Origin of the sequence: Paenibacillus sp. GCM10023250, from assembly GCF_042653205.1 — a bacterium.
Classification (GTDB): Bacteria; Bacillota; Bacilli; order Paenibacillales; family Paenibacillaceae; genus Paenibacillus_Z.
This window is the reverse complement of record NZ_JBHSHY010000032.1, coordinates 1-57671: the sequence shown is the minus strand read 5'-3', so window position 1 is coordinate 57671 and position 57671 is coordinate 1. Positions and strand designations below refer to the sequence as shown.

Annotated in this window: 50 protein-coding genes and 1 pseudogene; 39 read left to right on the top strand and 12 right to left on the bottom strand. The window is 62.5% G+C overall.

The window, feature by feature from the left end; translation table 11 throughout:
* Positions 1 to 17 precede the first annotated feature (17 nt).
* The 22 genes from ACFPB1_RS20665 to iolB all read left to right on the top strand — a co-directional run bounded on the left by ACFPB1_RS20665 (position 18) and on the right by iolB (position 25961).
* On the top strand, positions 18 to 299 hold the full coding sequence (locus ACFPB1_RS20665) for a LexA family protein (protein WP_379228003.1): 282 nt from the start codon (positions 18 to 20) through the stop codon (positions 297 to 299).
* Between the two features lie 323 nt (positions 300 to 622).
* Positions 623 to 1378 (top strand): ArsR/SmtB family transcription factor, encoded by a 756-nt coding sequence (locus ACFPB1_RS20660; protein ID WP_379228002.1) that lies wholly within the window; start codon positions 623 to 625, stop codon positions 1376 to 1378.
* Positions 1379 to 1746: 368 nt separating this feature from the next.
* A complete protein-coding gene (locus ACFPB1_RS20655) occupies positions 1747 to 3498 on the top strand; it encodes an ABC transporter substrate-binding protein (protein WP_379228001.1) in 1752 nt (583 codons plus the stop codon).
* 73 nt (positions 3499 to 3571) lie between these two features.
* Positions 3572 to 4525 carry an ABC transporter permease gene (locus tag ACFPB1_RS20650; protein ID WP_379228000.1) on the top strand — a complete coding sequence of 318 codons (954 nt, stop codon included), beginning with the start codon at positions 3572 to 3574 and terminating at the stop codon, positions 4523 to 4525.
* A gap of 12 nt (positions 4526 to 4537) precedes the next feature.
* On the top strand, positions 4538 to 5470 hold the full coding sequence (gene opp4C / locus ACFPB1_RS20645) for an oligopeptide ABC transporter permease (RefSeq protein ID WP_379227999.1): 933 nt from the start codon (positions 4538 to 4540) through the stop codon (positions 5468 to 5470).
* Positions 5471 to 5482: 12 nt separating this feature from the next.
* On the top strand, positions 5483 to 6469 hold the full coding sequence (locus tag ACFPB1_RS20640) for an ABC transporter ATP-binding protein (protein WP_379227997.1): 987 nt from the start codon (positions 5483 to 5485) through the stop codon (positions 6467 to 6469).
* Positions 6462 to 7433: an ABC transporter ATP-binding protein gene (locus tag ACFPB1_RS20635; RefSeq protein WP_379227996.1), complete on the top strand. Its 972-nt coding sequence runs from the start codon at positions 6462 to 6464 to the stop codon at positions 7431 to 7433. The genes ACFPB1_RS20640 and ACFPB1_RS20635 overlap by 8 nt, the downstream gene beginning before the upstream one ends.
* A gap of 14 nt (positions 7434 to 7447) precedes the next feature.
* The gene (locus tag ACFPB1_RS20630; RefSeq protein WP_379227995.1) at positions 7448 to 7921 is read left to right on the top strand and encodes a hypothetical protein; all 474 of its coding nucleotides are present in this window, start codon (positions 7448 to 7450) and stop codon (positions 7919 to 7921) included.
* A gap of 202 nt (positions 7922 to 8123) precedes the next feature.
* Positions 8124 to 8978 (top strand): alpha/beta fold hydrolase, encoded by an 855-nt coding sequence (locus ACFPB1_RS20625; RefSeq protein WP_379227994.1) that lies wholly within the window; start codon positions 8124 to 8126, stop codon positions 8976 to 8978.
* Positions 8979 to 8982: 4 nt separating this feature from the next.
* Positions 8983 to 9567, top strand: coding sequence for a TetR/AcrR family transcriptional regulator (locus ACFPB1_RS20620; RefSeq protein WP_379227993.1), 585 nt, complete (start codon positions 8983 to 8985; stop codon positions 9565 to 9567).
* 554 nt (positions 9568 to 10121) lie between these two features.
* Positions 10122 to 11411 (top strand): ABC transporter substrate-binding protein, encoded by a 1290-nt coding sequence (locus ACFPB1_RS20615; RefSeq protein WP_379227992.1) that lies wholly within the window; start codon positions 10122 to 10124, stop codon positions 11409 to 11411.
* A 105-nt stretch (positions 11412 to 11516) separates the two neighbouring features.
* The gene (locus tag ACFPB1_RS20610; RefSeq protein ID WP_379227991.1) at positions 11517 to 12401 is read left to right on the top strand and encodes a carbohydrate ABC transporter permease; all 885 of its coding nucleotides are present in this window, start codon (positions 11517 to 11519) and stop codon (positions 12399 to 12401) included.
* Between the two features lie 18 nt (positions 12402 to 12419).
* A complete protein-coding gene (locus tag ACFPB1_RS20605; RefSeq protein ID WP_379227990.1) occupies positions 12420 to 13247 on the top strand; it encodes a carbohydrate ABC transporter permease in 828 nt (275 codons plus the stop codon).
* Between the two features lie 48 nt (positions 13248 to 13295).
* Complete coding sequence (locus ACFPB1_RS20600) at positions 13296 to 14309, top strand: LacI family DNA-binding transcriptional regulator (protein WP_379227989.1); 1014 nt, start codon at positions 13296 to 13298, stop codon at positions 14307 to 14309.
* A gap of 38 nt (positions 14310 to 14347) precedes the next feature.
* Entirely contained in the window at positions 14348 to 15307 is a 960-nt protein-coding gene (locus ACFPB1_RS20595) for a carbohydrate kinase family protein (RefSeq protein WP_379227988.1), read from the top strand.
* A 374-nt stretch (positions 15308 to 15681) separates the two neighbouring features.
* On the top strand, positions 15682 to 16623 hold the full coding sequence (locus tag ACFPB1_RS20590) for an aldo/keto reductase (RefSeq protein ID WP_379227987.1): 942 nt from the start codon (positions 15682 to 15684) through the stop codon (positions 16621 to 16623).
* Positions 16620 to 17372, top strand: coding sequence for a sugar phosphate isomerase/epimerase family protein (locus ACFPB1_RS20585; RefSeq protein ID WP_379227986.1), 753 nt, complete (start codon positions 16620 to 16622; stop codon positions 17370 to 17372). The genes ACFPB1_RS20590 and ACFPB1_RS20585 overlap by 4 nt, the downstream gene beginning before the upstream one ends.
* Positions 17373 to 17415: 43 nt before the next feature.
* The gene (locus ACFPB1_RS20580) at positions 17416 to 20646 is read left to right on the top strand and encodes an alpha-mannosidase (RefSeq protein ID WP_379227985.1); all 3231 of its coding nucleotides are present in this window, start codon (positions 17416 to 17418) and stop codon (positions 20644 to 20646) included.
* A complete protein-coding gene (iolD, locus tag ACFPB1_RS20575; RefSeq protein WP_379227984.1) occupies positions 20643 to 22508 on the top strand; it encodes a 3D-(3,5/4)-trihydroxycyclohexane-1,2-dione acylhydrolase (decyclizing) in 1866 nt (621 codons plus the stop codon). Before ACFPB1_RS20580 ends, iolD begins: the two co-directional genes overlap by 4 nt.
* Before the next feature lie 44 nt (positions 22509 to 22552).
* Entirely contained in the window at positions 22553 to 23551 is a 999-nt protein-coding gene (iolC, locus tag ACFPB1_RS20570; RefSeq protein ID WP_379227982.1) for a 5-dehydro-2-deoxygluconokinase, read from the top strand.
* Positions 23552 to 23572: 21 nt separating this feature from the next.
* Complete coding sequence (locus tag ACFPB1_RS20565; protein ID WP_379227981.1) at positions 23573 to 25033, top strand: CoA-acylating methylmalonate-semialdehyde dehydrogenase; 1461 nt, start codon at positions 23573 to 23575, stop codon at positions 25031 to 25033.
* Positions 25034 to 25142: 109 nt separating this feature from the next.
* Entirely contained in the window at positions 25143 to 25961 is an 819-nt protein-coding gene (gene iolB / locus ACFPB1_RS20560) for a 5-deoxy-glucuronate isomerase (protein ID WP_379227980.1), read from the top strand.
* Positions 25962 to 26124: 163 nt separating this feature from the next.
* Here the strand turns inward: iolB and ACFPB1_RS20555 are convergent, their stop codons facing one another.
* The 5 genes and pseudogenes from ACFPB1_RS20555 to ACFPB1_RS20535 form a co-directional block, all read right to left on the bottom strand.
* Entirely contained in the window at positions 26125 to 27150 is a 1026-nt protein-coding gene (locus tag ACFPB1_RS20555; RefSeq protein ID WP_379227979.1) for a ribose-phosphate diphosphokinase, read from the bottom strand.
* Between the two features lie 377 nt (positions 27151 to 27527).
* Positions 27528 to 27770 (bottom strand): annotated as a pseudogene (locus tag ACFPB1_RS20550) (SDR family oxidoreductase); the annotation flags it as partial.
* A 23-nt stretch (positions 27771 to 27793) separates the two neighbouring features.
* Positions 27794 to 28096: a DUF1330 domain-containing protein gene (locus ACFPB1_RS20545; protein ID WP_379227978.1), complete on the bottom strand. Its 303-nt coding sequence runs from the start codon at positions 28094 to 28096 to the stop codon at positions 27794 to 27796.
* Between the two features lie 136 nt (positions 28097 to 28232).
* Entirely contained in the window at positions 28233 to 29840 is a 1608-nt protein-coding gene (locus ACFPB1_RS20540; RefSeq protein WP_379227976.1) for a response regulator transcription factor, read from the bottom strand.
* A gap of 5 nt (positions 29841 to 29845) precedes the next feature.
* Positions 29846 to 31642, bottom strand: coding sequence for a sensor histidine kinase (locus ACFPB1_RS20535; RefSeq protein WP_379227974.1), 1797 nt, complete (start codon positions 31640 to 31642; stop codon positions 29846 to 29848).
* Between the two features lie 324 nt (positions 31643 to 31966).
* On the opposite strand from ACFPB1_RS20535, the gene ACFPB1_RS20530 reads away from it, so the two are divergent.
* The 3 genes from ACFPB1_RS20530 (at position 31967) to ACFPB1_RS20520 (ending at position 35573) form a co-directional block, all read left to right on the top strand.
* Positions 31967 to 32896 (top strand): ABC transporter permease, encoded by a 930-nt coding sequence (locus ACFPB1_RS20530; RefSeq protein ID WP_379227973.1) that lies wholly within the window; start codon positions 31967 to 31969, stop codon positions 32894 to 32896.
* A 22-nt stretch (positions 32897 to 32918) separates the two neighbouring features.
* Complete coding sequence (locus ACFPB1_RS20525) at positions 32919 to 33833, top strand: carbohydrate ABC transporter permease (protein ID WP_379228006.1); 915 nt, start codon at positions 32919 to 32921, stop codon at positions 33831 to 33833.
* A 120-nt stretch (positions 33834 to 33953) separates the two neighbouring features.
* Positions 33954 to 35573 (top strand): extracellular solute-binding protein, encoded by a 1620-nt coding sequence (locus ACFPB1_RS20520; protein ID WP_379228004.1) that lies wholly within the window; start codon positions 33954 to 33956, stop codon positions 35571 to 35573.
* A 244-nt stretch (positions 35574 to 35817) separates the two neighbouring features.
* On the opposite strand, the gene ACFPB1_RS20515 is transcribed toward ACFPB1_RS20520, so the two are convergent.
* The 3 genes from ACFPB1_RS20515 to ACFPB1_RS20505 all read right to left on the bottom strand — a co-directional run bounded on the left by ACFPB1_RS20515 (position 35818) and on the right by ACFPB1_RS20505 (position 38277).
* Complete coding sequence (locus ACFPB1_RS20515) at positions 35818 to 36015, bottom strand: twin-arginine translocase TatA/TatE family subunit (protein WP_379227972.1); 198 nt, start codon at positions 36013 to 36015, stop codon at positions 35818 to 35820.
* 80 nt (positions 36016 to 36095) lie between these two features.
* Positions 36096 to 36653 (bottom strand): RidA family protein, encoded by a 558-nt coding sequence (locus ACFPB1_RS20510; protein ID WP_379227970.1) that lies wholly within the window; start codon positions 36651 to 36653, stop codon positions 36096 to 36098.
* A gap of 16 nt (positions 36654 to 36669) precedes the next feature.
* Positions 36670 to 38277 carry a flavin monoamine oxidase family protein gene (locus ACFPB1_RS20505; protein WP_379227969.1) on the bottom strand — a complete coding sequence of 536 codons (1608 nt, stop codon included), beginning with the start codon at positions 38275 to 38277 and terminating at the stop codon, positions 36670 to 36672.
* Between the two features lie 388 nt (positions 38278 to 38665).
* Between ACFPB1_RS20505 and ACFPB1_RS20500 the strand changes: the two genes are divergently transcribed.
* From ACFPB1_RS20500 to ACFPB1_RS20480, 5 genes are all read left to right on the top strand, one after another.
* The gene (locus tag ACFPB1_RS20500; protein ID WP_379227967.1) at positions 38666 to 38896 is read left to right on the top strand and encodes a MerR family transcriptional regulator; all 231 of its coding nucleotides are present in this window, start codon (positions 38666 to 38668) and stop codon (positions 38894 to 38896) included.
* Positions 38893 to 39645 carry a twin-arginine translocase subunit TatC gene (tatC, locus tag ACFPB1_RS20495; protein ID WP_379227966.1) on the top strand — a complete coding sequence of 251 codons (753 nt, stop codon included), beginning with the start codon at positions 38893 to 38895 and terminating at the stop codon, positions 39643 to 39645. Before ACFPB1_RS20500 ends, tatC begins: the two co-directional genes overlap by 4 nt.
* A 320-nt stretch (positions 39646 to 39965) precedes the next feature.
* Complete coding sequence (locus ACFPB1_RS20490; RefSeq protein ID WP_379227965.1) at positions 39966 to 40940, top strand: methylenetetrahydrofolate reductase; 975 nt, start codon at positions 39966 to 39968, stop codon at positions 40938 to 40940.
* Positions 40937 to 41788: a sugar phosphate isomerase/epimerase family protein gene (locus ACFPB1_RS20485; RefSeq protein ID WP_379227964.1), complete on the top strand. Its 852-nt coding sequence runs from the start codon at positions 40937 to 40939 to the stop codon at positions 41786 to 41788. The genes ACFPB1_RS20490 and ACFPB1_RS20485 overlap by 4 nt, the downstream gene beginning before the upstream one ends.
* A 111-nt stretch (positions 41789 to 41899) precedes the next feature.
* The gene (locus ACFPB1_RS20480; RefSeq protein WP_379227962.1) at positions 41900 to 42904 is read left to right on the top strand and encodes a type I glyceraldehyde-3-phosphate dehydrogenase; all 1005 of its coding nucleotides are present in this window, start codon (positions 41900 to 41902) and stop codon (positions 42902 to 42904) included.
* A gap of 265 nt (positions 42905 to 43169) precedes the next feature.
* On the opposite strand, the gene ACFPB1_RS20475 is transcribed toward ACFPB1_RS20480, so the two are convergent.
* Positions 43170 to 43343, bottom strand: coding sequence for a hypothetical protein (locus ACFPB1_RS20475; protein ID WP_379227961.1), 174 nt, complete (start codon positions 43341 to 43343; stop codon positions 43170 to 43172).
* A 296-nt stretch (positions 43344 to 43639) separates the two neighbouring features.
* Between ACFPB1_RS20475 and ACFPB1_RS20470 the strand changes: the two genes are divergently transcribed.
* The 5 genes from ACFPB1_RS20470 to ACFPB1_RS20450 all read left to right on the top strand — a co-directional run bounded on the left by ACFPB1_RS20470 (position 43640) and on the right by ACFPB1_RS20450 (position 47851).
* The gene (locus tag ACFPB1_RS20470) at positions 43640 to 44464 is read left to right on the top strand and encodes a ChbG/HpnK family deacetylase (RefSeq protein ID WP_379227960.1); all 825 of its coding nucleotides are present in this window, start codon (positions 43640 to 43642) and stop codon (positions 44462 to 44464) included.
* Between the two features lie 197 nt (positions 44465 to 44661).
* Entirely contained in the window at positions 44662 to 45915 is a 1254-nt protein-coding gene (locus ACFPB1_RS20465; RefSeq protein WP_379227958.1) for an MFS transporter, read from the top strand.
* Positions 45916 to 45966: 51 nt separating this feature from the next.
* Positions 45967 to 46953: an aminoglycoside phosphotransferase family protein gene (locus ACFPB1_RS20460; protein ID WP_379227957.1), complete on the top strand. Its 987-nt coding sequence runs from the start codon at positions 45967 to 45969 to the stop codon at positions 46951 to 46953.
* A gap of 120 nt (positions 46954 to 47073) precedes the next feature.
* A complete protein-coding gene (locus ACFPB1_RS20455) occupies positions 47074 to 47196 on the top strand; it encodes a hypothetical protein (protein ID WP_379227955.1) in 123 nt (40 codons plus the stop codon).
* A gap of 88 nt (positions 47197 to 47284) precedes the next feature.
* Entirely contained in the window at positions 47285 to 47851 is a 567-nt protein-coding gene (locus tag ACFPB1_RS20450) for a glutathione peroxidase (protein WP_379227954.1), read from the top strand.
* A 105-nt stretch (positions 47852 to 47956) separates the two neighbouring features.
* On the opposite strand, the gene ACFPB1_RS20445 is transcribed toward ACFPB1_RS20450, so the two are convergent.
* Positions 47957 to 48820 (bottom strand): AraC family transcriptional regulator, encoded by an 864-nt coding sequence (locus ACFPB1_RS20445; protein WP_379227953.1) that lies wholly within the window; start codon positions 48818 to 48820, stop codon positions 47957 to 47959.
* A gap of 373 nt (positions 48821 to 49193) precedes the next feature.
* Between ACFPB1_RS20445 and ACFPB1_RS20440 the strand changes: the two genes are divergently transcribed.
* A complete protein-coding gene (locus ACFPB1_RS20440; protein ID WP_379227952.1) occupies positions 49194 to 49967 on the top strand; it encodes a GT-D fold domain-containing glycosyltransferase in 774 nt (257 codons plus the stop codon).
* Between the two features lie 803 nt (positions 49968 to 50770).
* On the opposite strand, the gene ACFPB1_RS20435 is transcribed toward ACFPB1_RS20440, so the two are convergent.
* Positions 50771 to 51556 carry an SDR family oxidoreductase gene (locus tag ACFPB1_RS20435; RefSeq protein ID WP_379227950.1) on the bottom strand — a complete coding sequence of 262 codons (786 nt, stop codon included), beginning with the start codon at positions 51554 to 51556 and terminating at the stop codon, positions 50771 to 50773.
* 393 nt (positions 51557 to 51949) lie between these two features.
* On the opposite strand from ACFPB1_RS20435, the gene ACFPB1_RS20430 reads away from it, so the two are divergent.
* Positions 51950 to 53407: an SAM-dependent methyltransferase gene (locus ACFPB1_RS20430; RefSeq protein WP_379227949.1), complete on the top strand. Its 1458-nt coding sequence runs from the start codon at positions 51950 to 51952 to the stop codon at positions 53405 to 53407.
* Between the two features lie 148 nt (positions 53408 to 53555).
* Positions 53556 to 55376, top strand: coding sequence for a stalk domain-containing protein (locus ACFPB1_RS20425; RefSeq protein WP_379227948.1), 1821 nt, complete (start codon positions 53556 to 53558; stop codon positions 55374 to 55376).
* 128 nt (positions 55377 to 55504) lie between these two features.
* Here the strand turns inward: ACFPB1_RS20425 and ACFPB1_RS20420 are convergent, their stop codons facing one another.
* On the bottom strand, positions 55505 to 56659 hold the full coding sequence (locus ACFPB1_RS20420) for a serine hydrolase domain-containing protein (RefSeq protein ID WP_379227947.1): 1155 nt from the start codon (positions 56657 to 56659) through the stop codon (positions 55505 to 55507).
* 257 nt (positions 56660 to 56916) lie between these two features.
* On the opposite strand from ACFPB1_RS20420, the gene ACFPB1_RS20415 reads away from it, so the two are divergent.
* Positions 56917 to 57671: response regulator (locus ACFPB1_RS20415; protein WP_379227946.1), on the top strand; the 755-nt coding region annotated here is incomplete at its 3' end.

The following is a 57671-nucleotide window of genomic DNA, read 5'->3' as shown; positions in this document are numbered from 1 at the left end:
GTGAAGGAGCGTCGATAATGAGCTTATCCAGAAAATGTTTGGAAATCGCCTATTCGATCCTAAATTTCAGCGCCAAGCAAGGGTTTCCGCCGACCGTCGACGAAGTGCGGAATTTTGTCGGCTTGCGGAGCTTCGCGACCTTGGAGCCGCATCTGCTGCGGTTGCGGCAGGAAGGGATCCTGCATTGGGAGCCGAGCGAGAGCCGTTCGCTTCGCGTGCTGCGAGCCGAGTTCGTCAAGTCTGCATACCTCGAACGATTGGCCGAAGAACGGGCCGAATACATATACCGTGCTCCTTAACGACATCTATTATTAAGAGCGCGAAGGTCTGTGCCCAACTCGACCGTTATGCTTCCCCCGTATCGAGGAAGATGGACGACAAGCCGGGAATGGAGAGGCTCGGGAAAATTCGAAGTGGGACAGATCGCAGAACGCGCGCTATAATATAGGGCAGAGAGGGGTGTGCGGCCATGCCATACAGTCTGGACATTCGATTCACACCGCTATATGAAGTGATTGGCAGCTTGCATGCCTACATTTGCCGGAAATCGCATAAGAAACTCGATCTGTCCCCATCGTGGCCAAAGGAGGTCGGCGGGCGGCTAGAGCCGGAGCTGGCGGAAATGCTGAACACCACCGACATTGATGCGGCCTGGAAGCTGACGTACCTGCTCGTGTATCTGAGCCCGAGCAAGAATGCCACGGAATTCGCGGCATGGCTTAGAGGCATGACCGCCGGGGACCTGTATGAATTGATGTCGCCTTATGCCAATCAGTTTCCCGCTAATATGGCGGCGTTCCGCGATCGGACCGCCAAGCTGTTCGAGCTGTGGGACGAGCATTATTTTCGGCATCTCGACGGGGCGATCGTCGAGCGGCTGCGGGACGAGGCGTGCAGCCGCAAGCAAGCGCTTCCTTCGGCGGACCCGACGGCCTTCATCGATGAGACGGCCAACGGACTGTTTTTCGAGCCGCTGGAAGGACTGGAGCAGGTCGTGCTCATGCCGCAGTATCATTTTCAGCCATTCAACGTCATCAGCCATTTCGGTCATGTAACGATCTGCCACTATGCCGCCAGAGTCTACGTGGACGACGAGGATTTCCTCTCGCCGCACGAATACCGCATGATCCGGAGCGTGGCGGAGAAGAGCCGGCTTAAAATATTGCGATTTCTGCATCAGGGGCCGCGCTCGTTCATCGAGATCGTGCGCCATCTGGAGCTGTCGAAGGGCATCACGCACGACCATGTGACGAAGCTGCGCCATGCCGGCATGCTGACGGCGCATTTCGAGGGCGAGACGCTGACCGCGTACAGCCTGCGAAGCAGCGCGCTCGCCCAAGTGCATCGCAAAATCATGGACTACATCGAGCAAGGGTAAACAGCCGGCCAGGCGGCTTCCTGGAATCAAAAAAGAATTTCGCCAGCATTTCGCAAGTCTCGGGCACCTCGTGCGGCTCCCGCGCGAGATGCCGCGGCGCGAGACGACTGTCAACCTAGACATCGGAAAAACCATTCCCCACGGTGCTGTACGGACGGTGTGGACATGGTTTTTTTGTGCATTTCTGCAAAGGAAACGCGTCTCGGATATGGCGAACTTTGCATGTTTTCTTTGTGGAAAGAATTATTTTTAAGTTCTCTATTTACAGAACCGCAAAACGTACCTATAATAAAACCAACAACAATGCTGAGTGATTTAATCGGAATTAATCGGCACTCATAAATAGCTGTTACTTTCAGGAGGTCGTCATGAAGAAAAGAATCGTTACTCTGTCCACTGCCATTCTCGCGAGCGCCATTTTGCTGGCCGCTTGCGGCAATAACGCAAACAACGCCGGTACCGCCAACAACGGCGCGAGCAACACCAACCAAGCCGCGGCTGGCAATTCGTCCAACACGACCGCGCCGGATGCCGCAGCCGATGCTTCGGGCACGTTTAAAGCGTCCGACATGTCCAAGCTCCCGGATACGGCGAAGAAGCGCACGGACACGATCATCGTCGGCTTGACCGATCCAAGCGGCGCGTTCACGCCGTACTTCCAGCAGAGCGGATACGACGGCAACGTCTCGTCGCTGCTCTATACGCCGCTCGTGACCGTGGATGACAAAGGTCTTCCGGTACCGGGCCTGGCGGAGAAATGGGACGTGTCCGCGGATAACCTGACGTACACGTATCACCTGCGCAAAGATCTGAAATTCAGCGACGGCTCGCCGCTCACGGCTGACGATGTCGCGTTCACGTGGACGATCCTGTACGACAAATCGTATGATGGCGACTCCCAAGTAAACGCGCTGCTCGTAAAAGGCGGCGAAGATTATAAGGCAGGCAAAGCGACGAGCATCTCCGGCATCAAAGTCATCGATCCGCAGACGATTTCCGTCACGCTCGAGAAGCCGAACGCCAGCGCGCTGACGATGCTCGGCTCGGATGTCCTGTCCAAAGCGTACTACGGCAAGGACTACAAGCAAGGCGACCTGGGCTACATGAAGAAGCTCAGCGGCAGCCCGCTCGGCAACGGTCCGTACAAGCTGGAAAAGTTCATTCCGGGCCAGGAAGTGCGGATGGTCGCGAACGAGAACTATTATGCCGGCAAGCCGAAGACGGAGCACTTCATCTATAAAACGTCTGAAGGCGACACATGGCAGTATCTGGAGACGGGCGAAGTCGACTACGCTTCGTTCAGCGCCACGAAGGAAAACCTTGATAAGCTGAAGGCGCTCGGCTTCGTGAACATCTTGCCGTACACACCGAGCAATTACGGCTACATCCAGCTGAACCTTAAGCACCCTGCGCTGCAGGATAAGCTGGTCCGCCAGGCGCTCACGTACGGTCTCGACCGCCAAAGCATCTATGTGGACGCGAACCAAGGCGCTGGCAAAGTCGCCAATATTCCGGCGTCCCCGACGTCCTGGGCCTACACGGATGACGGCATTAACCCGTACAAGTACGATCCGGACAAAGCAAAGGAACTGCTGGACCAAGCGGGCTGGAAGGTCGGCTCGGGCGGCATCCGCGAGAAGGACGGCAAAGCGCTGACGATCCATTACCTGGGCTCCAAGAGCCCGGCTACGGATATCTTCATCGCCGTGGCGAAGCAGGACTACGAAGCGCTCGGCATCAAGTTCGAGCCGGAGGTCTTCGCGGACTTCAACGCTCTCGTCTCCAAGGTTGAAGGCGGCGATTACGATTTCGCTACGTTCTCGACTCCGCTCCTGACGGATCCTGCGGACGGTCTGGTGCAATTCATCGACGGCGAAATTCCGGGCTACAGCGACGCGAAGTTTAAGGAGCTGTACGATAAAGGCTTGGCGACCTCGAACATCGAGGAGCGTAAAGCCGTATACAAAGAGCTGTTCCAATACCTCAACGACCAGCTGCCGATTATCTTCACGAGCTACAAACAGAGCGTGTACGCTTATAACGGCCGCATTCAAAACCTGAGCGTCAGCCCGTTCAACGGTCTGTCCTCGAGCCTGCCGAACTGGACGCTCGGCCAATAACGCAAGACGAAACGACGAAACGCGATTCCCTGCCCGGCGACCGGGCGGGGAATCGCAGGTTAAGGAGTCGACTATGAGCACGTACATTACAAAGCGGATTTTGTATATGGTCATCATTTTGTTCGCGGCTTCCTTCTTGATCTTCTGCCTGTATGCCTTGACGCCGGGCGATTTCATCACGGGGAACATCAAGCTGACGCCGGAACGCAAAGCGGAGCTGCGGGAGATTTACGGCCTGAATAAGCCCGTGATCGAGCGGTACCTGCTCTGGATGAAGAACGCCTTCCACGGCGACTTCGGTTATTCGCTGGCGCAGCAGAAGCCGGTGCTTACACTGTTCAACCAGTACATCTGGAATTCATTCCTGCTTGCGGTCGTCTCGACGTTCCTGACGTGGCTGATCGCGACTGTCGTCGGCGTCATCGCCGCCTACAAGCAGTATTCGTGGTTCGATACCATCGTCATGGTGGGACTCTTCGCCGCGATGTCGATCCCGTCGTTCTTCATCGGCTTGTTTCTCATCAAGATATTGGCCGTCGACTGGAAGTGGCTGCCGCCGGGCGGGATGCTGACGACGGGAAGCAACGCGACGGGCATGGCGTACGTTAAGGAAGTCATTCATCACATGACCTTGCCGGTCATGGTCATGACGCTGCTCGGCGTCGGGTCGCTGACGCGGTATTTCCGCAGCAACATGATCGAAGTCATCAAACAAGATTATATCCGCACGGCCCGCGCCAAAGGGCTGAAGGAGCGCAAGGTGCTGTTCACGCACGCCCTGCGCAACGCCCTGCTGCCGGCGATTACCTTGGTCGGCTTCGAGCTTCCGGGGCTGTTCGGCGGGTCGCTGATCATCGAGAAAATTTTCAACTGGCCGGGCATCGGCCAACTCTATATGCAGTCCTTCACGCTGCGGGATTACCCGCTGCTGATGGGATTCACGCTGTTTATCGCCATACTGACCGTCATCGGCACGTTCATTTCGGACATTTTGTACCGCGTCGCCGATCCGCGGGTCCGGTTGTAGGAGGGCACGAGGATGTCAACGATTCACGCAGAAGGCACGGGAACGGCGAAGGCCGCGCCCGCGCGCAGAACCGCGCACGCTTCGCTGTGGCGGCAGTCGCTGTCCCGGCTGCGCAAGAACAAGCTGGCCATGCTCGGGCTCGCCGTCGTGGCGTTCATGTTCCTGGCCTGCTTCATCGGCCCGCTGTTCTCGCCGTATACGGATAACAAAATCAACATGGCGTTCATGAACAAGGCGCCGAGCTTGAAGCACTGGCTCGGCACCGACGCGCTCGGCCGCGACGTGCTGACGCGCGTCCTGCAGGCGGGGCGCATCTCGCTGACCGTCGGCATGGCGTCGATGGTGCTGTCGGTGTTCGTCGGCACGCTGCTCGGCGTCATCGCCGGGTATTACCGCGGCGTCGTCGATCAGCTCATCATGCGGCTCGCCGACCTGCTGCTGACAATTCCAAGCCTGCCGTTGCTGTTCATCTTCGGCGCGCTGCTGTCGGAATGGAAGGTGCCGACGGATTACCGGATGTACATCGTCATGCTGATGCTGAGCATCGTCGGCTGGCCGGGGCTTGCCCGGATGATTCGCGGCCAGATGCTCAGTCTGCGGGAACGGGAATATATGCAGGCGACCGTGGTCCTTGGACTGCGCGACCGCCGGAAGCTGTTCAACCATCTGCTGCCCAATCTGGTGCCCTTGATCATCGTCATCGCCACGCTCAATATCGGCGGCGCCATTCTGAGCGAATCGGTGCTGAGCTATTTCGGACTCGGTGTCATGGCGCCGACGCCGACGTGGGGCAACATGATCGACGCGGCGAACAATATGATCGATTTCCAGAACCATCCGTGGCTCTGGATTCCGCCGGGATTCTCGATCTTCGCGACCGTCATCGCCATCAACATCTTCGGCGACGGACTGCGGGACGTGCTGGATCCCAAGCAAAAAAGGTAGGTGCACGCGAGCATGAATAACGTACTTGAGATCGAGCATCTCAGCACGCATTTCCATACCGAAGAGGGCGTTGTGCGGGCCGTGGACGACGTTAGCCTCCGGGTCCGTCCGGGCGAAATCGTCTGCATCGTAGGCGAGTCGGGCAGCGGCAAAAGCATCACGGCGATGTCGGTCATGGGTCTCGTCGAAGGCCCGGCAGGCCGGGTCGCCGGCGGCCGCATCGACTTTGGCGGCGAAGATCTGCTGCAATTGAGCCGCAGCGAACTGCGCGCCATCCGCGGCAACGAGATCGCGATGATTTTCCAAGAGCCGATGACGTCCCTGAATCCGGTGCTGAAGATCGGCGAGCAGTTGATGGAGCCGCTCATGACCCACCGGAAAATGAGCAAAAAAGCGGCGCGCAAGCGGGCGATCGAGCTGATCGGCGAAGTCGGCATCTCCCGCGCGGAGCAGATCGCGGATTCGTATCCGCACGAGCTCAGCGGGGGCATGCTGCAGCGGATCATGATCGCCATCGCCATCTCATGCGATCCGAAGCTGCTCATCGCCGACGAGCCGACGACGGCGCTCGACGTGACGATCCAGGCGCAAATCCTGGACATGCTGCGCCGCTTCAAGGAAGAATCGGGCATGTCGATCCTGCTCATCACGCATGATCTCGGTGTCGTGGCCGAAATGGCGGATTACGTCGTGGTCATGTATGCCGGCAAAGTCGTCGAGGAGGGCGAGGTCGTGGCCCTGTTCGAAAATCCGCAGCATCCGTACACGCAAGGCTTGCTGAAATCGAAGCCGATCATCAACCAGCGCCAGGAAGAGCTCTATTCCATTCCGGGCCAGGTGCCGAATCCGCTCGAGCTGACGCCGTCCTGCTATTTCCACGACCGGTGCGCGCACTGCATGGAGATTTGCCGGACGAAGCAGCCCGCGCTGAAGGACGTCGGCAATGGCCAGCATGTGGCTTGCTGGCTGTACGAGAAGGAGGCGATCGCGCATGGCTGAGGCGCAAGCGCTGCTTGAAGTGAGCCGACTGAAAAAATATTTTCCGATCAAGGCCGGACTGCTCGGCCGGACGGTCGGCCAGGTCAAGGCGGTCGACGATATTAGCTTTACCATCAACAAGGGCGAAACATTCGGCCTCGTCGGAGAATCGGGAAGCGGCAAAAGCACGGTCGGCCGCACGATCCTCCGCTTGAACGAGAAGACGGACGGCGAAGTGCGGTTCGACGGCATCGACTTGTTCGATCTGCCGCCGGATGAGCTGCGCCGCCTGCGGCCGAAGATGCAGTTGATCTTCCAGGATCCGTACAGCTCGCTCAATCCGCGCGTGCGCATCGGCGACGCCATCGGCGAAGCGCTGCTCGACCACGGCCTGGCGTCGCCGGCCGAAGTTCGGGACCGCGTGATGGACGTGCTGACCGCCTGCGGGCTGTCTTCGTACCACTACGGCCGGTTCCCGCACGAATTCTCCGGCGGCCAGCGGCAGCGGATCGGCATCGCCCGCGCGCTGGTGCTGAATCCGGACCTGATCATCGCCGACGAGCCGGTCTCCGCGCTCGACGTATCGATTCAGGCGCAGATCATTAATCTGTTCCGCGGCATGCAGGAGAAGCAGGGACTGACGTACCTGTTCATCTCCCACGACCTTAGCGTCGTCGAGCATCTGTGCTCGCATATCGGCGTCATGTATCTCGGCTCGATGATGGAGACAGCTTCCCGCGACGAGCTGTTCCGCAATCCGCTTCATCCGTACACGAAGGCGCTGCTGTCGGCCGTGCCGGTACCGATTCCGAAGCTGAAGCGCGAGCGGATCGTGCTGAGCGGCGAGCTGCCGAATCCGGCGAACCCGCCGTCCGGCTGTAAGTTCCACACGCGCTGCCCGTTCGCGGTTCCACGCTGCCGCGAGGAAGTGCCGCAATTCCGGGAGGTGGGCAGCGGCCATAAGGTCGCCTGCCATCTCGTATGAGCGGCCGCGTCATTATGCCCCAGCTGTACGCGCTGCAGCTGGAACGGATCATCGCGCGCGGCTTCTCGGCGGACGAGACGCTGGAGCTGCTCCGGCACGGCAGCAAGGAGGAGCTTGCGGCGCGGATCGATCCCAAGCCGACGTGGGAACGGCTGCTGACGTATGCCGAGGAACACTGGGCGAACGTAGAGACGGCGGTGCGTGAAGGTTACCGGTTCTCGTTCCTTACGATCGGCGGTCTCAAGAGCCTGCTCGAGATCAAGTTCCGCAAGCGCGAGGAGACGGATTACCGCTTCACGGGCGAGCGGATCGAGGGGCTCCGGCTGGCGGATTCCGAGCTGGCGCTGCTGCGGAGCATGGTACCGGCGTATTGGGCGTTCATCCCCGCGGATGCCGCGGAAGCGGAAGCGCAGGCCGCTCGGACCGGCGGGAGCGGAGCGCCGGATACGGAGCCGAAGCGGACGGTCGCGATTGCGATGATGCCATAGAAGCAAGGCTAATAGGCTGCAGCAGTTTGCCGAGGGGCGGACTGCCGCAGCCTATTTGTGCTGTGCGCAGGCGGCTAACGAGCCGGCATCGGGGCGCCGCCGCCGCGAAGCACCGCGGCCGAAGCCATTGACAAATAGTCGATCCCATCCTATTATTTTATTGACTGATTAAGTCAATCAAATAAAAAAAGGATGAAGAGCGATGTCGACGGATAACCAACAGGGCTTGTTTCGGCACGGCGAGGTAATATCGATCGATCGGACGCGAATTGGCTATAAATCAATTGGCGAGGGCCCGGGAATCATTCTTGTGCATGGCGCATTACGAGATGCTGACGATTACAGCCGCCTGGCGATCGCGCTCTCCCGAACCTTTACCCTTCACCTCATCGATCGAAGAGGCAGGGGGTTGAGCGGTCCTCAAGGCCCGGAGTATGCTATAAATAAAGAGTGCGAGGACGTTCAAGCCATAAGGGAAGCGACAGGCGCCGACTATTTGATCGGACACAGCTATGGAGGGCTTGTGTCGCTGGAAGCGGCCAGACTGGACCCATCCATCGCCAAAGTAGGCGTGTATGAACCAGGTGTTCTGATTCACCCTATGGACGATGCTTGGATGCGCCTCTATGAGCAGGCGCTGCTGAGGAACGATCGGCGCGGAGCTTTTGCGCATTTCGTGAAAGGAATGGGCCAGACCCCGCTGACTCGGATGCCCGATTGGTACGCAAAATGGATATTGAGGATCATGGTTCGCGGCGAAAAGTGGAGCAAAATCTCTCGATTGCTGCCGCAAAATTTGCAGGAGCACCGTGAGGTGCAGCGGCTCGCTTCTTCATACTTGCATTACAACAGCATCCATGCGGACGTGTTGGTGATTCAAGGGGGCAAGAGCCCGGAGTCCACGAAAGAAACGATGAAGGCGTTACATCGCACGATCAGCCGATCTAAAGTGGAGACCGTGCATGGTCTGGACCATTTTGGACTCGAAAATGAAGGCGCGCCTGATCGAATAGCGAGGATGCTCGCCAACTTTTTCCTTAACTCTGAAGGAGTCTGATGATATGCCGCGCTTAAAGGAAGAGCAGCTTCAACTCATTTACGAAGAACGCAAACGACAGCTTACGGCGGCCGCGGTCAAAGTTTTTGCCCGGCACGGATTACCGGGTACGAAAATCAGCATGATTACCGCGGAAGCAGGTGTGAGCCACGGGCTGTTTTATCATTACTTCAAGACGAAGGAAGAACTGTTTATCTCCCTGGTCCAGGAAGCGGTTGATACATCGCTAAAGGAAATCGACGGTTTGATCCAATTAGCAGTGCCGCCGATCGAAAAAATCAAACTCCTGACGGAAAGCATGCTCGATGCGAGCGGAGCTCCGTATTTTATGCTGCTTCATCGGGCTCGGAATTTTGAAGAGGTTCCCGAAGAGGTCGGCCGGCTGATTCAAAAGCATCCGATGGATATCTACGTCAAACGTTTATTGCCCGTATTCGAGGAAGGCCAACAAAGGGGGGAAATCGCGGACGGGGATGCGGAGGAATTGATCGCCGGCTATCTCGCGATCCTCTCCGGCGTGATGGTGTTGGGTAACGGGTATTCGACTCCCCGAACGGAGTGGCTGCTGCGATACGTCGCAAAGAGATGATTGATCACCCGCGCCGCAGCGGCAAGCTCGGTCCGAACGTAATGTACCAATCATTCATGCTCTGTACTAATTTACGCAATGAAGGAAGGCCGGCGGAGGAAGCCGGAATGGAGGCGAGAACAGCAGCCGGTTTCCAGCCGCGCGCCTGCCCGTGAGCTGTTCGGCGAGCAAGGCGCGAAAGCGGCTGGAAATCGCTGCGTTTTCAGGTATGGCGCGCATTCGGGACATTCCGCGTCCATACGGGACGTTTCGACACGAAAAAATAGGGATTGTCAAAACAAAAGGATACGATTATACTAAATTCACGACGTTATGGAAGCGATACCAGAGTAAATCGACCTACTATATGGTACCGATTCCATGTTTTTTGTTCACGATCTGGTATCGGTACCAGAATATCGTGTTCCGAATCATTACTGAAGGGCGGTGGTTGGACGGGAGAACAAGCCGGCAGGTGAATAGGAAGGTTCGATTGAGGAAAGATTTGAAGGAAGCGGAATGCAGACATCCTATGTGAATGCACTACATTCTTTTAAAATTGGGGGAACGAATCCATGAAAAGAAAGTCCTTTGGTTTGACCGCCATCTTGCTGGCGTGCGTGCTGCTTGTCCTGACGGCTTGCGGCCAAAACGGTTCGAATACGGCATCCAATAATGGCAACCAAGGCGAAAGCGCTTCATCTGGTAAAATCCCGCTGAAGCTGTGGTACTGGAACGGAGCGATATCCGATTCCACGATCGAAGCGGCCAAAGCGAAGTTTCCGAACATCGACCTGCAGGCGGAGAAGCTGCCGTCCGGCGACGATTACTTCACCAAGTTGAAAGCGACGCTCGTCGGCGGCGGCGACGCTCCGGACATCGTGGCGATGGACAGCTGGGTATCCTCGATGCTGGCGTATAAAGACAAATTCGTGAACCTCTACGACCAAGGCGCGAAGGATATCCAATCCAAGTACCTCGACTGGAAATGGAAGATGGCCGCGACGCCGGACGACAAGTACCTGATCGGCCTGCCGATCGACGTGGCGCCGGTCGTGCTCTACTACCGCACCGACCTGCTGGAGAAAGCAGGCATTCCGAACACGCCGGACGCGGTCAGCAGCGCAGTGAAGACGTGGGACGATTACCTGGCCCTGCTGAAGAAGCTCAAGGACGCGACCGGCGCGACGACGGGCAACATCGCCGACGTCTACAACACGGTCATGGGCCAAAGCGACAAGTCGTACTTCGACGAGCAAGGCAACTACATCGGCGATCAGGCGCACGTCAAGGCGGCGTACGATCTGGCGGTCAAGGCTTATCAGCAAGGCCTGACATTCCCGTACTCCAATGGCTCCGAGCAGAACGCCGCGATCAACAACGGCAAGATCGCCATGTACACGGGCGCTTCGTGGGCCGTCGGCGACCTGATGAGCGCGGCGCCGGACACGAAGGGCAAATGGAACATCGCGCATCCGCCGGGCCACGTCGGCAACCAAGGCGGTTCGTTCTTCGGCGCGCTGAGCTCGACCAAGTATCCGAAGGAAGCGTATGAAGTGATCCAATTCCTCGTGAGCCCGGAAAACCTGGTAACGGCCTACAAGGAATTCGGCAACTACCCGTCCACGCCGGAAATCTACAGCAGCCCGGACATGGTCAACAAGAACGATTTCTTCGGCGGTCAAGACCTGAGCCCCGTATTCGCGGACGCCGCGAAGGACGTCAAAATCGCGCACACCGATTCCCGCGACATGGTTGTGAGCACCGCTATCACCGACGCGCTCGTCGCGGTCGACAAGAAGCGCGATCCCGAGAAATCGTGGCAGGACGCGCAGGACAAAATCAAGAAACAGCTGTCCCACTAAGCCGACAGCGGCTACCGGGAGGCAGCCAAGCTTGGCATTCAAAACGGATGGGGCGGGGAAGGGCGCAGGCGCTTCCCCGCGCCAGCCAAGTAACGGAGGAATAGCATGGGAGGCCTTTTGAAAGAAATTTACAAGAGCAGAGCGTTGTATCTGTTTATTTCTCCATTTTATATCCTGTTTCTGATCTTTTCCGTTTTTCCGATTTTCTACTCCGTGTATTTGGCCGGCCATAAATGGGACGGCATCGGGGAGATGAAGTACGTCGGCTTCGACAACTTCACCTACCTGTTCACGGATCCGACGTTCTGGAACGCACTCGTGAACAACATCGCGCTCTGGATCATGGGCAACGCACCGCAGCTAATCTGCGCGCTGATCGTCGCGTTCCTCATCAATATGTCCATCGTACGGTTCAAAGGGTTCTATCGTATCGCTTATTTCTTACCGAATATTACGGCCATGGTCGCAGTCGTTATCATATTCCAGTCCTTGTTCGGCAACCAGTACGGACTGATCAACTTCCTGCTCGAGAAGATCGGGCTGTCCCGCATCGAATGGTTCAACACGCCGTTCGCTTCCCGCGTCGTCATCGCGGCGATGATCTGCTGGCGGTACATGGGCTACAACGCCATCATTTATCTGTCTGGACTGCAGCGGATCCCGAAAGACCTGTACGAAGCGGCCGAGCTCGACGGCGCGTCGACGGCCCAGACGTTTCTGCGGATCACCCTGCCAATGCTGAAGCCGATCATCCTCTTCTCCGTCATGATGTCGACGATCGGCGGCTTCCAGATCTTCACCGAGCCGCAGGTGCTGGCGGGCACGCAGTCCCCGTATCCGGGCACGGACACCGTGGTGCTGTACATGTTCCGCGAAGGCTTCACGTTCCAAAATTACGGTTACGCGGCCGCCGTGTCGTGGGTGCTGTTCGTCATCATCGGCATCCTGTCGCTCATCAACTGGAAGGTCTTCAACAAAAACGACGATTGATAACGAGGTGAAAGCCAGATGGGCAAGGCAAACCAAACCAAAAAGATCTTGCTGCACACCGTGCTGATCATCGGCGTGCTGGTGTCGATCTTCCCGTTTTATTGGCTCGTCGTGATGTCGACGAACCAGACGAGCGCCATCTTCGCGTTCCCTCCGAAGCTCACGTTCGGCGGATACTTCGCGACCAACTTCCAGCACGTGCTGGACAACATGAATTTTTACCGCGCCTTGTTCAACACGCTGTTCATCGCGCTCCTCAGCACGACGCTGCAGCTGTTCTTCAATTCGTTAACGGGGTTTACGTTCGCCAAGTTCAAGTTCCCGGGTTCCCAATGGCTCTTCTACGTCATGATCGCCACGATGATGATCCCGGGACAGATGCTGCTCGTACCCCAATTCATTATCATCAAGACGTTCGGCTGGGTGGGCAGCTACAAGGCGCTGATCGTGCCGGGCATCGCCTCCGCGTTCGGGATCTTCTGGATCCGCCAGTACGCGCTCGCCATTCATACCGAGCTGCTGGAATCCGCGCGCATCGACGGCTGCAGCAAGTTCGGCCAATACTGGCGCATCGCCCTTCCGATTTTGCGGCCAGCGCTCGCGTTTCTCGCGATCACGACGTTCATGGGCGTATGGGAGGATTACCTGTGGCCGCTGATCGTTTTGACGGATACGTCCAAATTCACTTTAATGATTGCGCTCCAGCAGTTAAAATCAGTTCATACCGCAGATTATTCCATGGTCATGACCGGCACGCTTATGGCGACCCTGCCGCTGATCATCGTCTTCCTTGTCGTCAGCCGTCAATTCATTGCCGGCATCATGGAGGGCGCGGTCAAGAGCTGAGGCGCCGCGGCGCATGGGATGGCGAACGAATTGGAGGCTTGGTAGCGCATGGCGCCGAAAATCAAGGATGTGGCGAAGAAGGCAGGCGTATCCGTGACGACCGTATCGCGGGTGCTGAACGGCGAGAAATACGTGAAGGACGACCTCAAAGAGCGGGTTAAGCGGGCCATCGACGAATTGGGCTATACGCCCAGCCATATCGCCAGGAGCCTCGTACGGAAGAAGACGAACCTGATCGGCGTCATCGTGCCGGACGTAACGTCGAGCTTCTACTCCACCATCCTGAGCAACATCGAGCAAACGGCGAGCCAGAACGATTACAACCTGCTGGTGTGCAACATCATCGAAGACACGGACAAAGAGCTGAAATACTTAAACGTCTTCAAGGAAATGCGCGTCGACGGCATCATTATCATGCACGAGAAGCTGAATGATGAGATCCGCGAAATGATCGGCAAGCTGGGCATCCCGATCATCTTCTCGAGCGTCAAGCCGACGGACCAGCCGTTCGCTTCGGTCATCATCGACGACTTCGCGGCGGCGTACGACGCGACGCGGTATTTGATCGACCTGGGGCACGAGCGGATCGGCTTCATCGGCGGCGACATGCGGGACGTGACGTCGGGGCAGAACCGGTACGTCGGCTACTGCCGGGCGCTCGCGGATTGCGGCATTCCGCTCGTCGACGAGTACGTACGATTCGGCGATTATAAGACGCAGAGCGGGTACGAGCTCATTCAAGAGCTGCTGGACGTCGAGCGCCGTCCGACGGCCGTGTTCGCGGTCAGCGATGACATGGCCGTCGGCGCGATGAATGCCGTGCGCGACCGGGGGCTGTCGGTGCCCGCCGACATCTCAATCGTCGGCTTCGACGGCAGCCAGCTGACAGAGCTGGTGCGGCCGCGCCTGACATCGATGGAGCAGCCCATCCGGGAGATGGGCACGGTCACGGTCAACGTGTTGATCGACATGATCGCGAAGCGGGAGAAGGCGCCCAAAGGGGATGTTATCCTGCGGCATGAGCTCGTCGTGCGCGACAGCTGCAGGCGTAACGAAGAATAGAAGCAGATTTACATCGTAGCGGGAGAGGGAGAAGTGACGTGAAGAAATTCGATGCGGTCGTCGTCGGCGATGTCAACATAGATTTGGTGGTGGTGGGCCAAAGCCAGATACCGCAGCCCGGGCAGGAAGTGTTCGTGGACAACATGCAGATACACGTCGGCGGAGGGGCGGCCCTGTTCGCGCTGTCCCTGGCCAAGCTCGGACTCGGCGTGGCCTTCAGCGGCGTGCTGGGGGCGGACAGCAACGGCAGCTTCATCCGGGAGCAATTCGCCCAATATGGTATCGATACCAGCCTGATCGAGACAAGCAAGATCCACCGGACGGGCATCTCGATCGCGTTCAATCCGGATACGGACCGTTCGTTCCTGTCGTACGCGGGCTCTAACCAGGAGCTGGAGCTGGAGCGGCTCGAGCTCGACCGGATTGCCCAAGGCCGGCACGTCCATCTGACGGGCTATCGCGGCCGGGCGAACCACGCGGCGTTCCTCGCGGTCGTGAAGCAATTGAAGGAGAAGGGCGTCACGCTATCCTGCGACGTCGGCTGGGACGACTCCGGCGAATGGTACGAAGGCGTCTTCGAGCTGATGCGGCATATCGACGTCTTCCTGATGAACGAGACCGAGGCGCTGCATTACACCCGCCGGGCGCGGATCGAGGACGGCCTGCGGCATATGGCCGGCTATGGCAAGCATATCGTCGTCAAGCTGGGCGCCGAAGGCGCCGCCGCCATGAAGGACGGCGTGTTGACGCGCCATCCGGCGTTCAAGGTCGAGGCGGTCGACACGACGGGCGCGGGCGATTCGTTCAACGCCGGCTACCTGTACGGCTTCCTGCGCGGGCTGGACGTCGAGACGTCGCTCAAGTACGGCAACGCCTGCGGCGCCATGTCCGTCGGCGCCTACGGCGGCAGCACGGGGACGGCGGACGCGGACGGCCTGCGCCGGTTCCTGGAGCGGCACGAAGGCGGACGGACGCTGCCTAAGGCGATTTCGCAGTAATACGGCGGGAGACGCTGCTGGCGCAGGGCGCGGTCGGTACGGCATATCGGGTGCGGCTTCGGCGCGAGACGCCGCGGGAGCGCCCGCCGAAAGCGGATAATAAGCCGAAGGAAATCAGAGGTAATAGCGAAGGAAATCGCGCGGGTTGAAACGGCGTGGCGGTCGGGCGCGCCGGCTGCAAGGCAGCGCTCGATCTGGAACCGATACCAGAAGTTGGGTGCGGCACTGGCCGCGAGGGCGCAAGACGATGTCGGCAAGACGGTAAGACGGTAAGACAACGAGATACTAGACAGCAGGACATTAGACAGCAAGGCAGGAAGACGGCAAGACGGCAAAATATCACCTGCACTTATACGCTCTAAGGAGGATGCACAATGCATACGATGCGGATTCAAGGCGTGGACAAGCCGGTATCCCGGCTCATACTCGGCACCGGCGACCTGCGGTCGCTCGACGACAACGAACGGGCGATGCTGCGCGCGTACGTGGACGCCGGTGGCGCCACGTTCGATACGGCCCACCAATACCGGGGGCGCGAGAAGCTGCTCGGCCAATGGCTTGCCGAGGAGAACCTGCGCGACAAGGTCGCCATCCTGACGAAGGGCGCCCATCACGATGACGGCAGCCCGGGCCCGAGGGTCAATCCGGCGGCGATCCGCCAGGATCTGACCGAAAGCCTGGAGCGGCTCGGCACGCATCACGTCGAGCTGTACGCGCTGCACCGCGACGATCCGTCGGTCGAGGTCGGCCCGATCGTCGAAGAGCTGCACGCGCATGCGGAAGCGGGACGGATCGGCGCGTTCGGCGCGTCGAACTGGACGCACGAGCGGATCCAGGAAGCGAACGACTACGCGGCCGCGCACGGCTTGACGGGCTTCGCGTTCAGCAGCACGAACCTGAGCCTGGCGAAGCCGCAGGCACCGCGCTGGCCAGGCGTCGTCTCGGCGGACGAGGCGACGATCGCGTGGCACGCGGCGAACGGCATGCCGCTCCTGTCGTGGTCGGCGCAGGCCGGCGGGTTCTTCTCCGGGCACTTCACGCCGGATGACACCTCCAACGAAGAGATGGTGCGCGTCTATTATAACGAAGGCAACTGGGAGCGGTATAACCGCGCCGTGCGGCTCGCTGCGGAGAAGGGCGTCACGCCGATCCAGCTCGCGCTGTCGTACGTGCTGCATCAGTCGTTCGCGACATGCGCGATCATCGGGCCGCGCAAGCCGGAGGAGCTGGTCTCGTCGATCGAGGCGATGCAATTGAAGCTGACGGCGGCGGAAGTGGAATGGCTGGATTTGAAAAGGGAGGCGATCGCGGAATGATTCGGGATAAACTGGCGGCGCAGTTATTTACGGTACGGAACGAAGCGAAGAAGGACTTTGAAGGCTTGCTGCGGGAGCTGGCCAAGATGGGCTGGGCAGCCGTTCAGATCGACGGCCTGCACGGCAATCCGGCCCGCGACATCGCGGCGATCGCGAAGGAGCTCGGCCTGAAGACCGCCGGCATGCACGTCGGCCTGCCGCGCATGCGGGACGACCTGGACAATGTGCTCGAAGAAGCGCGCTTGTTCGACACGAAGGATTTCATCTGCCACTCGCTGCCCGACGGCCTGCAGAATCCCGAAGGCTACGCCAGCGTCAAGCGCGACCTGCTGGACGTGGCGAAGCGGGTGCAAGGCACGGAGTTCCGGGTCGGCTACCACAACCACGATTTCGAATTCCACACGATGATGGACGGCAAGTACGCGCTTGACTATCTGCTGGAGGACCCGGCGGTGTACGCCGAGATCGACACGTATTGGGTGAAGAAAGCGGGCCTCGACCCGCTGTCGTACATCGGCAAGTACGCGCACCGGATGCCGATTCTGCACCTGAAGGACATGACGAACGACGAGCGGCAGTATTTCGCCGAGATCGGCTCCGGCGTCATCGACTTCGCGCCGATTCTCCGCTGGGGGCTGGCAAGCGGCGTCGAATGGTTCGCGGTCGAGCAGGACTACTGCCCGGGCAGCCCGCTGGACAGCCTGGCGCAGAGCCTCGAGTACTTGCGCAAGCTGGAAGAGACGCTCTAAAACGGCGCAGCGGCTGACGCGGCCGCGCGAAGGAGAGGAACCCATGCTATTTACGGAATCGAAATTGGCAGCCCGGCTGCGCGAGATGAGCGAGACCCGCTACCGCGACGCCCGGCCGCTGGATAGATTTGCCGCGATCGAGGACGAGGCGGGCGCGAACGGCGCCCGTCCTCCCGCGTCCGGCGCGGCGTTCGAGCTGCGGATCGGCGACACGTGGCAAGGCCGCGACCGCTATGTCTGGCTCTCGCGCGAGATTGAGGTGCCGGCGGAATGGGCCGGCCGGACCGTGCTCGGCCGGTTCGACTTCGGCGAGACCGGCGGCGGCAACAACGACGGCTTCGAGTCCTTGCTCTATTGGAACGGCGTGCCGTATCAAGGCGTCGACTCGAACCATCAGGAAGTGTTCCTGCCGGCGGACGCCGCGGGCCGGACGGGCCGCGCGGACATCCGGCTGTGGACGGGGCTCGAGGGCGGCGGCAAGCCGCGCGACATGAAGCATACCGTGAAGCGCGCGGAGCTGTGCTGGCTCGACGAAGCCGTCGACGATCTCTACTACACGGGCCAAGCCGTGCTCGGCACGATCAAGGAGCTGGACGGCTCGCATCCCGACCGGGCGGCGCTCGTGAAGGCGCTCGACCGCGCGTTTCATCTCATCGACTGGTCTCAGCCGGGGGCGGACGCGTACTACGCTTCCGTCTATGAAGCCCGCGAGCTGCTGAACGCCGAGCTGGGCGCGCTCGAGAAACGTTCCCCGGTGACGGTCACCTGCATCGGCCACACGCACATCGACGTCGCCTGGCTGTGGCGGCTGAAGCATACGCGCGAGAAGAGCGCCCGCTCGTTCTCGACGGTGCTGCGTCTGATGGAGCGGTACCCGGACTACGTGTTCCTGCAGACGCAGCCGCAGCTCTACGCCTACCTCAAGCAGGATTACCCGGACCTCTACGCGCAGATTCGCGAGCGGATCCGCGAAGGCCGCTGGGAAATCGGCGGCGGCATGTGGCTCGAGGCCGACTGCAACCTGACGTCGGGCGAGTCGCTCGTCCGTCAGTTCCTGTTCGGCACGCGGTTCATGCGCGAGGATTTCGGCGCGGAGAGCACGTACCTGTGGCTGCCGGACGTGTTCGGCTACAGCTGGGCGCTGCCGCAGATTCTGAAGAAATCCGGCTTCGACACGTTCATGACGACGAAGATCAGCTGGAATCAGTTCAACCGGATGCCGCACGATACGTTCAAGTGGCGGGGCATCGACGGCTCCGAGGTGCTGACGCATTTCATTACGACCCCGGACGACTGGGAAGAGGCGAACGCGTTCTTCTACACGTACAACGGCTTCGTCACGCCGGAGACCGTCAAGGGCATCTGGGACGGGTACCGCGATAAGGAAGTCAACCAGGAGCTGCTGCTCTCGTACGGCTACGGGGACGGCGGCGGCGGGGTGAACCGCGAGATGCTGGAGCTGCGGCGCCGGCTGGACGCGATGCCCGGCCTGCCGAACGTGAAGACGGGGCGCGCCGACGATTATTTCAAGCGGCTGCAGGAGTCGTTCGCGTCGACCGACCGCTACGTGCACACGTGGGACGGCGAGCTGTACCTGGAATACCACCGCGGCACCTACACGAGCCAGGCGTACAACAAGCGGATGAACCGCAAGCTGGAGCTGCTGTACCGCGAGACGGAATGGCTGAGCGCGCTCGCCGCCGCGCAGCAGGGCGATTGGAGCGGGTACGCGCAGCGCGAGCTGAACGAAGGCTGGACGATTATTCTGCGCAATCAGTTCCATGATATCATTCCCGGCTCGTCGATCGCCGAGGTGTACGCGGACAGCCGCGAGGAGTACGCGCAGGCGCAGGACATCGCGGACGAAGCGTGGCGGAACGCGGCGGCGGCCGTCGCCGGCGGCGCTGGCGGCCGGGCGGAAGCAGGCGCGCTGACCGTGTTGAACGGCTCGCCGTGGGAGCGGCGCGACGCGATCGCGCTGGACGCGGCGGCCGCGCCGGCGGGGAGCGCGTGGAGCGACGCCGAAGGCCGGCCGCTGCGGGCGCAGCTCGCGGACGGGCGCTGGCTCGTGGAAGCGCCGGCGGTGCCGCCGCTCGGCGTGACGGCGCTGCATCATGCGCCCGGCGAAGCCCGGGCGGCCGCGTCCGCGCCTACGGAGGCGCCGTTCGCGCTGGACGGCCGCAGGCTGAAGACGCCGCACTACGAGCTGGTCTGGAACGAAGCCGGCCAGCTGACGCGGATCTATGACCTGGATTACCGCCGGGACGTGCTCGCGGAGGGCGCGCGCGGCAATGTGCTGCAGGTGTTCGAGGACAAGCCGATGCATTTCGACGCGTGGGACATCGATATCTACTATCAAGCGAAAATGCGCGAGATCGCGGACTTGGTCTCGGTCGAACTCGTCGAAGCCGGTCCGCTCGCGGCGACCGTCGCCTTCGCGTGGCGGTACGCGGGCTCGTCGGTGACGCAGAAGCTGACCGTCTATGCGGACAGCCGGCGGATCGACTTCCGCACGGAGATCGATTGGCGGGAGCACCAGCAGCTGCTGAAGGTCGCCTTCCCGGTCGCGGTGCGCGCGACGGAGGCGACGTACGACATTCAGTTCGGCAATGTCAAGCGGCCGACGCATTGGAACACGAGCTGGGACTACGCCCGGTTCGAGACGGTCGGGCATCAGTGGGCCGACCTGTCCGAGCGCGGTTACGGCGTCAGCCTGCTGAACGACTGCAAGTACGGCTACGACATCAAGGACAACGTCATGCGCCTGTCGCTGCTGAAGTCCGCGATCCATCCGGATCCGAACGCGGACATCGGCGAGCACGCGTTCACGTACGCGCTGCTGCCGCATGAAGGCGATTGGTACGCGGGCGGCACGGCGCAGGAGGCGTGGGCGCTGAACAATCCGCTGACCGCCGCGCCCGGCGCGCCGGGGCAGGGCACGCGGTCGCTGTTCGCGCTGTCGGCGCCGAACGTGATGGTCGACGCCGTCAAGAAGGCGGAGGACGGCGAGCGGATCGTGCTGCGCGTCCACGAATACGCGGGCATCCGCACGCAGGCGGAGCTGCGCAGCGATCTGCGCATCCGCTCGATGGCGGAATGCGACCTGATGGAGCGGCCGCTCGGCGGCGAGGAGGCTGGCGGCGAGCGGGACGGCGCTGCGACCGGCTTCGAGCTGAAGCCGTACGAGATCAAGACGTTCCTGATCGAGCTGGAACCCGGCCTGCCGGACACGGCGGGCGCGGCAAATGCGAAGAATGGAGGCGGACGCGCATGAGCACGATCCGATTGACCATGGCCCAGGCGCTGCTCAAGTTCCTGGATAATCAATACCTGTCCGTGGACGGGGAGGACATCAAATTCGTCCGCGGCGTGATGGGGATCTTCGGGCACGGCAACGTGACGGGCCTCGGCGAGGCGCTCGAACGGGCGTCCGGCGAGCTCGAATTCATCCAAGGCAAGAACGAACAGGGCATGGTGCATGCCGCCGCGGCGTACGCCAAGCAGAAGAACCGACGGCAGATCTACGCCTGCACCTCGTCGATCGGCCCAGGCGCGCTCAACATGGCGACGGCGGCCGCGACGGCGACGGTGAACCGCATTCCGGTTCTGCTGCTCCCGGGCGACAACTTCGCCGGCCGCCAGCCGGACCCCGTGCTGCAGCAGCTCGAAGTGCAAGGCGACTACACGGTCGCCGCGACAGACGCGTTCAAGCCGGTCAGCAAGTACTGGGACCGGATCGTCCGGCCGGAGCAGCTGATGGCGTCGCTGCTGCAGGCGATGCGCGTCCTGACCGATCCGGCGGAGACCGGCGCCGTGACCTTGGCGCTGCCGCAGGACGTGCAGGCCGAGGCGTACGATTACCCGGCCGCGTTCTTCGCCCGGCGGGTGCACTACGCCGACCGCCGTCCGGCGGCGCCGGACGCCGTGCGCCGCGCGGCCGACGCGATCGCCGGCAAGCGCCGGCCCTTGATCGTCGCGGGCGGCGGCGTGCTGTACGCCGAAGCCGCGGATGACCTGCGGCGGTTCGCGGAGGCGTTCGGCATTCCGGTCGCGGAGACGCAGGCCGGCAAGAGCGCGATGCCGTGGAACCATCCGCTCGCCCTCGGCGGCGTCGGCGCGACCGGCACGCTGGCGGCGAACCGGATCGCGGCCGAAGCGGACGTCGTCATCGGCGTCGGCACGCGCTTCTCGGACTTCACGACCGCGTCCAAGTCGGCGTTCCGCCGGCCGGACGTCGCGTTCGTCAATCTCAACGTCAGCGCGTTCGACGCCGTCAAGCTCGAAGGCGTCGCCGTGACTGCCGACGCGCGGACGGGCCTTGCCGCGCTGCAGGCGGAGCTGACGGCGCGCGGCTACGGCAGCGGCTACGCCGAAGGCGAGATCGCCGCGCTGAAGGCGGAGTGGGACCGCGAGGTCGACCGCCTCTACGCGCTCGAGCGCGAGGACGGCTTGACGCAGACGCGCGCGCTCGGCGTCATCAACGGCTTCGTAAGCCCGTCGGACGTCGTCGTTTGCGCGGCCGGCAGCCTGCCCGGCGACCTGCACCGCGTCTGGCGGACGACCGAGCCGAAGACGTACCACATGGAATACGGCTTCTCGTGCATGGGCTACGAGGTGAGCGGCGCGTTCGGCGCGGCGCTGGCCGAGCCGGAGCGGGACGTCTACGCCTTCGTCGGCGACGGCAGCTACCTCATGCTCCATTCGGAGCTCGTGACGGCGATCCAGGAAGGCGTGAAGCTGACGGTGCTGCTGCTCGACAACCACGGCTTCCAGTGCATTCATAATTTGCAGCGGGGGCACGGCAGTGACGGCTTCGGCAACGAATTCCGCTTCCGCTCCAAAACGACGGGACGCCTGAACGGCGCGTACCTGCCGATCGATTTCGCGATGCACGCCCGCAGCATGGGCGCGGCCGCGTACACGGCGCATACCGCGGAAGAACTCGCGGACGCGCTGCGCCGCGCCAAGGAAGAGGAAGGCCCGGTGCTGATCGAGATCAAGGTGCTGCCGGGCACGAATACGGACGGGTACGAATCGTGGTGGCACGTCGGCGTGCCGGAGGTGTCCGCGAGCGGCAAGGTCGTCGCCGCGCACGGCCGGATGCAGGAAGCGCTGCGGTCCGCGCGTCCGTACTGAGCTCGTTTCCCTTATCTCGAACCTACATCTAGGAGGGCTGCCCGATGGAAAACACCCTTGCGTTTCCCGCCGGCCGGCCGCGCGACTTCGTCGCGATCGGCCGCCTGTGCATCGACCTGAACGCCAACGAAATCAACCGTCCGATGGAAGAGACGATGACCTTTACCAAATACGTCGGCGGTTCGCCCGCCAACATCTGCATCGGCATGGCCCGCCTCGGCCACCGCACGGCCTTCATCGGCAAGACCGCGAACGACCAGATGGGCCGGTTCATCCTCGGCTATCTGCGCGATAACGGCATCGACGCGGCCGGCGTGACGACGGACCGGACGGGTGCCGTAACGGGGCTCGCGTTCACGGAGATCAAGAGTCCGGAAGACTGCAGTATCCTCATGTACCGCGACAACGCCGCCGACCTGCTGCTCGCGCCAGGCGAAGTGGACGAAGCGCTGATCGCCGACAGCCGGGTGCTGCTCGTCTCCGGCACGGCGCTCGCCAAGAGCCCGTCGCGCGAGGCGGTGCTGCTCGCGATCCGCTACGCCCGCAAGCACGGCACGAAGGTCGTCTTCGACATCGATTACCGCCCGTACACGTGGACGTCGCCCGAAGAGACGGCGATCTACTACCACCTGGCGGCGGAAAAGAGCGATATCATCATCGGCACCCGCGAGGAGTTCGACATGCTCGAGCGCTTCGACGGCAACGCCGAACGCAGCGATGCCGTCACGGCGGCGCAATGGTTCGGCTGCCATGCCGAGCTCGTCGTCATCAAGCACGGCAAGGACGGCTCCATTGCCTACGGCAAGGACGGCGGCTCGCACCGGGGCGCGATTTTCCCCGCGAAGGTCGTCAAGACGTTCGGCGCCGGCGATTCCTATGCGGCCGGCTTCCTGCACGGCCTGATGCAGGGCTGGAGCGTCGACCGCAGCATGGCCTACGGCAGCGCGGCGGCGTCCATCGTCATCTCGAGCCACAGCTGCTCCGACGCCATGCCGACCGCCGGGCAAGTCGACGCTTACATCCAGGCATCCCAACACGCGTAATTCCGAAAGGAGATCATCCCTATGTCCCGCACGAACGCACCGGCCTTACTGAACAACTTCATCGGCGGCGAGTGGACCGCCTCCGTCTCCGGCAGCTCCGAGCCGGTCTATAATCCCGCGACCGGCGAGATCATCGCCTATGCGCCGCTCTCGTCCAAGGACGAGCTGGACGGCGCCGTGCGCGCCGCGCTGGCCGCCTTCGAGACCTGGAGCAAGACGCCGGTTCCGCGCCGCGCGCGCATCTTGTTCAAGTACCAGCAGCTGCTCGTCGATCACTGGGAGGAGCTGGCCCGCATCGTTACGCTGGAGAACGGCAAGAGCTACACCGAAGCGCACGGCGAAGTGCTGCGCGGCATCGAATGCGTCGAGTTCGCCGCGGGTGCGCCGTCGCTCATGATGGGCCGGCAGCTGTCGGACATCGCGACCAATCTGGAATCCGGCATGTACCGCTACCCGGTCGGCGTCGTCGGCGGCATCACGCCGTTCAACTTCCCGATGATGGTGCCGTGCTGGATGTTCCCGCTCGCCATCGCCTGCGGCAATACGTTCGTGCTGAAGCCGTCCGAACGGACGCCGCTGCTCGCGAACCGGCTCGCGGAGCTGTTCCGCGAAGCGGGTCTGCCGGACGGCGTGCTGAACGTCGTCCATGGCGCGCACGACGTCGTGAACGGGCTGCTGGAGCACCCGGACGTCAAGGCGATCTCGTTCGTCGGCTCCCAGCCGGTGGCCGAATATGTCTATAAGACGGCGTCGGCGCACGGCAAGCGCGTCCAGGCGCTCGCCGGCGCGAAGAACCATTCCATCGTCATGCCGGACGCGGACCTCGACGCGGCGGTGACGCAGATCGTCGGCGCGGCCTTCGGCTCCGCGGGCGAGCGCTGCATGGCGTGCTCCGTCGTCGTGGCCGTCGGCGAAGCGGCCGAACCGCTCATCGCGAAGCTGGTCGAAGCAGCGGACAAGATCACGATCGGCAACGGCATGGATGAAGGCGTCTTCCTCGGTCCGGTCATCCGCGGCCCGCACAAGGACCGCACGCTCGGCTACATCGAGTCGGGCGAGCGGGACGGCGCGGTGCTGCGCCGGGACGGCCGCGCGGACGCGGCGGCTTCGGGCGACGGGTACTTCGTCGGCCCGACGATCTTCGATCACGTGACGAGCGAGATGAAGATCTGGAAGGACGAGATTTTCGCGCCGGTGCTGTCGGTCGTGCGCGTCGCGACGCTGGACGAGGCGATCGCCCTCGCGAACCGCTCGGACTTCGCGAACGGCGCGTGCCTGTTCACGCAGAACGGCAGCCATGTGCGCCGCTTCCGCGAGACGATCGACGCCGGCATGCTCGGCATCAATCTGGGCGTGCCCGCGCCGATGGCGTTCTTCCCGTTCTCGGGCTGGAAGAAATCGTTCTACGGCGACCTGCACGCGAACGGACAAGACGGCGTGGAGTTCTACACGCGCAAAAAAATGGTGACGGCGCGCTGGTAGCCGCCGGGCCGGGGCGCGGGGCGCGCCGCGGCGCAGCCTGCCGGGCATCGAAGCTGCGGCAGCGGCCTGCGCGTGCGGCCGCTCCGGCCTCGCCAGAGAGGAGCGCAACATGAGCGAACTGATCGTGAAGCCGAACCGGACGCCGGATGCGGACGGCAATGTGCTGCGCATCACGCCGGAGACGGCGGGGTGGACGTACGTCGGCTTCGAGGTGTACCAATTGGAAGAAGGGGCGCGGCTGAGCGTCCCAACCGGGGAGCGCGAGGCGTGCCTCGTGCTGCTCGCAGGCCGGGCGGACGTCGCCACTACGGAGCAGGCGTGGACGAATATTGGGGAACGGATGAACGTCTTCGAGCAAATCCCGCCGTACGCCGTCTATGTGCCGAGCGGCGACCGGTTCGAGGTCGCCGCGCGGACCGGGCTGCGGCTCGCCGTCTGCTGGGCCCCGGGCAAGGGCACGCACCCGGCCCGGCTCATCGGGCCGGAGCAGGTGGGCGTCGAAGTCCGCGGACAGGGGAGCACGGAACGGCTGATCCATAACATTTTGCCGGAATCCGAGGCGGCGGACGGCCTGCTCGTCGTGGAAGTGTTCACGCCCGGCGGCCACTGGTCCAGCTACCCGCCGCACAAGCACGACCGGGATCATCTGCCCGAGGAATCGCTGCTCGAGGAGACGTACTACTACGAGGTGCAGCCGGAGCAGGGCTTCGCGGTGCAGCGGGTGTACACGGACGACCGCTCGCTCGACGAGACGCTGGCCGTGAAGCACGGCGAGGCCGTGCTCGTGCCGCGCGGGTATCATCCCGTGTCGGCACCGCCGGGCTACGACGCGTACTATTTGAACGTCATGGCCGGACCGGTGCGGACGTGGAAGTTCCATAACGATCCCGACCACGCGTGGCTGATGCCGAAGCCGGCGGGGAAGTAGAGCCCGGAGCCGGGGGCACGAAGCCGCTCGAGCGGGGCGTACGAAAACGCAGAGCGCGGGGGCGGTGACCGTCCGCCCGAACGAACCGAATACGCTGAACGGCGACAGCCTTGGACCGTATGTACTCGCGTCCGGGGCTGTCGCTGTTTAAGGGCCTAAATGGTTAAGACGGCGAAGATTTCGCCTCGGTGCATTCGTCCATCGGGAACGCGTCCGTCGAGCACGCGACGACGCTGCCCGGCACGCGCTCGAACAGCGGACTCACCGATTCCTTCCGGTAAATGCGGCGGATGGCTTCGCCGAACAACGGCGCCACGGAGATGCACTGGATTTTGGCCGAATGGGCGAGGTGCGGATTTTCCACGGAATCCGTCACGATCAGCCGTTCGATCGCGCTCGCGTCGATCCGGCGGACGGCCGCTTCGTTCAATACCGCATGGGACAAGCAGGCCATGATGCGCTTGGCTCCCCGCTCGACCAGGCATTTCGACAGCTCCGCGATCGAACCGCCCGTCAGCGAGAAGTCGTCGACGATGACCGCCGTTTTGCCACGGACGTCGCCGATCAGATCCAGGATCTCGGCCCGCTCCCGGTGGTCCTTCCGCGTCTTGTCCCCGATCGCCATCGTGGTGCCGAGGTAATTTGCGTACTTCCGCGCTTGCTTCGCGAACCCGGCGTCCGGCGAGACGACGACGATGTCGTCCAGCCGCATCCGCATGATAACCTCGCACAGCACCGGCAGGGCGAAGAGATGATCCACTGGCTTTTTGAAGAAGCCTTGAATCTGATGGCTGTGCAAATCCATCGTCACGACGCGGTCCGCTCCGGCCAGCTCGATGGATTCCGCGCAGACGCGCGCGCGGATGGACACGCGCGGCTCGTCCTTCTTGTCGCCCTTGGCGTAGCTGAAATACGGCATGATGACCGTCACGGAGTGGGCGCTCGCCCGCTTGAACGCATCGACCCAGAACAGAATTTCGACGAATTCGTTGTTCGGATTCAAGCCGATTGACTGCACGAGATAGACGTCCTTGTCGCGGACCGTCTCGCCGATCCGCACGAACGTGTTGCCTTCGGAGAAGGTGATCGTCTCGGACCGGCCGAGCTCGACCTCCAGGTAGTCGCAGATCTTCCGCGCGAAGCCGATCCCGGAGCTGCCCGCAAAAATTTTGATCCCGGCGTTTTCCATGTCGCACCGTCCTTTGTCGATGGTTGTTCTACTCCGCATACAGGCTGCGTACGCGCTCTTCCCGTTACACGTGTTGCCCAAATGTGAACCATCCATCCGTGCGGCTGCGGTCGGCTGCTGCTGTTTCCTCTTTCCTTAATCTACCATACATGTCCTCGCGCGGCATGATGCGCGGGTACGAACGAGTGGTGCGGAGCGGCATCTCGAACGAACAAGAGGCCAACCGTCTCCCGGTCGACCTTTCAGCAACCCCTTTCTATATGTGTCGCAAAGAAACGGCCACTTAACTGAAGCAGCCGTTTCTTTTCATAAGAAGGATAAATTCATTTCTATTTCTACAAAATCCAAACGTGGATACGCACAGGTAAACACATCGGTTAAACAGTAGGTACAGTTCCGCCATCGATCACATATTCCGCCCCTGTAATCGATGCTGCTCGGTCGGATGACAGGAAGGCTACGAGCTCCCCAACCTCTTCAGGATACCCGGGACGCCCAATCGGGATACCTCCGAGCGCATCCATCACGGATTGCAGCGCGCTCTCAAAGCTGCCCGTAACCTGTGCGATTCGCTCCATCATGGCGTCTGCGGCCGTGGTTTGAATAAAGCCTGGCGCAACCCCGGGCATGGTTGGATGCGAGATCATATTGCTTGCTCTGCCAAACCTTCAATAATGATGCCTCTGTATGTCCCGCCCCTTAATCGATGCTTCACCGCATCCTGGTAAGCAGGGCTATAATACCAAGCTTTAGCTGCCTCGAAGCTTGGAAATTCAAGCAATGCTGCGCCTTCGATGCGTGGACCCTCGATGACTTCGTGAGTTCCATACATAGCGAGCGGCTTGATCGGATGTCCTGACAGACCTGCCGGAGCTTTAAGCGAATATTGTTCCAACTCTGACGGGTTGAACGTTGCCTCTCTAATAAAAATAATGTAAGCGGACAATGGAATAACACCTCATTTCGCTTTGTCTTGAAAGGACTCTGTTAGTATAACCTTGACTAAAATAGGCGTCTAATTTATTGTTCTCATATTATTAATTACTATTATTCATGTATGTGGCGGCACGTCGATGACGATTTTATCGTGCCCGATCCATACTCTCTCCATGCTTATACTCGTTCGGCGACACGCCGGCCTCCTGCTTGAACACCTTGACGAAGTACGAGTAGTTGGCGTAGCCGGCTTTCTTCGCTACGGCGAACACCGACAGGTTGGTCGAACGGAGCAGCTGCTTCGCGGCCGCGATGCGCGCTTCGATGATGTACGCGCCGAGGGAGACGCCGGTCTCCTTCTTGAACAGCCGGGCGAGGTAGTCCGGATGGAGGAAGAAGACGTCGGCCAGGCTGTTGCGGGTCAGGTCCTCGCCGTAATGCGCGCGGATGTACTGCTTGATCTCGTCCGCGACGGACGTCGGCTGCTCCGCGAAGCGGCGGTAGTCCATGGCGGTGCCGACCAAGGCGCGCAAGTAGGCTTCCATGTCCTCGACGGAGTGCAGCGATTGCGCGAGCAGCCGCTCGTTCGCCCGGCCTGCGTACAGCTGATGCGCCTGAATGCCCTTCGACTTGAGGAAGGCGTAGACGAGCTGCATCATGTCGAGCCGGAACAGGTTAAGCACCGGCGTCGTGAACCCCGGCTGCCGTGTTTGTTCGTCCAAGTACCGCGACGTCTCCGCCAGGAATTCGCCAGGCTTGCTCTGGTCCAGCAGCGCCTCCAGCCGTGCCAGGTCCGGCGGGAGGTAGCAGTCCTCGGCCGGGCCGCCGCCGTCCGCGAAGACGACCCGGTTGCGGCGCTTCACGAGCTCGTCGTTCGCCCGCAGCAGCTCCCGCAGAATCGCGCTCGCGCCGCCCAGCCGGCCGGCTCGGCCGACGAGACAGCAAGCCTCGCTCTTGAGCGCGCGCTTCGCCTGCTCTACGAACGCCGCGCACAGCGCCTCGAGCGCTTCGGCAGCCGGCGGCCGGTGCCATTTCAAGATGGCGATCCATTGATGCGTCTTGTATTCCAGCGCCGTCTCGACGGTGAATGCCGGCTGCCGGAACAGCTCGTGGAGGACGTTTTGCAGGGCGAAGTCGAACAGATGCTTCTCCTCCCGGCCCATGGTGCCGTCCTCGGGGAAGAGGCGCAGCAGCACGGGCTGCACGGGATCGTCCGGCGCGTAGCCGAGATGCTGCTCCTCGACGGCGTCCGCGATCTCGGCCGGCCGGAGCGGGGAGGAGGCGCTGCCGCTGACGAGCTTCCGCCAGAAGTGCTCCAGCATCTTCGCCTGATTCCGCTGCCAGTAGCGGCCTTCCTCGATCGCCCGCGCGTCGCGCTGCTGCTCCCGTGCCCGCTCGACGGCCTTGCGCAGGATAAGCATCAGCTTGTCGAACTGGATCGGCTTCAGGAAGTATTCGAAGCTCCGCAGCTCGATTGCCTTCTGCGCGTAGTTGAAGTCCGCGTAGTTGGTCAGGAAGATCGCCTGCACGTCGTACCGCTCCTCGCGGATCCAGGCCAGCAGCTCGAGGCCGCTGCCCTGCGGCATTTCGATGTCGGAGACGAGAATGTGAACGTCATGGCGCCTCATAACCTCGCGCGCCTGGGCGACGTTATGGGCGGTATGGACCGTCCCGATGCCCAGCGACGCCCAGTCGATCTTTGTCTCCAGCGCGGTCACGACGAAGTAATCGTCGTCCACGAGCAGCACATTCATCGCCTTCAAGCTCCTTTTCCGGATGATGTCGCCGTTCCTGCCGTTCCCGTCCCTCTCGCCATCCGCGCCGCCGCTTCCGGCGGCTCCGGCAGCTCCAGCACGACGAGGGCGCCGCCGCCGTTCGCGCCCCCAAAGCTGACGGACGCCCCGTCGCCGTACAGCTGGGCCAGCCGCTGCACGGTGTTCGCGATGCCGATCCGCGTCCCGCCCGAACGGTCGAGCGGCTCGCCGCGCCGCAGCTTCGCCAGGACGTCCGGCGCGAAGCCGGGGCCGGTGTCCGCGATGCGGATCACCGTTATGCCTCCGTCCCCGTCCGTCTCCTCGCGCAGGCGGCGCTCGACGTCGATTGTGATCGCCGTCTCGTGCTCGCGCGACACTGCGTATTTGACGGCGTTCTCGACGAATGTCTGCAGCACGAGCGGCGGAATGTGCACGTCCCGTACGTCCTCGGCCCGCGAGATCCGGTAGACCAAGGAGTCGCGGTAACGGCTGCGCTGAATCTCGAGGTAGATCCGCACATGCTCGAGCTCGTCCGCGAGCCGCACGAAATCCCGGCCCTCCCGGAAGATATACCGGAAGTACGCGGATGTCGACAGCGTCATCTGCTGAATCTCTTCATCCATGCCCATTTGCGCCATGCTATGAATCGTCGTGAGGCAGTTCAGGAAGAAATGCGGCTTGATCTGCAGCTTCATATAATCCAGCTGGATGCGCTGCTTCTCGAGCTCCCGCTCGTAGATGTCGATCTTGTATTCCTTGATCTGCTTCACGAGGTTCCGGAACTGCCGGTTCGCCTTCTCGAGCTCCGCTATCTTGCTGCTCTGCGCGCCGATCGGCTCGCCGTCGCCGGTCCAGAGGGCGAGGTTGTAGGAGAAACTCTTGATCGGCTGCAGCACCTTGTGCTTGAAGTAGAGCAGGATGAAGCAGAGGCTGGCGGCGACGATGACGGCCAGCAGCACGATGAGCAGCTGGGCGATCATGATTTTCTCGAACGCGCCGAACTGGATGACGAGCTGCACGTAGAAGGACGCATTCGTGAAGTCGCCGTTCACCGTCGTCTTCGGCTGCACCAGGTCGAGCAGGGCGGCGCGCGCGGGACTCGGGTCCAGCAGCTTGCCCTTATTGGAGATCGGGCTGGTGACGCGGCTGCCGTCCTCGCTGATCAGCGACGCATAGCCGTTCTCGCCGAGGTTCGTCTCGCGCAGCGGGCGGATCAGGTCGTCCGCCGAGATCAGGCAGATGAGGTAGCTGTCATGATAGGGGACGATGTTGAGAATGAAGGATTTGCCCGCCAGCTGGACGGTCGACCACCAGGAATAGAGCTTCTCGTAATAGACCTTGTCCTTGATGTAGAGGCCGACCTGCTTCTGCAGCGCCTGGTATTCCTTGTACGTCATGCCCATGGGGGCGCAGTTCTGCAGGTAATCCTTCTTGTCGAAGTAGAGGAGGAAATTGTACTGCTCGCCGTAGCCCTTCTGCACCTCGACGAAGCGCCGGTACAGCGTCTTGCTCGCCTTTAGGAATTCGGGTTCGTCCGGGGCGTGCGCGTTCATCACCCTGACGTTCTCGTCGTTGGCGAGCGTCCAGCCCATGAAGTGGTTGATGTAGGCGAAGTCGGCATTGATCCGGTTGATGTACAGGTACGACGTGTCCCGCAAATCCCGGGCCGACTGCTGCTTGACGATCGCGATCGACGCGAAGCTGATGATGAAATCCAGGATCAGCGCGGAGAACGAAATGATCAAGATGATTCGGACGTAGTGCTGGATCGGATGCAGCTTGCGCTCCGTATGACGTGCCATCAGCCCCGCAAGTCCCCCTCTCTGCCGGCGCTGCCGCCGTAATCGCTTTCACTGTCAGATTATTATAAGGCCGATGCGCGAAAAAACAAGCCGGAAACGAGCTCAAAACCGCCGAATGTCCGGAAAGTGACGGCAAAAAGTCCGGTTTCCGCCGTTCCTCGGCCGCCCGGCCGCCGAGATCGGCCCGCAGCGCAGCGCGGCGCCCGCGAAAAGTCCGAATAACGCGCGGAGGAGGTCCGCCCGCCGCCGGGCGGGGACCCGTATACTGGGAGCACACCGAACGACGCGTACGCTCGTTCATCGGGCTAAAGGGGGCTTCGAGCATTGATCAACACGCAATCGGGAGGCCATCCGCGGCGGACGTTTAAGCGGATAAGCCGGAACTGGGGGCTGTACCTGCTGCTGCTGCCGGCCGCCGCGCTGCTGCTGTGCTTCACGTATAAGCCGATGTACGGCGTCATTATCGCCTTCAAGGATTTCAATCCCGTGTCGGGCATACTGGGCAGCCCGTGGGCGGGGTTCAAGTATTTCGAGAAATATTTCCATTCCTATCAATTTCCGATCACGATCAAGAATACGCTCATTATCAGCCTGTACAGCTTCGCGACGTTCCCGATCCCCATCCTGTTCGCCCTCGGCGTCAACCAGCTGCGGGCGGGTCGGTTCAAGCGGGTGTTCCAGACGGTCACGTACATGCCGCACTTCATCTCGACCGTCGTCGTCGTCGGTCTGATGCTCATCCTGCTCTCGCCCGGCAGCGGGCTGATCGGCAGCCTCTATCGCCTGTTCGGGGCCGAGGCGCCGAACCTGATGGGCTCCGGCGGGCTGTTCAGCAGCGTCTATGTCTGGTCCGACGTCTGGCAGCACACGGGCTGGGACAGCATCATCTACATCGCGGCGCTGTCGTCGGTCGATCCGAGCCTGTACGAGGCGGCGACGGTCGACGGGGCGAGCCGGTGGCACAAGATCCGCTACATCGATATCCCGATGCTCATTCCGACCGCGGTAACGCTGCTCATCCTGCGGGTCGGCGGCCTGCTCGGCGTCGGCTTCGAGAAGGCCTACCTCATGCAGAATAACCTGAACATCTCCGGCAGCGAGGTTATCTCGACCTACGTGTACAAGATCGGGCTCATCAGCTCCCAGTACAGCTTCTCGGCGGCGATCAATCTGTTCAACACGGTCATTAATTTCGCGCTGCTGCTGCTGGTCAATTGGGTGTCCAGAAAATATTCCGAGCACAGTCTCTGGTAAACGGGAGGGAGGCTGAGACATGATGGAAGCGGCAACGAAGCTGCCCGCGCGTCCGCCCGCACCGGCGCGCTCCGGCGATAAGCTGCTGGAGACGCTGCTGTACATTTGGGCCGCCGTCGTGCTATTGATTGTGGTATATCCGCTCTACTTCATCGTCATCGCGTCGTTCAGCGACCCGTCCGCGGTCGGGAACGGGAAGGTGTGGCTGCTGCCGAGCGGCTTCACGCTCGACGGCTACAAGGAGCTGCTCAAGCATGCCAATATCTGGGTCGGCTACCGCAACACCATCCTCTACACGGTCGCCGGCACCGCGATCGGCCTGGCTGTCAACGTGTCAGCCGGCTACGCGCTCTCGCGGCGGGATCTCGCGGGTCGTAAGGCGATATCGCTGTTCTTCATCTTCACGATGTTCTTCAATGGCGGGCTCATTCCGACGTTTCTGACGATCCGCGACTTCCACTTGTACGATACGTTCCTCGTCATGGTGCTGCCGTTCTCGGTCGCGGTGTTCGACATTATCGTGGCGCGGACGTTCTTCCGCACGAGCATTCCGGCGGAATTGTGGGAGGCGGCGCAGCTCGACGGCTGCGGCAACCTGCGGTTCTACGTCCTGATCGTGCTGCCGCTGTCGAAGGCGATCGTCTCGGTGCTCGCGCTCTGGTTCGCGGTGGGGCAGTGGAACGCGTACTTCAACGCGCTGATCTATCTGCAGAACAAAAACCTCTTTCCGCTGCAGCTGATCCTGCGGGATATCCTGATCACGAACCAGATGCAGACCGCCCTCGGCACCGGGGAAGCGGCACAAATCGCGCTGCGCCTGGCCAATCTGCTCCGCTACTCCGTCATCATCGTCTCCACGCTGCCGATCATATGCTTTTATCCCTTCGTGCAAAAGTATTTCAACAAGGGGGTGATGATCGGCGCGGTGAAGGAGTAGCGGCGCCGCCTGCGGGCAGCGCATGCAAGCATGGAAAGAACGAAAGTCGAACCCATCCATTGAATAATGCATAGGGGGATTCTACGCATGGCAAACGCATCGACACGATCCGCATTCCGTATGCTGTCCGGCTTGACCCTGATCGCCGTGCTGGGCACGAGCGTGCTTGCGGGCTGCAGCGGCAACAACGACGGGCAGAAGACGAACGCGCCGGCCGCGAACGGCGGCACAAACGCGAAGACCGGCGACGGCAATTTCCATCAGGCCGGGATGCCGATCGTCGACGAACCGGTCACGCTCAACGTGCTGACGATCCGCTGGGGCAACATGGGGGACACGTTCACGAAGAACGCCTGGCTGCAGGACCTGGAGAAGCGCACGAACGTCAAGATCAACTGGCAGGTCGTCTCTTCCAACGACTGGGGCGATCAGAAATCCGTCATGCTGGCGAGCGGCAAGCTGCCGGACGTCATCATCGGGGATCTCGCGTTCGGGGACTCGGACATCGTGAACAACCTCGGGATATTCCGGCCGCTGGACGAGTACGTCGACAAGTATATGCCGAACCTGAAGGCGGCCATGCAGGAGTCGCCGGAGCTGAAGAAGCTGAGCACGTTCCCGGACGGCAAGATGTACTCGCTGCCCGCGCGGCTGCCGTCGCGTCCGGTATCGTCCGTGCAGCCGGTCATCAACAAGGATTGGCTCGACAAGCTCGGGCTGAAGGCGCCGACGACGGTCGACGAGCTGTACGGCGTGTTGAAAGCATTTAAGGAACAGGACCCGAACGGCAACGGCAAGGCGGACGAAATACCGTACAGCGATTCGGGAGACCTCGACATGAACGTCCTCGCGCCGTTTGGCATCACGGACCTGCGGGGCAACCATATGCTCGTGAAGAAGGACGGCAAGACGGAGTATTACCCGACGTCGGAGGCGTACAAGGCGGGCCTGGAGTGGGCGCATAAGCTGTATGCCGAAGGCTTGATCGACAAAGAAACGTTCACGCAGGACGGCACGATGCTGACGGCGAAGCGCCAGAACCCGGATGCCGCGCTGGTCGGCTTCTCGTACCAGTGGACGCCGGACGCCGTGTTCGGCCAGTGGAGCAAGCAATACGAGACCATCGCGCCGATCGCGGGCCCGGACGGCAGCAAGTACCAGCTCGGCGAGCCGAACGGCATGAGCTTCCGCCGCAACGAGATGCTGATCACGACGACGTGCAAATATCCGGAGGTCGCCGCCCGCTGGGCCGACGAATTCTACACCGGCGAAGCGAGCATCCAGAACTTCTGGGGCGCGATCGGCACGACGATCGAGAAGAACGGCGACGGGACGTACACGCTCATGGATCCGCCGGATGGCACGAGCGCGGACGCGTGGTATTGGGACGGCTCCCTGCGGGACTTCGGTCCGAAATACGCGAGCCCGTCGTTCGAGAAGAACATCAAGCTCGATCCGTCGAGCGGCGATGGCCTGAAGCTGCAGCTCGACAGCCTGGGCAAGGAATATGTGACGGAGCCGTTCCCGGACGTCATGTATACAGCCGAGGAGTACGCGGACCTGCCGACGCTGACGACCGACATCGACGGCTACATCGCCAGCACGCGGGCGAAGTGGATCACGAAGGGCGGCATCGCGGAAGAGTGGGACGGCTACGTCAAGAAGCTGAACGACATGGGGCTCGAGAAGCTCGTCAAGATTTATAACGACGCGTATGCGCGTTATCAGGAAGTGAAGTAGGCCGGCGCGTGCGGCCGCCGGCCAGTCGCCTGCCCTGGGCCTGGCGGGCGGCTATGGCCAAGCCGCGCGAGAGCAAGCCGCCCATCCGGCCAAGCTCGAAGCGCAACGAACGGCCGAGCCGCGAGGCGATTAATCCCGCTAACGTTTCGCATGCAAAAAGATCGTCCCTCCGCGAGCCGGAGGGACGATCTTTTTTTTGCGCTCGCGGGAGCCGGAACGGCAGCCTTGCTTGCGCTTAGCCGCTTTAGCCGTTCGCTTGCGACGGCTTGGTCTCCGCCGCGTCGTCCTTGGAATCCGAGACGAGCTCCTTGGCGGACGACTTGAACTCGTGCAGCGTGCGGCCGACCGCGCGGCCGAGCTCCGGCAGCTTGGAAGGACCGAAAATAATGAGCACGACGACCAGGATCATCATCAGGCCGGGGAAACCGACGTTTTGCAGCATGGCTATCCTCTCCGTTCAGGGGGTAGTCGCCGAGGCGCGCCCCGTGGAGCGGGGCCGGCCGGCGCTAGCGTGAAGCGCGATTAATCTTGGTTATGATTGCTCGGATACGCGGCGACCGCTTCGATCTCGATCAGCCAGTCGGAATTGACGAGGCCGGCGACGCCGACGGTGGAACGGGCGGTCTTCGTCGGATTGTCCTTGGTATTGAAGTACTTCGCGTACGCGGCGAACCAGCCGTCGAAGTCGAACTTGCCGCCCTTCGCGGCGTCCGGGGCGATGTAGACGCGCAGGTACGTCACGTCCTTCATGGACAGCCCTTGATCCTTCAGCTGCTTCTCGATGTTCTTCAGCACGCTGATGCCCTGCGTCTCCGTGTCGCCGTACCGTTCGTAGACCGTCTTGCCGTCCTTGTTGATGACGGAAGGCGTCGTGCCGCTCGTCTCGAACGTGGCGAGGTTGCCCGGCATGGCGACGGCGCTGGCGATGGACGAGGTGGGGCTGCCGTAAAATTCCGCCTCGTGAATCGGGGCGAGCGGATACTTGTTCGGCGTAATCGCGGCGTACACGCTCGCGGTCGCGGCCAGGCACGAGATGATGACGGCACCGGCGGCGATTTTCATTTTCAGGTTCATGGGCATGGGCGGCTTCCTCCTCCTATTCTTTCATGACGCGTTCGTGGATATCGGTGACGACCGAGCGGGCGGAGTCGATCGCGCCCGCCATCCAGGCCGTAATGTAGCTGATGTGTTCCCCGGCGAGGTAGACGCGGCGGTCGGGGCGGCACAGCACCGGATAGTTCGTCTTGCGGTCCTGCGCCGAGTACGACACCCAGCTGCCCATGTTGTATTTGATCGTCTTCCAGTTGACGGAGAACGACGCTTCGAATTCATCATAATATTGCGGGTGAATCTTGAAGCCCTGGGCCAGCGCGAGCGCTTCGCGGTCCTTGAAGGAGAGCGCGCCGAGTTTATCCGCTTTGGCGCCGAAGGCGTAATAGCCGAGCAGCAAGCCTTTCTTCGCGAAATAGTTCGTCGGCGGATAGTAGATCGACGAGATGTCCATGTTCGTCAGCGTATTGCCGCCGAAGATGAGATCGTCCTCTTCCCAGAACCGGCGCTTGAACTGCAGGCCGATTTTGCCGGCGTTCGCGTAATTGGTGTTGTTGATCGCGTTCGTCATTTCCCCCGACAGGTCGTGCTTGATCGTTTTCAGGACGGACAGCGGAATCGTGCAAATGCAGTAATCCCCTTCGATCTGCTTGGCTTCGCCGCTCAGCAGGTCGGTGTACGACACCTGCACCTTGTTGCCGACGTGCTTGAACTCGGTGACCTCCGCGTTACGCTTGATCCGGTTGCCGAGCCGCTTCTCGAACGCCTTCGGAATTGCGTCGATGCCGCCGACGGGGTGGAACATCATCATCTGCTGGTCATATTCGTATTCGCTGCTGAGATAGCTCGCGAAGCCGGAGTTGATGATCGCCTTCATGTCGAACGGGTCGCGGATGACGCCGGCGTCGAGGCGGGAGCCCGGTTCGTCCTTGTAGCCGCCGCGCGAGGAGCCCTTATAAAAGAGATCCGCGTCCAGATTGCCTTCGGAACGGAGGTAGGCGACGATCTTCTCCTTCTCCTCCGCTGACACCGGCAGGTCGAGCCCCGGCTGGTTGATCGCCTTGGCCAGCAGCTCGCTGATGTAGCCCCTGACGTCGGCCTTGGCCGCGCGCTTGCGGACGGGCGTATTCGAGAGGGAGCTCGGCACGTTGTCATTGTAGTAGTAGGCGCTCTCGTTCACGTTGTTGAACGGCTCCATCTGGATGCCGAACTCCCGGCAGTATTCCATCGTGGAGTGGAACTGCGGGATCCGCATGCAGCCGGCGTTCAAGTAATGGCCGTCGTCGAAGCGGGCGACCTGCTTCTGCCCGCCGACCTCGGTGACGGTCGTGCCGCGCCGCACCGACCAGTTGCGGCCGCCGGTACGGGCGCGCGCCTCGAGGATGGTGCAGTCGTAGCCGGCTTTGCCGAGCTCGTAGGCGGCCGTGAGGCCGGCGAGGCCTGCGCCGAGAATGACGATTTTTTTGCCGGAGCGGCCCGTGCCCTTCAGGTCCCAACTGGATGGGGGCGTATATTCCGCCGCCTTCATCGTCTGGGGCGTGAGGAGACCCATCGTGCCCATGACGCTGAATACGGCGGCGGCGCCGCCGATCTTGCCCACCGTAGTGAGAAATTGCCGGCGCGAGACTTCGTTCGGCATTTCTTTCGATTCCATGCGCTCAACTCCTTTTGGGGGATCGTCGGTTCGTTCTGCGAGCAATGTAACACGGAATTTTTCGGCAATTCCAATATTTTGTGAGAAAGTCTTACATAAATTAATTTTATTTATCTGATAAAAATATTCGATCAAACCTGAACATATAGGCAAAATTCCCCAACAAATGTACGGAAATGAACGTAAAAATCGCCAACCCTATCGATTCGAAGCGTATCCAATCGACAATTCGCCAACGTGCACCGGGCATTCAGTCCCATTGAAATCGGTATAGGCTGCTGTTATCATTCGTGCCAAGAAGGGAATTGTAAGGTTTTCTGACATCCCTCTTGCCCGGGTCACTCGCCCGGCGTCCGACTACTACATCGTTTAGGGGAGGCCGTTGGAGATGCAGGACAAGGTAATGAGCATTGGGATCGTGTGCGATTTGACAGGCTTGACGGAAAGGCAAATCCGGTACTACGAGGAGCGGCAGCTGGTATTTCCCGTCCGGACGAAGGGCGGCGCGCGGAAGTATTCCTTCGACGACGTGGAACGGCTGAAGGAGATCAACAGCAAGCTCCGGGACGGCTTTCACACGTTCGAGCTGCGCAAAGGCGGAAGGGCGTGCGGCGAATGAAGATGAGCGAAGAAACGATGTCGATCCTCGGCCATCTGTCCGAGCTGCGGACCCGCATCTGGCGCATTCTCGCGGTGGTTCTGGCGTCGCTCGGCGTCGGCCTGTACGTATCCCCGAAGGTGCTCCGCTATCTCAAGAGCGTGCCGCCGGGCTCGGAGATGACGTGGAACGTGTTCTCGCCCTGGGACGGCATCCGCATGTACATGACCATCGCGGTGGCGTTCGCGCTTCTGGTGTCGCTGCCGTTCATCCTGTTCCAGCTGTGGGGGTTCGTGAAGAAGGGGCTGCATCCCGCGGAACGGGCGGCGGCGCTGCGCTACGTGCCATACAGCGTGCTGTGCTTCCTGATCGGGATCGCCTTCGGGTATCGCATCGTGTTCCCGATGAGCTACGCGTTCACGTCGCGGATCACGCGGAGCATGGAGCTCGTCGAGACGTACGGCGTGGCGCAGTATTTCGGCTTCATGTTCAACATCATCCTCCCGCTCGCGATCGCCTTCGAGCTGCCCGTCGTCGTCATGTTCCTGACGAAGATCGGCGTTCTGACCCCGGCAGCGCTCCATAAGATGCGGCGCTACGCGTACCTGATCCTCGTCGTCGTCGCGAGCCTCATCTCCCCGCCGGAGCTGATCTCCCACCTGATGGTGTTCGTGCCGCTCGTGCTGCTCTACGAGATCAGCGTGCTGCTGTCCCGCGTCGTCTACGGCAGGCGGCGAAGCGCGGCGATGGCCGAAGCCTCCGGCGCGTAATCCCCGGGCCTGCCGGCGCTGCGTCGTCGGCAGGCCCGGGGCAGGTCCGGCCGGCAGGCTTGACCGGGCCGGCCGGTACCGAGGCGCGCGCCTAGGCCGTCAAGCCCCCGAACCGCTCGAAAGAGCGGTTTTTCGCATGTCCGCAACCGCGTACGGCCCGGCCAAATTACGGAATTTCCGCGCCGGCATAGGATTATGCAGCCGCCGCGAAGAAATAATGTGAAGTATGTAAGGTAGGCGTACCGCCGGTTTCATAGATTGCGAGAGCCGAATAGACTATCGTACAGCGAGAACAACGACCGACCAAGGATGTGAACCCCATGCTCAGAGATAAAATCGCCCGGAAAGCACCGGGCATCGTCACGTACGGCATGACGCCGCCGAAGGCATCGCACGAGCCGGACAAGATCGCCGAGATCGCGCGCAAGCAGGCCGAGCGGCTGGAGGGCCTCGGCATCGACGGCCTGATTCTGTACGACGTGCAGGAGGAGAGCGACCGGATCGACGAGGACCGGCCGTTTCCTTACTTGAAGACGATCGATCCGACGGCGTACAGCGAGCGATACTTAAGCGGGGTCGACGTGCCGAAAATCATCTACCGCTGCGTGGGCCAAGATTCGAAGGCGCAATTGGCGCGGTGGCTGCAGGCGGAGCCGGACGAGGACCGGTTCGCCGTGTTCGTGGGCGCGTCGTCGAGCCGGCAGGAAGTGTCGCTGCGGCTGCCGGATGCGTACGAGATGAGCCGGACGCTCAATCCGAACCTGACCTTCGGCGGCGTCGTTATCCCGGAGCGGCATCTGAAGAAGAGCGACGAGCATCTGCGCATCGCGGACAAGGTCCGGAGCGGCTGCGGCTTCTTCGTCTCGCAGGCGACATATAACGTCGAAGCGACGAAGAACCTCCTCTCGGATTATTACTATTACTGCCAGGAGCAGAAGCTCGAGATGGCGCCGATTCTGATCAACCTAGCGCCGTGCGGCTCCGCCAAGACGCTGGCGTTCATGAAATGGCTCGGCATCAGCATTCCGAAATGGCTGGAAAACGAGCTGAACCACTCGCACGACGTGCTCGACAAGTCCGTGACGCTGCTGCACGACATTTTCGAAGAGATCCTCGATTTCGGCCTCGAGAAGGGCATGCCGCTCGGCTGCAGCGTGGAGAGCGTCTCGACGCGCAAAGTGGAGATCGACGCGTCCATTCAGCTCGTCCGGGACATCCAGGCGATGATCCGGGCGAAAATGCCGTCGGCGCTCGCGGGCGCCGCCGACCGGCCGCTCGGGAGCGCGCCGCGATGAGAATCGGCATCTTCGCCAAGACGTTCCGGCGCGATTCGCTCGCCGGCGTGCTGGACGTTGTCCGGGCGCACGGCTTCGCGAGCGTGCAGTTCAACATGGCCTGCGCGGGCATGGCGTCCATGCCGGAGCGCGCCGACGCGGGCGTCGCCGCCGCGGTGAAGCGGGAAGCGGACGCGAGAGGCATCCGGCTCGAGGCCGTCTCGGGCACGTTCAACATGGCGCATCCCGATCCCGCCGTCCGGGCGGAGGGCTTGCGCCGGCTGGCCCATCTCGCCGCGATGTGCGGCGAGATGGGCGTCGGGATCGTCACGATCGGCTCGGGCAGCCGGAACCCGGATGACATGTGGGCGCCGCATCCGGACAATGGCGGCGCCGAGGCGTGGCGCGATCTGCTCGCGTGCATGGAGCGGGCGCTCGCCGTAGCCGAGCGGCGCGGCGTCGTGCTCGCGCTCGAACCGGAAGCCGCGAACGTGGCGAACGACGCCCGCGCCGCGCGCCGGGTGCTGGACGCGATGGGCTCGCCGCTCCTGCGGATCGTGTTCGACGCCGCGAACCTCGTCATCGGCCGCGCGCGCGCGAGCTGGGCCGGCGTGCTCGAGGAAGCGGCGGAGCTGCTCGGCCGCGACATTGTGCTGGCCCATGCCAAGGACGTCCGCGCCATGGACGCGCGCGGCGAGGGGGAGGGCGGCGGGTCGCCGTTCGCGGCGGTCGGCCGGGGCGATCTCGACTTCGCCGGATACTTCCGGCTGCTGCGGTCGGCGGGCTTCGACGGGCCGGTCGTCATGCACGGGCTGGAGGAGCAGGACGCGGCGGCCGGCCTCGCGCATTTGCAGCGCGCACTTAGCTGAGCGGGGTGCTTTTGGCCTTGGTCCGATTGTCCGATTGGACTCGGCTGCGAAAGTAGCGTACACTATACGCGTCGGTTGCCATTACCATTTACAGCATGGAGGTTGAGAGAAATGGGCAATATCGCGATTTTCGGCTTCGGCCGCATCGGCAGGACGCTCCTTAAGGTAGCGCTGCAGGACAAGCTTTTCGTACCGGTTTCGGTATCGGACATTAAGGACGAAGACACGCTGGCCGCATTGTTCGAGGTAGACTCCAATTACAAGCGCTGGCACGAGGACGTCGCTTCCCAAGAGGGCGCGATGATCATCGGCGGGCGCGAGATCCGCTACATCAACGCTTCGCAGGAAGTGCCGAACTGGAAAGAGCTCGGCGTCGATCTGGTCGTCGACTGCACGGGCAGAGCCGTCGTCCGTTCCGTGGCGCAGGTGCATCTCGACCGCGGCGCGAAGCGCGTGCTCATCAGCGGACCGAGCAAGACGCTCGACGACTGCGACGCCGTCCTGCTGAAGGGCATCAACCTGGACAGCTTCGACCCCGACAAGCACAAGATCATCAGCATGGCCAGCTGCACGACCAACGCCCTGGCCGCTGTCGTCAAGCTCGTCAAAGAAAACTACGGCATCAAATTCGGGCTGTTCTCCACGGTCCATTCCTATACGAACACGCAATCCTTAACGGACCAGCCGATGCGCGACCGTCGCGATTCCTGGGCGGCTGCCGAGAACATCATTCCGTCCTCGTCCGGCGCGGCCAAGGCGCTCAAGTTCATTTGGCCGGACCTGCAGATCACGGGCAAGGCGTACCGCATCCCGACCCGCACGGGCAGCATCGCCGAGCTGAATCTGATCACCGAGAAGAAGGTCACGGTGCAGGAAGTGAACGACATGTTCCGCCGCGCTTCCCGCGAAGGCGACTTGAAGGGCGTCCTGGACGTGCTTGAAGGCCAATGGGCGTCGTCGCGCATCGTCGGCGATCCGCACACGTCGATCATCGACCTGCCGCTCACGCACGTGGAAGGCGAGCTGCTGTCCGTCGCCGCGTGGTACGACAACGAGTGGGGCTTCGCGACGCGCCTCGCGGAAGTCGCGGCGCATCTGGCCGCGGCCGACCGCTAAGCCGAGGGGCGGAAGCCTTCCGGTGCCGGCGTCCCGGTCCGTTCGTGCGCCGCTTTTCGCATCGGCGGCGGCGCATCCGGCCCTGCGATATCCGGAAAAAGCCGCTCCTGACGGAGTGGCTTATTTGTCGTGTCTGCTACATGTGGAAATGACAATATCTGTATGCGGAACGGTGCCCGAAACGCGAAAAAGGCCCATCGGGGATGGGCCTTTCGCGAAGCGTATGACCGGTCAGCCGCGGATCGCGGCCCGCCGGCAAACGGGATTAATAGCCTTTGCCGTACGGCGCAGCAGCTACGCCAGCGACCGGGTAAACGGGGCCGCAGCCGACGCCGCCAATACCTGCACACGCACCTGCAATGATGATAACAAGAAGAATGAACAGAACCAAAATGATTCCGATATGATTATGATGAGCACCTCCGACGAATCCGGACATGAATCCATGCACCTCCTGGGTTTTGGTATGGTTTAGATTATGTCATCCGACGGGAAAGTGCTTGGGCAGTTGTCGGGTAGGCGTCTGCCACGTCCTATTCGTCATGCCCGTACGGGTGCCGGGGAAGGCCGTTCGCCCGCTCGCCGCGCGCCGGCCGGCATCCGGGATGCGGCCGGCTTCGGACGATTTTCCCTCCCGGCGGCCGCCCAGGCGCTTGTATAATAGGATTATCATGGAAGGCCGGACGGACAGGGATTGGGAATGACGGCGCCGCCGCGGCCAAGGAGGAACGAACGATGAACCGAGCATCGCGCAACGCCATTCGTTTGATCACGCGGGCGGACGACGCCGGCAGCGCCCGGACGGCGGACCGGGCCATACTGGAGACGATCGAGCGCGGCATCGTCCGCAACGTCTCGCTCATGGCCGTCGGGCCGACGATCGGCCACGCGGCGGAGCTGCTGGCGGGCCGCAAGGACGTCTGTTTCGGCGTGCACGCGACGCTGAACGCGGAATGGAGCGGCGTCCGCTGGGGGCCGGCCGCGCCGCCGGAGCAGGTGCCGTCGCTGCTTGAGCCCGGCGGGGCCTTCTTCACGCGCGCGCCGCGCGCGTTCCTGGAGCGGCCGCCGGCGATCGCGGAGGTCATGGCGGAGCTCCAGGCCCAGCTCGACCGGCTGCGCGGCCTCGGCTTCGCCATTGGCTACGCGGATACGCACATGGTCTTCGAGTGGGCGCTGCCGGCCGTCGCGGAGCCGTTCGACCGCTGGTGCGAGCGCGAAGGCCTCCGCAATTACCGCCGGTACAGCCGCCCGCTGCCGGAGGCGGACCCGGCGGGAGACGGCCGCGCGCCGGGCGAGGGAGCGGAGCCGCGGGATCCCGCGGCCGGGCTGATCGCGCGGCTCGAGCGGGCGGCGCCGGGGCAATACCTCGTCGTCGGCCACCCCGGCTGCGACGAGCCGGACATGCGGCGGCTGGGCTCGCCGGATTATCCGTCCGCGCGGGTCGTCGCGGACCGCATCGGCGAGCGGCTCCTGTTCACGCGCCCGGACGTACTCGACTGCTGCGAGCGGATCGGCGTGACGCCGATCCGGTACGACGAGGCGGAGCCGCTGGAGGCGTGACGTCCGGCTCGTACGGGGTGGCGGCCGGCGGTGCCGCCGGCGTCCCGAAGGCGTTGTTCGCGAGCGAGGCAGGCGCCGGCCGGCTGCGTTCGGCGCGCGAACGCAGCGATTGACAAATTTGGGGAATGGATGGAAGATGAAGAGGGCTCCGCGGATGACCGCGGAGCCCGAATTCTTAGCGAACGAGGCCGACATCCATGCGAAAAATCCGGTTTACGCTTAATCACGCGCTCTTATTAATCGTCGTCTTCGGCGGCTTTCTGGTGTTCGGCTTCTCCGAAAACATCAAAGGGCCCGCCATTCCCCGCATGCAGGCGGACTTCAGCCTGGACGAAGGGCAGCTCGGGCTGCTGCTCGCGCTCAATTCGCTCGGCTACCTCGTCGCCTGCAGCTTCACCTCGGCCCTGTCGCGGCGGATCGGCATCAAGTGGACGGGCATCGCGGCCTTCGCGTCCATGGCGATCGCGGGCGTGCTCATGCATGCGGCGAAGGGCTACGGCTTTCTGTCGGCATCTTATTTTCTCATGTACATCGGCAACGGCATGCTGGAAATCGGGCTCGCGATCATGGCCGCCCGGATCTTCACCCGCAACACGGGCATGATGATGAACTTGGCGCATTTCTTCTACGGGCTCAGCTCTATCGTCGCGCCGCTGATCGCCGCCTCCATGATGGGCTGGCATGTGCCCGGCGGCGGCGAGCTGGGGTGGCGGGGCATGTATCTGGTCATGCTGTCGCTCGCCGTCCTGCCGATTATTCCGTCGCTCTGGGGCAAGTTCCCGGAGGAGGCCACGCACGAACCGGACGCGCGGGCGGCGTCGTACCGCACGCTGCTGCGCGACCCGGTCGCCTGGCTGATCGTCGCGATCCTCTCGTTCGGCGTCGTGTCCGAGCTCGCGGTCGGCAGCTGGCTCGTCAACTTCCTGGAGAAGGCGTACGGCTGGAGCCCGGGCGACGCGTCGGGCATGCTGTCGCTCTTCTTCTTGTTCTTCACGCTGGCGCGGCTCTTCCTCGGGCCCGTGACCGACCGGATCGGCTATACGCTGTCGGTTATGCTGTTCGCGGCGTTCTCCGGGCTGTGCAGCCTCGCGGCGGTCATCATCGGCGAGCCCGGCGCGTTCCTGTTCGCGGTGGCGGGCGCGGGCATCGCGCCGATCTACCCGACGGTGATGGCGATGATCGCCAAGCGGTATCCGAAGGGAACGGACACAGCTATTACGTTTACGGTTACCCTGATGGGCATCGCGAGCGTCGTCGGGAACCTGTTCGTCGGGTATCTGATCGAGTTCGTCCGCGGGCTGTTCGATCGGGGCGGCCCAGGGGGCTCAGCCTCGGGCCAGCTGATCGGCTTGCAGGCGGGGTACGTGTTCATCGCGCTCATGGCGCTGCTGTGCGCGGCCTGCTGCGCGGTGCTGTACGCGATGCTGCGCCGCCGGCGCGAAATGGCGTGAGCGAGCGCGGAGCGCCGAAAATAAGGACGGCCTAGGAGGAGGAAGCAGGAGATGGAACGGATGGACGGGCAAGCTTCTGAGAAGGATACCGCGGCGCTGCGAGCCGAACGGATCGCGGCCGAATATCTGGGGGAGCGGGTGCGCGATTCGTACCCGATCGTCGGGAAGGGCATGGTCAATCAGGTGTACGTCGTCGAGGCGGCGTCTCGCAAGCTCGTGGTGCGAATGAACGACGCGGATGCTTATGCGAGCTACCGCAAGGAGCAATGGTGCATCGAGCAGGCGGCGGCCGCCGGCGTTCCGGGACCGGAGGTGCTGGCGGTCGGCGTCGCGGACGAGAAAGCGTACATGCTGCAATCCTTCCTAGCGGGCGAAGACGGGGTGGATGCGGCGGTACCGAAGTCCGCGATCTGGAGGCAGCTTGGCGAGTATGCCGCGCGCATCCATGCCATTCCCGTGAAGGGGTACGGGGAGAATCTGGAGGATCCCGCCACGGGCGAATTTCGGTCGCCGCCGCATCCGGGCTCGGACGGCAGCTGGGCAGGGTACGTGCAGTATAACATCGACAGCCTGACAGAGCGCGATCCGCTGCTGGCGCTGGGCGTCCTGACCCCGGCGACGTCGGCGGCCGCGCGCGGCCTGTTCGAGCGGCTGAAGCGCACGGCGTTCCGGTTCGGCTTGGCGCACGGCGATCTCTCGCTGAAGAACGCGATGGTCGATCCGTCCGGCCGGGTCGCCATGCTGGATTGGGGCAACGCGGAAGTGACCGTCGTCCCGCATGGGGACGTGATGCAGCTCCTGCAGCTCCGGCTGCAGGGCGGGGAGCCGGACATGGAGTCGTACGACGCCTTCCTGGAAGGGTACGGGGTCCGGGAAGAGGCGCTTCCCGACCTCCTGCCGCTGCTCCTGCTGCGCGCCTGCGACAAGCTTCGGTGGGCGCTGGACCGGCGGCCGGAGCTGACCGCTTCGTACGCGGCCTTCGCGAAGCAAGCCGCTGACCTGGCGTTGGCGGGGGACCGCGGTTATTTCGCGGGGTGAACCGTTCGGCCGGGGAACGTTCATCCGGCGAAGCATTGAGAGGGTGAAAAGCCGCCGGCATGGCGGCTTTTTGCGTGGCACCGCTGGCGGGCGGGGTATGTGCGGTACGAGGTACGGTACATGAGCTCAACAGCGGCGATTTCGGGGAAAGAACGGTACGAGGTGCGGTACATGGGGCGGCAGCGCTTCCCGAAAGAAGCGAAAGGGCCGGCGCTGCGGCTGCCCTATTGCCCCCTCCTATAACCGTTATTCCGGTTAACTATTGGACCGTCCGCGGTCTCCGCCGTATGATGGGTTCACATTCCAGACGGAAGCAAGGAGGAGGGCGGTCATGTCGATCTACGAGCATGAACTTCAAGGCATGGACGGGGAGCCGATCGCGTTGTCGGCTTATCGGGGGAAGGTGCTGCTGATCGTCAACACGGCCAGCCGGTGCGGCTATGCCCGGCAATTCGCCGGTTTGCAGCGGCTCTACGACGCCTACCGCGGGCAGGGCTTCGAGCTGCTGGGCGTTCCGTGCAATCAGTTTAACGCGAAAGAACCGGAGGACGGCGAGGCGATCCGGGCGTATTGCGAAGAGACGTTCGGCGCCGCGTTTCCGCTGGCTGCCAAGGTTGACGTCACCGGCGCGTCGGCTCACCCGCTGTTCGCCTGCCTGACCGGGCAAGCGCCGTTCAGGGGGTTCGATACGACGACCGAGAACGGGCGGTGGATGCGGGATTTTTTGCAGACGCGGTATCCCGGGCTGTACGCCGGCAACGGCATCAAGTGGAACTTCACGAAGTTTCTGATCGGACGGGACGGGGAAGTCGCGGGCCGGTTCGAGACGCCCGAGGAGCCGGAAACGCTGGCGCCGGCCATCGAAGCGCTGCTTGCGCGGGAGCGAGGGGGTGTTTGACGCCGGCGGGATCACGGGGAAGTAGAGCTGCCATCTGCTAACGGGGGGATCGGGATGAACCTCGGACCCGCACCGAGGCGTGGCGGCACGCGGACCCGCGCGCCGTCAGGTCGGCTCGCCTTTGCGGTATGCCCGCGGCGACAGGCCGTTCTTGCGCTTGAACAGCGCGTTGAAATACGCGATGTCCTGGTAGCCGACGGCCGCGGCGATGTCGCTGATCTTGCGATCCGTCGTGCGAAGCAGCCGGCAGGCCTCCCGGATGCGGACGTTTTGGTGATAGGCCTTGAGCGGCATGCCGGCATGCTGGGCGAACAGCCGGTGGAACTGGCGCTCCCCGATGCCCGCGATGGCGGCCAGCTCCCGGGCCGGCAGCTCCTGGTCGAAGCGGCTGTGGATCGTCTCGAGGACGGTCTCAAAGCGCGTCGACGCGACGGCGGACCCAGATTCGCCTTGGCGCGCGTCCAGCCGGAACAAGTAAAGCAACAGCGCGAGCACGCCTTGGTGAAGCGACGCCTCCCGGCCGGGCTGGTCGGTCAAATATTCGTAATGCAGCCGCTGAATGAGCCGGTAAAACTCCCCGTACGGATCGCGAAACCGGCGGCAGCCGCCGGACGCCAAGAGCGGCAGCAGCGCCTCTCCGCCGGGGACCGCCTCGGCGAGCCGGCGCGCGGCTTCCGGCGCGATGACGCAGTTGTAGACGACGAGCGGATGCTTGGGCGCGGCGGTCGAAGGCCGGAAGACGTGCGAGATGCCGACCGGCAGGAAGAAAATATCCCCGTGCGCCACCGGAAACGTCTCCTCGCCGACATGGTGCGTGCCCGCCCCTTCGCCGACATAGCTGATCTCCAGAAAATCGTGCCGGTGCTCCGTCAGCTGAAACGTCTCGACGGCCCGGTTGACAAAGATCGGGAGCGCGGGATCGAACAAGTCCTTGCCGTGCATCTGCCAGATCGGACGCGTAATCGCCATCGTGCATGAACCTCCTGCTTTGAAGTGTAGAGCTGCTGCGTTCCACTTGCCTGAACGTCGTATTTCCCCTGTATAAAAGTCGCGTTTACCCAAATATCGTATCGGTATCATCTTATACCGGATGCGTGATGGAGACAAGCGGGCTGCGCCGCTCCTTAGCGAAATACATGAACCCCGATAACGGCCCGGCATTCGGGCGCAGGCCGTTACCGGGGTTGTTTTTTGTTCGTCGTCGACGGTTCGCTTCCTCGAGGCGCGAGCGCACATTTTTCCGTCCCGGCAGGACGATGACCCATCCGGAGCGGAGGCGGCCCACGTATACTGAGGTGGCCGGCCAATCGGGCCGAAACGCAACGGAAAAGAGGGGAGTGCCATGGCCATAGGCGTCCGTTTAACGATCGACCAGACGCTGTCCCGCATCGCGCGCGCGCTCAAGAACAAGCGGCCGCTGTCCCTGGTTCGGATCGGGGACGGCGAAAATCTCGTGCTGGCCCAAGCTTCCGTCTGGACGCAGCGCCGGGTCATGCGGGAGAAATGGGCGATCCAGGCCAAGAAAGGCCGTAAAGGCATCCCATTTCCCAGTCTGAAGCTGCGGGATCAGGTGGCGGGCGCCATTCGCCGCGCCGATATCGTCGGCATTTTGCCGGCCGGCGACCGTAGGATCAAAGCGCCCGCGTATTTGAAGCGGCCTTTGACGAATCAAGTGTTCCTGCACTTCGGGTTAGCGCCGCAGGTAACCTGCCATGCCTGTTTCAACCGGATCGCCGTCCGCAAGGCGCGTTTCCGGCGCATGCTCCGGGGCAAGCGGATTCTCGTCATCACGGCCAAACCGGGTGACGTCAAGGCTCAGCTGGAGCGCAAGCCGTACCGGCTGCGGGTCGCCGCGACGATTCCGTTCTCCCATTACCGGCAGCTGGGACGGACCATGAGCCGGGTGAGGGCGCTGAGGAGCCGCTTCGACATCGCCCTGATCTCGTGCGGCGTCAGCGCCGTCGTGCTGGCGCCGCGCATCGCGGAAGCGACCGGCAAGGTCGCCGTCGATTTCGGCAAGGCGCCCAAGCTGATGCAGGTAGGCCGGGGCAAGCGGAAACGAAAGCAGAACCGGAAGCGCAGACGGAACCGCAGGCAGGGCAGGAAGAAGAGATAGCGCGGCGATGGGGCGGCAGCGGCCGTGCAGGGAGCGGGCGCAGCGGCACGGCCCGGCAGCGCAGGTGGCGGGCGCAGCGTCACGGCCCGGCAGGCAGGGGGCGGGCGCAGCGTCACGGCCCGGCAGTGCAGGTGGCGGGCACAGCGTCACGGCCCGGCAGCGCAGGTTGCGGGTGCAGGCGCACGGCCCGGCAGTGCAGGTGGCGGGCGCGGCGCACGGCCGAAATTGGCGGACAGGAGAGCCGCTATTTCGGCGATATCGCGCATTTTCCGGGTTTCGCGGCCACAGGAGCCGTTATTTGCCCGCGGAGACGGTAAAAAGGAGGCAGCGGCGGCAAATAGCGGAACGTGTGTCCGATTCATTCGGCTAAACGCCCGAATCGGACGAAATAGCCGCTCCTGTGTCCGCGAACAAGCGAATCGCAGGCCAAAAAAGCCAAGAAATCGGAAGATTTCTTGGCTTTTTGAGCTCGGCCGAATCGCGAGGGGTAAAGCGAGTGTCGAGACAAGGGCAGTCTAGCCCGGTGTCGGCCCGCGCGTGCCGCCAGCCGCGCTTCGAGGCCAGCGCGCCGCCGGCTTCGGCGCCCGATGTACCGGCGTGCCGCCAGCCGCGCTTCGAGGCCAGCGCGCCGCCGGCGTCGGCGCCCGATGTACCGGCATGCCGCCAGCCGCGCTTCGAGGCCAGCGCGCCGCCGGCGTCGACGCCCGCAAGCCCTTCCCGGGGCGCCCCCACCAGCTAGCTTGGCCCCGCTACCTGCCGGCTCTCCACCGCCGGCCGCGCTTCAGCGCGCCGCTTCGTCCCGCCTACACGCCGCGCACCAGCCCGCCGTCGACCATGAGGCTTTGGCCGGTCACGTAGCTGTTCGCCGGCGAAGCCAGGAACGCGACGTAGCGCGCGAATTCGTCCGGGTCGCCGTAGCGGCCGACGGGGATTTCGCGCTCGGACGCCGCGCGCCGGTCTGCGTAAGAGACGCCTTCGGCGGACGCGCGGGACTCGTCCAGCGAGCGGACGCGGTCCGTCGCGATGCGGCCCGGCGCGACCGTGTTAATGAGAATGCCGCGGGGCGCGAGCTCGTCGGCGAGCGTTTTGATCAGGCCCTGCACGCCGAGCCGCAGCGAATTGCTGAGCACGAGGCCCGGGATCGGCTGCCGGATTGACGTCGAGGAGACGTAGACGATGCGTCCGCCTTCCGCCGGCAGGTGCGGCAGCGTAAGCCGGACCAGCCGGACGACGCTCATCAGGGTCGTGTGGAATGCCGTCTCCCACTGCTCGTCCGTGATCGCCTCGAACGGTCCGGGCGGCGGGCCGCCTGCGTTGCACACGAGCCCGTCGATCCGCCCGAAGCGCGCCGCGGCCGCCGCGATCAGCGCTTCGACGTCGGCCGCCGAGGATACGTCGGCGCGCACGGCCAGCACCTCGCCGCCGGAAGCCGAGCGGATCTCGGCCGCCGCCTGCTCGATCGACTCCGCTTGCCGTCCGCATATCACGACGTTCGCGCCTTCCTGCGACAGCCGCAGCGCGGACGCCTTGCCCAACCCTTTGCTGGCCGCCGTCACGACGACCGTCCGTCCTTTCAATGCCAAATCCATCGATATGACCTCCTTGGTATGGTCTAGCCAATCTTTACCACTAGCATGCAATAATTGACCCCCCTTTGTCGAGTCGGCGGGCAAGGACGACGCTGTTGCGGAGCTGCGTATCCGCGAGGAAGCAGGGGAAAGCGCCGTTGACGAATGTAGGGGGAGGCGGCAAGTCACGTAATCTTTGAACCGCATGCCGTACGCTCCCGAGTAATGGATTGGGAAATACTAGTGTGCGGAAACGGCGGCGGAATATGCATGGGGCGGGTCGGATCGTACCCGGGCGCGTAACGGTTTTCTAGGTTTACGCAAACAACAAGCAGGCTCTAGCACGCTTCGACTTTATCTGCAGGCGAACCCTGATAATATTACAAGAAAAGGCAATCTAAGGAGGATAAGAGAATGTCGAAAGAAAGATTGCACTATTTATCGCACCTGCTGCAGTATTTTGAACGTCACGAGGAAGAGCCGGAGCTTGGAAAGACGATCATGAATCAACAACTGATTTTACTAGGGCTGCATGAATTGGCCGGCGAACTAGAGGACGAGTTCATTCGCAGCACGATACGAGGGATAACCGCTAAAGCTGTTCAAGAATTAAGCCGGATATACGTCCAACAACCGCCGAGATCCGCTACGCTTGCCAAGACGCCTCTGAATGACTTCCTCGCGCTTCTTGCCGACCCCAAGTACTTGGATCACTACAAACAATCAAAAGCCGAACTTATCGAAACTTCAGGCTTGAGCGAGGAATATCGATCGTTGTTAAAAGAAGGCAATCGTGGCCGGATCCGCATTAAGGCGATTCAAGAGCTGGAAGAGGCGGGACTTGCGCCAAAGCTAAGCGACAAGTTCAATCTCGAAGACCCTGCGCCGACCATTAATATCGACACCAATAATTTTAATACTACGAATATCACGATCGAAACGACCGTTACGACAACCATCACGACGACCGACACGCATCATTCCGTCTTCACGGATATCGGAAGAGACTGGTTTGAGCGCGCTATGGAATCCGTCGATGCCGCGATTCTTCATTTTACGGCCGGTCATTATGACAAGCAGGGGAAGCTGGTTGTCGTAGGTTCCGGAATTAAAGCGATCTCCGATTTTACGTTCGGTGCGCTGGCCGAAATCCGCACGGCGGACAAAGTGCTCTATTGCGTAGCGGACCCAGTGACGGAACGATATATCCATCAATTGAATCCGACCGCCGAATCCATGTACGGCCTCTACGACAACGATAAACCGCGGATGGATACGTATACGGAAATGGTCGAGGAAATGTTGAAATACGTCAGAAAAGGCAACCGGGTCTGCGTCGTTTTTTATGGGCATCCCGGCGTGTTCGCGATGTCCACGCATGCCGCGATCCGCATGGCTCGAAAGGAGGGCTATTTCGCCGAGATGCAGCCCGGAATTTCGGCGGAAGCTTCGCTCTTTGCCGATCTTGGCCTCGACCCGTCCAACTTCGGCTTTCAATCGTATGATTCGACGGAATGGCTCATTAATGATCGGCACACGGATCCTTACAGTCATGTTCTATTATGGCAGGTTGAATGCGCCGGAGACAGCGGCTTTAACTTTGCCGGCTATCAGAAATATAATTTTCCGCTCGTCTTGGAGAAATTGCGTCACGTCTACCCCGAAAATCATCCCATTATCGTATACGATGCCTCGCAGGACGCGCAGTTTGCTCCCCGCATCCTGAAGCGGTCCTTAAATGAGCTTGATGCGAAAGACTTGTCCGGGATTTGCACGTTTTACATACCTCCGGCGAAAACCGCCCCTCCTAGCCTGGAACAGCTGAAAAGAATGGGTCTTCTGAAGGAGGAACAGACGGCATCCGCGGAGTAATCCAGTAACCTTTCGCGGCGTTCAGCACAGACAAGCAGGCCGCCGGGCTCGTCCCGGCGGCCTATTCGGCGCGCGCTTGCGGGGGAACGAAACTTTCCGGTCTTGCAAGCGTCTACATAATATTCCCTATTATGGAAGGATGACCAGTGTGAACTATCGAACAATCGTCATCGCGGCGCTCGCTTCCGCCACGCTCGGCGGGCTGGCCGCCGAATCCGTCGTCACCGCCGCGTCCGCCGCGCCGCAAGCGGCCTTGGTGCAGCAGGAGACGAATGCCGCGCGTCCATTGAACATGGCCGCGAAGGTCCTCTTTCTGGACGAGGCTTCAACTCTGCCGTCGCGAGGCGCGAACGGGACGATCATGGTGTCCGGCCGCAGGCTGCTGGAGGCGATCGGTTACCGCGTCGACTGGGACGCGTCCGCAGGTTCGCTCGCAGCCGGGCGTCCGGGCAAGCCGGCGCTTCTCCTTCAGGCCGGCCGGCGGGAAGCGAAGTTCGGGGACAAGACCGTGCAGCTGCCGGCAGCCCCTTATCTCGGCGAAGGGGTCCTGTGGGTGCCTCTCCGATCCGTTGCCGAGGCGGCCGGTCTGACGGTGACGTGGGATGCCGCAAACGGGTATGCCCATGTCAAAGACCCGAAGGCGCTCCCGAGAATCACGCTGACCACGAGGGCGGATAATCGCGTAATCGAACGGCCGGCGAATCTGATCGCCTACTTCAAGTCGCAGATGGGGCTGGACGTGAATCCGAATCTGGTTCCGCCCGATTATTACCGGGAGAAGACCAACGTGATGATCGCCGCCGGCGAGCCGGGTGATCTCATCCTGCTGCAGAATCATTACCAGTACTCCGACGAACTGCTCTCGAGCTTCGCGCTGGATCTCACGGAGGAGCTGAACGCGTTCCCGCGCCTGAAGGCGCTGGCCGCCGAGGCGGCGGGAGGCCGTACGATCAACGATCGGAGCTACGGCATCGCGCGGCCGCGCGATCCTCACGATGCGCCGTTTCCGGCCATCCGGCAGGATTGGCTGGATAAGCTAGGCTTGGCCCAGCCGAGGACGATGGAGGAGGTATATGCCGTCCTGCGGCAGTTCACCGATCTGGATCCCGACGGCAACGGCAAAAACGACACGTACGGGATGACCGGGTACGCGACCGCGGCCGGTCTCGGATCGTTCGCCTGGGTCGAGCAGGCGTTCACGGGAAGCCCCGCGCGCTTTGCCGTCTTGAACGGCCGAGTCGTCGATCATGCGCTCGGCGCCGGGGAGACCGAGGCGCTGAGATGGCTTGCGCGCGCTTACCGGGAAGGGCTGATCGACAAGGAGTTCGCCGTCCTGGGGCCGGAACAAGCCGCCGAGCGCATCCGCGGCAGCCGGGCCGGCCTCGCTGCCTTAAGCTTGCGCGACGCGGCAGCGCTGACCGGCGGCAAGGAGGAGTGGATTCCCCTGTCGGGGCTTAAGGCCGATTCGCTCCGCGCCCCCATCGCGCCGTGGAATACGGAAGCGACGGATACCTACATCGTCACGCGCTTGTCGCGCGTGGCGCCGAAGACGATTTTGCAATGGCTGGACAGCGGGCTGGCGATGAACGAGACGGGGGCGTGGGACGGCATCGAGGGCTTCGGTCCAGCCGACCGCGCGGCGGTTCGCAGTCTGTTCGGCGAGCCGGACCTCCTGCGCAGCGAGGCGCTGAAGTCCGTGCCTGAACGGGCGCGGGGCGCCTACGAGACGGCGGTCAAGGAGTGGCAGCAGACCTCCGACGCGGATGTCGTCGTTCCCGCCTTCTCCGGGCTGTGGAGTACGGGCAAGTATGCGGAATTGAACGCCGAGCTGAAGGACATGCAGATCAAGGTCATTCTAGGGGAACTTTCCATCGAGGAGTGGGAGCAATATACGAAGACGCTCGCGGCATCCGAAGCCTATCAAGCGATGATGGCGGAGTTGGCCGCCATTCAAGGAGACGGGGCGTGAGGCCAGGAAACGTCCAGGAATGAACGCGCTGCGTGGCGCGCGTCGTACGGCAAGAAGCCTCCATTTCCGCGGCTTGCGGAAACGGAGGCTTTTTGCTTGCTTCTTGCTTGCCATGCGGACAGTTCACTCTACGCGAGAGCCCCGTAAACAGCCGCCCGCAACCGGTTGGCGATATAGGGCTCGAGGCTCGGCAGCATCTGCTGCATGTATACGACGGACAGCTCCTCCGCCGGATCGATCAATAGCCACGAACCGGCTAATCCGGCCCAGCCATATTCGCCGATGGAGCCGTTGCTGCCGCCGGCCGCCCGGTCCATCATGACGCGCACCCCTAAGCCGTAGCCGTACCCGCTCATGTGCTCCCAATTAAAATCTTCGAGCTGCCGCGGACTTAAATGGTTGGTCCCCATCAATTGCACCGTCTTGGGGCTAAGCAGCCGAACCCCGTCCAATTCGCCCCCTCTCGCGAGCGCCTGCGCAAACCGGCTGTAATCGCCGATCGTCGACAGCAGCCCGCCTCCCCCGCTTTCGTAGCGGCTGCCCGGCTGATACGCCGCGTCCATGCGCGTATTGGGCGTCAGCGTTCCGTCCTCGGCACGATCGTACATCACGCATAGGCGATGCCGCTTCTCTTCCGCGATCCGGAACGAGGTATCCGTCATTCCGAGCGGCTCGAAAATTTCCTTCTCCAGAAACGCGCCGAACCTTTGCCCGGACAGCACTTCGACCAAGGCGGCCAAGACGTCGTGGCTCAGCCCGTATTTCCAGCGCGTGCCGGGATCGAACGCGAGCGGAATGCCCGCCAGCGCTTTGGAGATCGCCCGCGGTTCCAGCGCGGTGACGTCCTGCTCGAAGATGCTGCGGGTTTGCCGTTCGGTCTCCGTGGCGTCGCCGCCGTACGTAAGCCCGGACGACATCGTAAACAAATCCTTGACCCGGATCGGATTCGCCGAGGGAGAGACGGACACGGAGCCGAACCCGTCATGCCGGTACACCTGCGGATTTTTGAATTCCGGCAAGTATTCGCCCAGCGGATCGTTCAGCAGGTAAAGCCCTCTCTCGTACAGCATGAGCGCGGCTGCGCAGGTGATCACCTTGGTCATCGAGTAGATCCGGTATATGGTATCCGGCCGTATGGGGATTCCCTGCTCCGCATCCGCATAGCCGAAGCTTTCCCGGTACAACACTTCTCCGCGCCGCACGACGGTGCAGGCGCACCCGGCCGGTCCGCCTTTCTCCATGAAGCTCTTGAGCAGCGGAGTCAATCGTTGCCATTGGCTCACGTTCAAAGCACCTCCATCATGAATTTGAACACGGTATCCTGAATTTTCCTCGACATCGCGTGATTAACGAATTCGAGAACCCGTTGGTAAATTCCTCCTAAATGATGCGACGCGAATGCGGCGAAGGCTTGACGAATGTGCCGAATCCTAATTGTTAACCCAGTTAATGGAATCCCGTCGCCCCCTCTACCCAAGGCCTCCGCGACGTAGTACTGTATAAAGAAATCGATGGGCCGAAGAAGGGAAGGACGAACGGAATGAACATTCTCATCGTGGACGATGAACCGCGGCATCTCCGAGGCATGGCCGCCATGCTCCGGGCGATGCGGCCGGACGCGAGCATCGCGACGGCCAAGGACGGGGAAGCGGCGCTTGCCGCCGTGCGGGACGCGCGTCCCGACGTGGTGCTGACCGACATCCAGATGCCGAACATGGACGGGCTGACCTTCCTGCGGCGGCTGGAGGAGGAGGGCATCCCGGCGAAGGTCGTCATGGTATCGGCGTACGACCTGTTCGCGTACGCCCAGACCGCGCTGCGCCACGGCGCGTACGATTATCTGCTGAAGCCGGTGGACGCGGAGAAGGTCGAGGCGCTGCTGGAGCGGCTCGAGCGGCAGCTCGCGGCGGAGCGGGAGGCGCGGGCGTCGTCGGACGCGCTGCGGCAGCGGCTGCGCGAGGCGTCGCCGGCCCATCGCAGCCGGCAGCTGCACCGCTGGCTGGCCGGCGAGCTGCCGCCGGACGAGGGCGCCGGGCTCGCGGAGTGGCCGACGCTGCGGGTGGCGAACGTCCTCGTACTGACGGAGGCCGCGCCCGGGGACGGCGCGGAGGCGGACGGCGCCGCCGAGCCGGCGCCGCGGCCGCCGCTCGAGGCGCTGGCCGAGCGGCTCGCCCTCGCCGCGTCGGCGTTCGGCGACGCGTGCGCGTTCGCGCTGCAGACGGAGCCGGCGCCGGGCGGCGCGCGGCTCGTCACGGCGCTGCGCCTCACGCGGCCGACGCCGGGGGCGCAAGGCCG

What these genes read in the sequence shown, in the direction of transcription:
- ACFPB1_RS20665 (WP_379228003.1), top strand. Translation starts at nt 18, where the DNA reads ATGAGCTTATCCAGAAAATGTTTGGAAATCGCCTATTCGATCCTAAAT.
- ACFPB1_RS20660 (WP_379228002.1), top strand. Translation starts at nt 623, where the DNA reads ATGCTGAACACCACCGACATTGATGCGGCCTGGAAGCTGACGTACCTG.
- ACFPB1_RS20655 (WP_379228001.1), top strand. Translation starts at nt 1,747, where the DNA reads ATGAAGAAAAGAATCGTTACTCTGTCCACTGCCATTCTCGCGAGCGCC.
- ACFPB1_RS20650 (WP_379228000.1), top strand. Translation starts at nt 3,572, where the DNA reads ATGAGCACGTACATTACAAAGCGGATTTTGTATATGGTCATCATTTTG.
- opp4C (WP_379227999.1), top strand. Translation starts at nt 4,538, where the DNA reads ATGTCAACGATTCACGCAGAAGGCACGGGAACGGCGAAGGCCGCGCCC.
- ACFPB1_RS20640 (WP_379227997.1), top strand. Translation starts at nt 5,483, where the DNA reads ATGAATAACGTACTTGAGATCGAGCATCTCAGCACGCATTTCCATACC.
- ACFPB1_RS20635 (WP_379227996.1), top strand. Translation starts at nt 6,462, where the DNA reads ATGGCTGAGGCGCAAGCGCTGCTTGAAGTGAGCCGACTGAAAAAATAT.
- ACFPB1_RS20630 (WP_379227995.1), top strand. Translation starts at nt 7,448, where the DNA reads ATGCCCCAGCTGTACGCGCTGCAGCTGGAACGGATCATCGCGCGCGGC.
- ACFPB1_RS20625 (WP_379227994.1), top strand. Translation starts at nt 8,124, where the DNA reads ATGTCGACGGATAACCAACAGGGCTTGTTTCGGCACGGCGAGGTAATA.
- ACFPB1_RS20620 (WP_379227993.1), top strand. Translation starts at nt 8,983, where the DNA reads ATGCCGCGCTTAAAGGAAGAGCAGCTTCAACTCATTTACGAAGAACGC.
- ACFPB1_RS20615 (WP_379227992.1), top strand. Translation starts at nt 10,122, where the DNA reads ATGAAAAGAAAGTCCTTTGGTTTGACCGCCATCTTGCTGGCGTGCGTG.
- ACFPB1_RS20610 (WP_379227991.1), top strand. Translation starts at nt 11,517, where the DNA reads ATGGGAGGCCTTTTGAAAGAAATTTACAAGAGCAGAGCGTTGTATCTG.
- ACFPB1_RS20605 (WP_379227990.1), top strand. Translation starts at nt 12,420, where the DNA reads ATGGGCAAGGCAAACCAAACCAAAAAGATCTTGCTGCACACCGTGCTG.
- ACFPB1_RS20600 (WP_379227989.1), top strand. Translation starts at nt 13,296, where the DNA reads ATGGCGCCGAAAATCAAGGATGTGGCGAAGAAGGCAGGCGTATCCGTG.
- ACFPB1_RS20590 (WP_379227987.1), top strand. Translation starts at nt 15,682, where the DNA reads ATGCATACGATGCGGATTCAAGGCGTGGACAAGCCGGTATCCCGGCTC.
- ACFPB1_RS20585 (WP_379227986.1), top strand. Translation starts at nt 16,620, where the DNA reads ATGATTCGGGATAAACTGGCGGCGCAGTTATTTACGGTACGGAACGAA.
- ACFPB1_RS20580 (WP_379227985.1), top strand. Translation starts at nt 17,416, where the DNA reads ATGCTATTTACGGAATCGAAATTGGCAGCCCGGCTGCGCGAGATGAGC.
- iolD (WP_379227984.1), top strand. Translation starts at nt 20,643, where the DNA reads ATGAGCACGATCCGATTGACCATGGCCCAGGCGCTGCTCAAGTTCCTG.
- iolC (WP_379227982.1), top strand. Translation starts at nt 22,553, where the DNA reads ATGGAAAACACCCTTGCGTTTCCCGCCGGCCGGCCGCGCGACTTCGTC.
- ACFPB1_RS20565 (WP_379227981.1), top strand. Translation starts at nt 23,573, where the DNA reads ATGTCCCGCACGAACGCACCGGCCTTACTGAACAACTTCATCGGCGGC.
- iolB (WP_379227980.1), top strand. Translation starts at nt 25,143, where the DNA reads ATGAGCGAACTGATCGTGAAGCCGAACCGGACGCCGGATGCGGACGGC.
- ACFPB1_RS20555 (WP_379227979.1), bottom strand. Translation starts at nt 27,150, where the DNA reads ATGGAAAACGCCGGGATCAAAATTTTTGCGGGCAGCTCCGGGATCGGC.
- ACFPB1_RS20540 (WP_379227976.1), bottom strand. Translation starts at nt 29,840, where the DNA reads ATGAATGTGCTGCTCGTGGACGACGATTACTTCGTCGTGACCGCGCTG.
- ACFPB1_RS20535 (WP_379227974.1), bottom strand. Translation starts at nt 31,642, where the DNA reads ATGGCACGTCATACGGAGCGCAAGCTGCATCCGATCCAGCACTACGTC.
- ACFPB1_RS20525 (WP_379228006.1), top strand. Translation starts at nt 32,919, where the DNA reads ATGGAAGCGGCAACGAAGCTGCCCGCGCGTCCGCCCGCACCGGCGCGC.
- ACFPB1_RS20520 (WP_379228004.1), top strand. Translation starts at nt 33,954, where the DNA reads ATGCTGTCCGGCTTGACCCTGATCGCCGTGCTGGGCACGAGCGTGCTT.
- ACFPB1_RS20515 (WP_379227972.1), bottom strand. Translation starts at nt 36,015, where the DNA reads ATGCTGCAAAACGTCGGTTTCCCCGGCCTGATGATGATCCTGGTCGTC.
- ACFPB1_RS20510 (WP_379227970.1), bottom strand. Translation starts at nt 36,653, where the DNA reads ATGCCCATGAACCTGAAAATGAAAATCGCCGCCGGTGCCGTCATCATC.
- ACFPB1_RS20505 (WP_379227969.1), bottom strand. Translation starts at nt 38,277, where the DNA reads ATGGAATCGAAAGAAATGCCGAACGAAGTCTCGCGCCGGCAATTTCTC.
- ACFPB1_RS20500 (WP_379227967.1), top strand. Translation starts at nt 38,666, where the DNA reads ATGCAGGACAAGGTAATGAGCATTGGGATCGTGTGCGATTTGACAGGC.
- tatC (WP_379227966.1), top strand. Translation starts at nt 38,893, where the DNA reads ATGAAGATGAGCGAAGAAACGATGTCGATCCTCGGCCATCTGTCCGAG.
- ACFPB1_RS20490 (WP_379227965.1), top strand. Translation starts at nt 39,966, where the DNA reads ATGCTCAGAGATAAAATCGCCCGGAAAGCACCGGGCATCGTCACGTAC.
- ACFPB1_RS20485 (WP_379227964.1), top strand. Translation starts at nt 40,937, where the DNA reads ATGAGAATCGGCATCTTCGCCAAGACGTTCCGGCGCGATTCGCTCGCC.
- ACFPB1_RS20480 (WP_379227962.1), top strand. Translation starts at nt 41,900, where the DNA reads ATGGGCAATATCGCGATTTTCGGCTTCGGCCGCATCGGCAGGACGCTC.
- ACFPB1_RS20475 (WP_379227961.1), bottom strand. Translation starts at nt 43,343, where the DNA reads ATGTCCGGATTCGTCGGAGGTGCTCATCATAATCATATCGGAATCATT.
- ACFPB1_RS20470 (WP_379227960.1), top strand. Translation starts at nt 43,640, where the DNA reads ATGAACCGAGCATCGCGCAACGCCATTCGTTTGATCACGCGGGCGGAC.
- ACFPB1_RS20465 (WP_379227958.1), top strand. Translation starts at nt 44,662, where the DNA reads ATGCGAAAAATCCGGTTTACGCTTAATCACGCGCTCTTATTAATCGTC.
- ACFPB1_RS20460 (WP_379227957.1), top strand. Translation starts at nt 45,967, where the DNA reads ATGGAACGGATGGACGGGCAAGCTTCTGAGAAGGATACCGCGGCGCTG.
- ACFPB1_RS20455 (WP_379227955.1), top strand. Translation starts at nt 47,074, where the DNA reads ATGAGCTCAACAGCGGCGATTTCGGGGAAAGAACGGTACGAGGTGCGG.
- ACFPB1_RS20450 (WP_379227954.1), top strand. Translation starts at nt 47,285, where the DNA reads ATGTCGATCTACGAGCATGAACTTCAAGGCATGGACGGGGAGCCGATC.
- ACFPB1_RS20445 (WP_379227953.1), bottom strand. Translation starts at nt 48,820, where the DNA reads ATGGCGATTACGCGTCCGATCTGGCAGATGCACGGCAAGGACTTGTTC.
- ACFPB1_RS20440 (WP_379227952.1), top strand. Translation starts at nt 49,194, where the DNA reads ATGGCCATAGGCGTCCGTTTAACGATCGACCAGACGCTGTCCCGCATC.
- ACFPB1_RS20435 (WP_379227950.1), bottom strand. Translation starts at nt 51,556, where the DNA reads ATGGATTTGGCATTGAAAGGACGGACGGTCGTCGTGACGGCGGCCAGC.
- ACFPB1_RS20430 (WP_379227949.1), top strand. Translation starts at nt 51,950, where the DNA reads ATGTCGAAAGAAAGATTGCACTATTTATCGCACCTGCTGCAGTATTTT.